At 37.6% G+C, this 56,144-nt stretch carries 68 protein-coding genes (1 of these 68 cut by a window edge); 58 read left to right on the top strand and 10 right to left on the bottom strand.

What is annotated here, in order from left to right; all coding sequences use genetic code 11:
* Positions 1–184 precede the first annotated feature (184 nt).
* From F993_RS12085 to F993_RS12115, 7 genes are all read left to right on the top strand, one after another.
* A complete protein-coding gene (locus tag F993_RS12085; protein WP_004653669.1) occupies positions 185–1,012 on the top strand; it encodes a DUF4238 domain-containing protein in 828 nt (275 codons plus the stop codon).
* A 101-nt stretch (positions 1,013–1,113) separates the two neighbouring features.
* Positions 1,114–1,758 (top strand): putative metallopeptidase, encoded by a 645-nt coding sequence (locus F993_RS12090; RefSeq protein ID WP_004653668.1) that lies wholly within the window; start codon positions 1,114–1,116, stop codon positions 1,756–1,758.
* 46 nt (positions 1,759–1,804) lie between these two features.
* Positions 1,805–2,356, top strand: a complete 552-nt coding sequence (locus F993_RS12095) for a DUF2280 domain-containing protein (protein WP_004653667.1) — start codon at positions 1,805–1,807, stop codon at positions 2,354–2,356.
* Positions 2,340–3,656 (top strand): phage terminase large subunit family protein, encoded by a 1,317-nt coding sequence (locus tag F993_RS12100; protein ID WP_004653666.1) that lies wholly within the window; start codon positions 2,340–2,342, stop codon positions 3,654–3,656. Before F993_RS12095 ends, F993_RS12100 begins: the two co-directional genes overlap by 17 nt.
* A gap of 39 nt (positions 3,657–3,695) precedes the next feature.
* A complete protein-coding gene (locus F993_RS12105; RefSeq protein ID WP_004653665.1) occupies positions 3,696–5,036 on the top strand; it encodes a DUF4055 domain-containing protein in 1,341 nt (446 codons plus the stop codon).
* A gap of 9 nt (positions 5,037–5,045) precedes the next feature.
* Positions 5,046–6,152, top strand: coding sequence for a minor capsid protein (locus F993_RS12110; RefSeq protein WP_004653664.1), 1,107 nt, complete (start codon positions 5,046–5,048; stop codon positions 6,150–6,152).
* A 20-nt stretch (positions 6,153–6,172) separates the two neighbouring features.
* The gene (locus F993_RS12115; protein WP_004653663.1) at positions 6,173–6,388 is read left to right on the top strand and encodes a hypothetical protein; all 216 of its coding nucleotides are present in this window, start codon (positions 6,173–6,175) and stop codon (positions 6,386–6,388) included.
* A gap of 144 nt (positions 6,389–6,532) precedes the next feature.
* On the opposite strand, the gene F993_RS12120 is transcribed toward F993_RS12115, so the two are convergent.
* The gene (locus F993_RS12120) at positions 6,533–6,880 is read right to left on the bottom strand and encodes a lysozyme inhibitor LprI family protein (protein ID WP_004653662.1); all 348 of its coding nucleotides are present in this window, start codon (positions 6,878–6,880) and stop codon (positions 6,533–6,535) included.
* A gap of 58 nt (positions 6,881–6,938) precedes the next feature.
* Here F993_RS12120 and F993_RS12125 point away from each other — a divergent pair, with 58 nt between their 5' ends.
* Both F993_RS12125 and F993_RS12130 read left to right on the top strand, forming a co-directional pair.
* Positions 6,939–7,250 (top strand): DUF4282 domain-containing protein, encoded by a 312-nt coding sequence (locus F993_RS12125; RefSeq protein ID WP_004653661.1) that lies wholly within the window; start codon positions 6,939–6,941, stop codon positions 7,248–7,250.
* Positions 7,251–7,382: 132 nt separating this feature from the next.
* Positions 7,383–8,615, top strand: a complete 1,233-nt coding sequence (locus tag F993_RS12130) for a hypothetical protein (RefSeq protein WP_004653660.1) — start codon at positions 7,383–7,385, stop codon at positions 8,613–8,615.
* Between the two features lie 26 nt (positions 8,616–8,641).
* Here F993_RS12130 and F993_RS12135 read toward each other — a convergent pair whose 3' ends face one another.
* Complete coding sequence (locus F993_RS12135; protein WP_004653659.1) at positions 8,642–8,968, bottom strand: Arc family DNA-binding protein; 327 nt, start codon at positions 8,966–8,968, stop codon at positions 8,642–8,644.
* Between the two features lie 113 nt (positions 8,969–9,081).
* Between F993_RS12135 and F993_RS20330 the strand changes: the two genes are divergently transcribed.
* From F993_RS20330 to F993_RS12220, 19 genes are all read left to right on the top strand, one after another.
* Entirely contained in the window at positions 9,082–9,240 is a 159-nt protein-coding gene (locus tag F993_RS20330) for a ribbon-helix-helix domain-containing protein (protein WP_004653658.1), read from the top strand.
* Positions 9,237–9,953, top strand: a complete 717-nt coding sequence (locus F993_RS12140; RefSeq protein WP_004653657.1) for a phage antirepressor KilAC domain-containing protein — start codon at positions 9,237–9,239, stop codon at positions 9,951–9,953. Before F993_RS20330 ends, F993_RS12140 begins: the two co-directional genes overlap by 4 nt.
* A 76-nt stretch (positions 9,954–10,029) precedes the next feature.
* Positions 10,030–10,326 carry a hypothetical protein gene (locus F993_RS0119645; RefSeq protein ID WP_032812694.1) on the top strand — a complete coding sequence of 99 codons (297 nt, stop codon included), beginning with the start codon at positions 10,030–10,032 and terminating at the stop codon, positions 10,324–10,326.
* A gap of 257 nt (positions 10,327–10,583) precedes the next feature.
* Entirely contained in the window at positions 10,584–11,375 is a 792-nt protein-coding gene (locus tag F993_RS12145) for a hypothetical protein (protein WP_004653653.1), read from the top strand.
* A gap of 12 nt (positions 11,376–11,387) precedes the next feature.
* The gene (locus tag F993_RS12150; RefSeq protein WP_004653652.1) at positions 11,388–12,338 is read left to right on the top strand and encodes a major capsid protein; all 951 of its coding nucleotides are present in this window, start codon (positions 11,388–11,390) and stop codon (positions 12,336–12,338) included.
* Positions 12,339–12,377: 39 nt separating this feature from the next.
* Positions 12,378–12,701 (top strand): hypothetical protein, encoded by a 324-nt coding sequence (locus tag F993_RS12155; protein ID WP_004653651.1) that lies wholly within the window; start codon positions 12,378–12,380, stop codon positions 12,699–12,701.
* Between the two features lie 3 nt (positions 12,702–12,704).
* A complete protein-coding gene (locus F993_RS12160; RefSeq protein ID WP_004653650.1) occupies positions 12,705–13,085 on the top strand; it encodes a hypothetical protein in 381 nt (126 codons plus the stop codon).
* Positions 13,085–13,453: a hypothetical protein gene (locus F993_RS12165; protein WP_004653649.1), complete on the top strand. Its 369-nt coding sequence runs from the start codon at positions 13,085–13,087 to the stop codon at positions 13,451–13,453. Before F993_RS12160 ends, F993_RS12165 begins: the two co-directional genes overlap by 1 nt.
* 37 nt (positions 13,454–13,490) lie before the next feature.
* Positions 13,491–14,186, top strand: coding sequence for a hypothetical protein (locus F993_RS20700; RefSeq protein ID WP_004653648.1), 696 nt, complete (start codon positions 13,491–13,493; stop codon positions 14,184–14,186).
* A gap of 61 nt (positions 14,187–14,247) precedes the next feature.
* Positions 14,248–14,616 carry a hypothetical protein gene (locus tag F993_RS12175; protein WP_004653647.1) on the top strand — a complete coding sequence of 123 codons (369 nt, stop codon included), beginning with the start codon at positions 14,248–14,250 and terminating at the stop codon, positions 14,614–14,616.
* The gene (locus F993_RS12180) at positions 14,573–15,016 is read left to right on the top strand and encodes a hypothetical protein (protein WP_171066039.1); all 444 of its coding nucleotides are present in this window, start codon (positions 14,573–14,575) and stop codon (positions 15,014–15,016) included. Before F993_RS12175 ends, F993_RS12180 begins: the two co-directional genes overlap by 44 nt.
* A gap of 394 nt (positions 15,017–15,410) precedes the next feature.
* Complete coding sequence (locus tag F993_RS12185) at positions 15,411–16,139, top strand: KilA-N domain-containing protein (RefSeq protein WP_004653645.1); 729 nt, start codon at positions 15,411–15,413, stop codon at positions 16,137–16,139.
* A 2-nt stretch (positions 16,140–16,141) separates the two neighbouring features.
* Positions 16,142–16,462 (top strand): hypothetical protein, encoded by a 321-nt coding sequence (locus F993_RS12190; protein WP_004653644.1) that lies wholly within the window; start codon positions 16,142–16,144, stop codon positions 16,460–16,462.
* Positions 16,463–16,520: 58 nt separating this feature from the next.
* A complete protein-coding gene (locus tag F993_RS12195; protein WP_004653643.1) occupies positions 16,521–17,441 on the top strand; it encodes a phage tail tube protein in 921 nt (306 codons plus the stop codon).
* Positions 17,442–17,482: 41 nt separating this feature from the next.
* A complete protein-coding gene (locus F993_RS12200; RefSeq protein ID WP_004653641.1) occupies positions 17,483–18,001 on the top strand; it encodes a hypothetical protein in 519 nt (172 codons plus the stop codon).
* 343 nt (positions 18,002–18,344) lie between these two features.
* On the top strand, positions 18,345–19,490 hold the full coding sequence (locus tag F993_RS12205) for a hypothetical protein (RefSeq protein ID WP_004653640.1): 1,146 nt from the start codon (positions 18,345–18,347) through the stop codon (positions 19,488–19,490).
* On the top strand, positions 19,490–20,017 hold the full coding sequence (locus F993_RS12210; protein ID WP_004653639.1) for a hypothetical protein: 528 nt from the start codon (positions 19,490–19,492) through the stop codon (positions 20,015–20,017). The genes F993_RS12205 and F993_RS12210 overlap by 1 nt, the downstream gene beginning before the upstream one ends.
* Positions 20,018–20,114: 97 nt before the next feature.
* Positions 20,115–20,351: a hypothetical protein gene (locus F993_RS12215; protein WP_004653638.1), complete on the top strand. Its 237-nt coding sequence runs from the start codon at positions 20,115–20,117 to the stop codon at positions 20,349–20,351.
* Between the two features lie 210 nt (positions 20,352–20,561).
* Complete coding sequence (locus tag F993_RS12220) at positions 20,562–21,065, top strand: hypothetical protein (RefSeq protein WP_004653636.1); 504 nt, start codon at positions 20,562–20,564, stop codon at positions 21,063–21,065.
* A gap of 25 nt (positions 21,066–21,090) precedes the next feature.
* On the opposite strand, the gene F993_RS12225 is transcribed toward F993_RS12220, so the two are convergent.
* Positions 21,091–21,354 (bottom strand): Arc family DNA-binding protein, encoded by a 264-nt coding sequence (locus F993_RS12225; protein WP_004653635.1) that lies wholly within the window; start codon positions 21,352–21,354, stop codon positions 21,091–21,093.
* A gap of 333 nt (positions 21,355–21,687) precedes the next feature.
* Here F993_RS12225 and F993_RS12230 point away from each other — a divergent pair, with 333 nt between their 5' ends.
* The 20 genes from F993_RS12230 to F993_RS20390 all read left to right on the top strand — a co-directional run bounded on the left by F993_RS12230 (position 21,688) and on the right by F993_RS20390 (position 43,083).
* Positions 21,688–22,203: a Rha family transcriptional regulator gene (locus tag F993_RS12230; protein ID WP_004653634.1), complete on the top strand. Its 516-nt coding sequence runs from the start codon at positions 21,688–21,690 to the stop codon at positions 22,201–22,203.
* Positions 22,204–22,278: 75 nt separating this feature from the next.
* Positions 22,279–22,575, top strand: a complete 297-nt coding sequence (locus F993_RS12235) for a hypothetical protein (protein WP_004653632.1) — start codon at positions 22,279–22,281, stop codon at positions 22,573–22,575.
* Positions 22,576–22,642: 67 nt separating this feature from the next.
* Positions 22,643–23,452, top strand: coding sequence for a DUF4882 family protein (locus F993_RS12240; RefSeq protein WP_004653631.1), 810 nt, complete (start codon positions 22,643–22,645; stop codon positions 23,450–23,452).
* 118 nt (positions 23,453–23,570) lie between these two features.
* Complete coding sequence (locus tag F993_RS12245; RefSeq protein WP_004653630.1) at positions 23,571–24,356, top strand: DUF4882 family protein; 786 nt, start codon at positions 23,571–23,573, stop codon at positions 24,354–24,356.
* Between the two features lie 105 nt (positions 24,357–24,461).
* Positions 24,462–25,466 (top strand): hypothetical protein, encoded by a 1,005-nt coding sequence (locus F993_RS20050; RefSeq protein WP_004653629.1) that lies wholly within the window; start codon positions 24,462–24,464, stop codon positions 25,464–25,466.
* Positions 25,467–25,490: 24 nt separating this feature from the next.
* Complete coding sequence (locus tag F993_RS12250) at positions 25,491–25,979, top strand: DUF6714 family protein (protein WP_004653628.1); 489 nt, start codon at positions 25,491–25,493, stop codon at positions 25,977–25,979.
* Positions 25,980–26,065: 86 nt separating this feature from the next.
* Positions 26,066–30,010 (top strand): tape measure protein, encoded by a 3,945-nt coding sequence (locus F993_RS12255; protein WP_004653627.1) that lies wholly within the window; start codon positions 26,066–26,068, stop codon positions 30,008–30,010.
* A gap of 52 nt (positions 30,011–30,062) precedes the next feature.
* Entirely contained in the window at positions 30,063–30,551 is a 489-nt protein-coding gene (locus tag F993_RS12260; protein ID WP_004653626.1) for a hypothetical protein, read from the top strand.
* On the top strand, positions 30,544–31,029 hold the full coding sequence (locus F993_RS12265) for a hypothetical protein (RefSeq protein WP_004653624.1): 486 nt from the start codon (positions 30,544–30,546) through the stop codon (positions 31,027–31,029). The genes F993_RS12260 and F993_RS12265 overlap by 8 nt, the downstream gene beginning before the upstream one ends.
* Positions 31,029–31,349: a hypothetical protein gene (locus F993_RS12270; RefSeq protein ID WP_004653623.1), complete on the top strand. Its 321-nt coding sequence runs from the start codon at positions 31,029–31,031 to the stop codon at positions 31,347–31,349. The genes F993_RS12265 and F993_RS12270 overlap by 1 nt, the downstream gene beginning before the upstream one ends.
* On the top strand, positions 31,346–34,138 hold the full coding sequence (locus tag F993_RS12275; protein ID WP_004653622.1) for a host specificity factor TipJ family phage tail protein: 2,793 nt from the start codon (positions 31,346–31,348) through the stop codon (positions 34,136–34,138). The genes F993_RS12270 and F993_RS12275 overlap by 4 nt, the downstream gene beginning before the upstream one ends.
* A 58-nt stretch (positions 34,139–34,196) precedes the next feature.
* Complete coding sequence (locus F993_RS12280; RefSeq protein WP_004653621.1) at positions 34,197–36,215, top strand: hypothetical protein; 2,019 nt, start codon at positions 34,197–34,199, stop codon at positions 36,213–36,215.
* A complete protein-coding gene (locus F993_RS12285; protein ID WP_004653620.1) occupies positions 36,163–36,951 on the top strand; it encodes a hypothetical protein in 789 nt (262 codons plus the stop codon). Before F993_RS12280 ends, F993_RS12285 begins: the two co-directional genes overlap by 53 nt.
* Positions 36,952–37,010: 59 nt before the next feature.
* Complete coding sequence (locus F993_RS12290) at positions 37,011–37,292, top strand: phage holin family protein (RefSeq protein ID WP_004653618.1); 282 nt, start codon at positions 37,011–37,013, stop codon at positions 37,290–37,292.
* Positions 37,282–37,494, top strand: coding sequence for a hypothetical protein (locus F993_RS12295; RefSeq protein WP_004653617.1), 213 nt, complete (start codon positions 37,282–37,284; stop codon positions 37,492–37,494). The genes F993_RS12290 and F993_RS12295 overlap by 11 nt, the downstream gene beginning before the upstream one ends.
* Before the next feature lie 222 nt (positions 37,495–37,716).
* On the top strand, positions 37,717–38,412 hold the full coding sequence (locus F993_RS12300) for a hypothetical protein (RefSeq protein ID WP_004653616.1): 696 nt from the start codon (positions 37,717–37,719) through the stop codon (positions 38,410–38,412).
* Positions 38,413–38,575: 163 nt separating this feature from the next.
* On the top strand, positions 38,576–39,385 hold the full coding sequence (locus tag F993_RS12305) for a DUF4882 family protein (RefSeq protein ID WP_004653615.1): 810 nt from the start codon (positions 38,576–38,578) through the stop codon (positions 39,383–39,385).
* Between the two features lie 90 nt (positions 39,386–39,475).
* On the top strand, positions 39,476–40,033 hold the full coding sequence (locus tag F993_RS12310) for a lysozyme (RefSeq protein ID WP_004653614.1): 558 nt from the start codon (positions 39,476–39,478) through the stop codon (positions 40,031–40,033).
* Between the two features lie 588 nt (positions 40,034–40,621).
* Entirely contained in the window at positions 40,622–42,430 is a 1,809-nt protein-coding gene (locus tag F993_RS12315) for a hypothetical protein (RefSeq protein WP_004653612.1), read from the top strand.
* 479 nt (positions 42,431–42,909) lie between these two features.
* Positions 42,910–43,083 (top strand): hypothetical protein, encoded by a 174-nt coding sequence (locus F993_RS20390; RefSeq protein WP_004653611.1) that lies wholly within the window; start codon positions 42,910–42,912, stop codon positions 43,081–43,083.
* Between the two features lie 126 nt (positions 43,084–43,209).
* Here the strand turns inward: F993_RS20390 and F993_RS19875 are convergent, their stop codons facing one another.
* The 3 genes from F993_RS19875 to F993_RS12325 all read right to left on the bottom strand — a co-directional run bounded on the left by F993_RS19875 (position 43,210) and on the right by F993_RS12325 (position 45,083).
* The gene (locus tag F993_RS19875) at positions 43,210–44,001 is read right to left on the bottom strand and encodes a hypothetical protein (protein WP_004653610.1); all 792 of its coding nucleotides are present in this window, start codon (positions 43,999–44,001) and stop codon (positions 43,210–43,212) included.
* Between the two features lie 160 nt (positions 44,002–44,161).
* Positions 44,162–44,410, bottom strand: a complete 249-nt coding sequence (locus F993_RS12320) for a CPCC family cysteine-rich protein (protein WP_004653608.1) — start codon at positions 44,408–44,410, stop codon at positions 44,162–44,164.
* Positions 44,411–44,429: 19 nt separating this feature from the next.
* A complete protein-coding gene (locus tag F993_RS12325; protein WP_004653607.1) occupies positions 44,430–45,083 on the bottom strand; it encodes a hypothetical protein in 654 nt (217 codons plus the stop codon).
* Positions 45,084–45,320: 237 nt separating this feature from the next.
* On the opposite strand from F993_RS12325, the gene F993_RS12330 reads away from it, so the two are divergent.
* Positions 45,321–46,553: a hypothetical protein gene (locus F993_RS12330; RefSeq protein ID WP_004653606.1), complete on the top strand. Its 1,233-nt coding sequence runs from the start codon at positions 45,321–45,323 to the stop codon at positions 46,551–46,553.
* A gap of 41 nt (positions 46,554–46,594) precedes the next feature.
* Here F993_RS12330 and F993_RS12335 read toward each other — a convergent pair whose 3' ends face one another.
* A complete protein-coding gene (locus tag F993_RS12335) occupies positions 46,595–47,023 on the bottom strand; it encodes a hypothetical protein (protein ID WP_004653605.1) in 429 nt (142 codons plus the stop codon).
* Positions 47,013–47,972, bottom strand: a complete 960-nt coding sequence (locus tag F993_RS12340; protein ID WP_004653604.1) for an endonuclease/exonuclease/phosphatase family protein — start codon at positions 47,970–47,972, stop codon at positions 47,013–47,015. The genes F993_RS12335 and F993_RS12340 overlap by 11 nt, the downstream gene beginning before the upstream one ends.
* Positions 47,973–48,128: 156 nt before the next feature.
* Here F993_RS12340 and F993_RS20615 point away from each other — a divergent pair, with 156 nt between their 5' ends.
* Positions 48,129–49,364 (top strand): hypothetical protein, encoded by a 1,236-nt coding sequence (locus F993_RS20615; RefSeq protein ID WP_004653603.1) that lies wholly within the window; start codon positions 48,129–48,131, stop codon positions 49,362–49,364.
* Positions 49,365–49,533: 169 nt separating this feature from the next.
* Here F993_RS20615 and F993_RS0119625 read toward each other — a convergent pair whose 3' ends face one another.
* Positions 49,534–49,821: an Arc family DNA-binding protein gene (locus tag F993_RS0119625; protein WP_004653602.1), complete on the bottom strand. Its 288-nt coding sequence runs from the start codon at positions 49,819–49,821 to the stop codon at positions 49,534–49,536.
* 114 nt (positions 49,822–49,935) lie between these two features.
* Here F993_RS0119625 and F993_RS20040 point away from each other — a divergent pair, with 114 nt between their 5' ends.
* From F993_RS20040 to F993_RS12360, 5 genes are all read left to right on the top strand, one after another.
* Complete coding sequence (locus F993_RS20040) at positions 49,936–50,094, top strand: toxin-antitoxin system HicB family antitoxin (protein ID WP_004653601.1); 159 nt, start codon at positions 49,936–49,938, stop codon at positions 50,092–50,094.
* Complete coding sequence (locus F993_RS20035) at positions 50,091–50,861, top strand: phage antirepressor KilAC domain-containing protein (protein WP_004653599.1); 771 nt, start codon at positions 50,091–50,093, stop codon at positions 50,859–50,861. The genes F993_RS20040 and F993_RS20035 overlap by 4 nt, the downstream gene beginning before the upstream one ends.
* Positions 50,862–50,944: 83 nt before the next feature.
* A complete protein-coding gene (locus tag F993_RS12350; RefSeq protein WP_004653597.1) occupies positions 50,945–51,244 on the top strand; it encodes a hypothetical protein in 300 nt (99 codons plus the stop codon).
* Positions 51,245–51,493: 249 nt separating this feature from the next.
* A complete protein-coding gene (locus F993_RS12355; protein WP_004653596.1) occupies positions 51,494–52,084 on the top strand; it encodes a uracil-DNA glycosylase family protein in 591 nt (196 codons plus the stop codon).
* 66 nt (positions 52,085–52,150) lie between these two features.
* Positions 52,151–52,597, top strand: a complete 447-nt coding sequence (locus F993_RS12360) for a DUF6334 family protein (protein ID WP_004653595.1) — start codon at positions 52,151–52,153, stop codon at positions 52,595–52,597.
* 1 nt (position 52,598) lies between these two features.
* Here the strand turns inward: F993_RS12360 and F993_RS12365 are convergent, their stop codons facing one another.
* Entirely contained in the window at positions 52,599–54,107 is a 1,509-nt protein-coding gene (locus tag F993_RS12365) for a phospholipase D family protein (RefSeq protein WP_004653594.1), read from the bottom strand.
* Positions 54,108–54,403: 296 nt separating this feature from the next.
* Here F993_RS12365 and F993_RS12370 point away from each other — a divergent pair, with 296 nt between their 5' ends.
* The 3 genes in view from F993_RS12370 to F993_RS12380 are tightly spaced (at most 58 nt apart) and all read left to right on the top strand, a layout consistent with a single transcriptional unit that may run on beyond the window.
* Positions 54,404–54,679: a metal/formaldehyde-sensitive transcriptional repressor gene (locus F993_RS12370; RefSeq protein WP_004653592.1), complete on the top strand. Its 276-nt coding sequence runs from the start codon at positions 54,404–54,406 to the stop codon at positions 54,677–54,679.
* A 20-nt stretch (positions 54,680–54,699) separates the two neighbouring features.
* The gene (locus F993_RS12375) at positions 54,700–55,809 is read left to right on the top strand and encodes an S-(hydroxymethyl)glutathione dehydrogenase/class III alcohol dehydrogenase (RefSeq protein ID WP_032812680.1); all 1,110 of its coding nucleotides are present in this window, start codon (positions 54,700–54,702) and stop codon (positions 55,807–55,809) included.
* Positions 55,810–55,867: 58 nt separating this feature from the next.
* On the top strand, positions 55,868–56,144 hold the 5' portion of the coding sequence (locus F993_RS12380) for a winged helix-turn-helix domain-containing protein (protein ID WP_004653590.1). 80 nt of this gene lie beyond the right edge of the window; 277 of the gene's 357 nt are visible here — the first part of the coding sequence; the start codon lies at positions 55,868–55,870; the stop codon falls past the right edge of the window.

Raw genomic sequence — 56,144 nt, 5'->3', positions numbered from 1 at the left:
AGGTTTTTAAAATGCTTAAGTGGAAGTAACTGATTTATATTGATGCTAACGACTGAAATCAGAATTGTTTATTCTAAATTTAAATACTCTTTAAGGTGTCTAAATTGTTTTATTGAATTTATGATTGATTTTAATATTTTTGTCCACTAGATTTAATTTGTCGCTTAATTAAAAAATAGTTGAAATGAACAATCCAATTAAACATCATTACGTGCATGAGTCTTATCAGCAACGTTTTTTCTCTAAAGAAAGCAAATTATATGTTATTTTAAAGGATAGTAATTATATTGTTAAGGAAACGACACCTGCTAGAATTTGTTATATACCTCATTTAAATACATTAGTATTTAAAGGCGAAGCTTATGCTGAGTTAGAGAGGTTCTATGGTGGTTTTGAGGGGAAAGTCTCTGAATTGCTAAAACATCTAGATTCGTTGGAACAGATTAATAAAGGGGATTTTCAAAAATTTATAGAAGAAGTTGAGGAAGTCCAATTTATTTTAAAATTGTTTATTTCAATAATGTTTTGGCGCAACCCTAAACAAAATTTGCTTGCTTTGAAACTTATAGATAATGTTTTAGATCTCTATGATAAATCACATGTTAAGTCTAAAGAACTTATTTCTTTTGATAAAAAGACTTTAAAATTTTTATATAAAAAGCGGTCTAACGAAAATACTAGAAAAATTCTACAATATTATTTTTTACCATTGTTTACATTTAGAATATTTGATGGAAATAAAGTTTCAGGTTATTTTTTTGATGATAAAGGCATAATCACTTGCGATAACCCTGTTTATCATGATGGTACTATTGATCAATTGTTTATGTTTGAGCGTTTTTTATTTCCACTGGACTCAGGTAGTTTTTTGTCATCTGAAGTACTTTCTCTAAACGAGATAACCATTAAGAATTTAAATGATAAAATGATATTAAATTCAAATAAATATATTATTGGGGGTGATCGTGAATGCTTGGAGGCCATAGCTAAAGAAATCAAACCAATTAAATAATTTGAACTTATATTAATTTTAATATATCTTTTAACTAATTGATATATTAGGAAATATATACCATGAGCTACTTAATGTAGCTTTTTTAATGGGTAAAATTTATGAACCAAGTCGGATTTGTAATTCAGCAACGTCCATACCCACCAGAATGGATCTTTGCCCAAGACACACCAAACTTTGCGCCGGCACCAGAATTATGGCGATGGATAAAGGCTATTTTCCTAAACCCTGAACATAAGCTTTTTAACCCTGATCATGCCCATTTAGGAGCGTTCTACTATCCTCAGATCGCCGTGATGTGGGCTAAAGGTGGATTTCAGAAACAAGGTCGTTTTGTGGTTGGCCAAGCTGAAAAGATTATGATTAATGCGAGTGGATGGAAGAAAGAACGGCAGGAAGAACAGCTTTATCAATGGTTCAATGATTTACCTGATTACTTAATCACAATTGATGCGACTTATGCCCAGTATGCAAATGATGTTGATTTCTGCGCTTTGATTGAACATGAGCTTTATCATATCGCCCATAAAAAAGATGAATGGGGAATTCCATCCTATAACCGCGAAACGGGTAAGCCTAAGTTAACGATACAAGGGCATGACGTAGAAGAATTCACGGGCGTAGTACGCCGTTATGGTGCTAATAAGGAAGTACAAGAAATGGTGAATGCTGCAAACCAACGGCCAACTGTGGCGAAGGCTGATATCTATCATGCCTGTGGGACTTGCTTTCTAAGAGTGGTTTAAATTTTTTTGCCATTCTTCTTGGATGTACTTGGATGGAATGGTTGAAATGGCACGTATTACCAAAAAGGTGAAACTGTTCATCGTTAGGATGCTTGCCGAGTTTGAAACTCCTACCCAAACATCCAAATCAGTTAAAGATATTTTCAATATTGAGGTTAGCCCTCAACAGTGTGAAGCATATGATCCCACCAAAAGAACAGGGCAAGACCTAAGCCAGGAATTACGAGATAAGTTTTTTGAATATCGCCGTTTGGCCAATGATGAACTTGAAGCAATCCCGATAGCTAATAAACGTTACCGTTTACAGCTATTACAACAGCTCGTAGAGAAATTCCCCGATAACCCGGTATTAACCCCTAAATGGGCGGAACAAGCAGCAAAAGAAATGGGTGGGTTGTTTACCAATCGTCAGGAATCACCAACTGCCAACAGCGTTGAAAAAGCTCAGACCAAAGCCGATGTAGAACTTGAGATAAAAAAGTTAGAACTTCAGAAGCTGCAGCGTGAAGTGAATCCACCAGAGCATCGTCCACCTGATGAAGACTACAAAATTGTTCTGAATCCTGATGAGGAGATACCAGATGAGCCAATTCTTTAATCCTCCTGAAGGTTCAGTTCAGTTAACGCCTAAGCAAGCCAATATCTATTTATGGGGCTGGCAAAAAGAAGCGCGGTTTCGTGATGCGGTCTGTGGCCGCCGTTTTGGTAAAACATTCTTGGCCAAAGCAGAGATGCGCAGGGCAGCAAGACTGGCAGCACAATGGAAAGTATCAGTTGAAGATGAGATCTGGTATGCAGCACCTACATTCAAGCAAGCCAAGCGGGTTTTCTGGAAACGATTAAAACAGGCGGTTCCTGCATCATGGCGTGCAGGCAAGCCCAATGAAACCGAATGTTCAATTACTTTAAGAAGTGGGCATGTTATCCGTGTGGTTGGTCTGGACAACTATGATGATCTACGTGGTTCTGGCTTATTCTTCTTAATTATTGATGAATGGGCTGACTGTAAGTGGGCGGCATGGGAAGAAGTACTTCGCCTGATGCTTTCAACCTGTAAATATATGATCAACGGCGAACAACGTGTCGGAGGACATGTATTAAGGATCGGGACGCCGAAAGGCTTTAATCATTGCTATGACACATTCATGGATGGCCAGCCTGGACATGAGCCTGATTGTAGAAGCTTTTCATATACCTCACTTCAAGGTGGGAATATCCCTGAATCCGAGATCATTGTTGCTAAACGCAAAATGGATCCTAAGACATTCAGTCAGGAATACGAGGCAAGCTTTGAAAGTTATCAGGGCGTTATCTTCTATTGCTTTAATCGAACGCTAAGCGCATCGAGTGAGACGGTTAAGCCGAATGAAGTACTGCACATCGGGATGGACTTTAACGTCACTAAGATGGCAGCTGTGGTCTATGTGCGCCGTGGTGAGCAGATGCATGCGGTTGATGAGTTTGTAAATCTGTTTGATACCCCAGCAATGATTGAGGCAATACAGGAACGCTATCCTGATCATGAGGTGGGTGTTTATCCGGATGCCTCAGGTGAGAATCGTAAGTCGAGCAATGCCAGTGAAACGGATCTGGCACTACTCAGAAAGGCTGGATTTAAGGTCCACGTCAACAGCAGAAACCCAGCTGTGAAGGATCGAATCAATTCAATGAATGGCATGCTTTGCAATACCTTGTCTGAGCGTCGATTATTCGTGAATGTTTCTAAGTGCCCGCACTTCGCTAAATGTCTGGAACGTCAGATCTATGATGATTATGGCCAGCCAGATAAGAAGTCGGGCTTTGACCACATGAATGATGCAGGAACCTATCCAATCGCTTATTTATTCCCAATTGACAAAAAATCTGTGGGAATGCGCAGGATCCGAGGAATGGCTTAACCAACACACCTTTAAAGGTGCTTTTTTTATGGTGTTTTTATGGCAGTGACTGATAAACATCCGCAGTATATTGCTGCACAAAAAAGCTGGCAGTTGATGCGCGATGCTGTTGCTGGTGAAGAAGAAATTAAGCAAGCTGCTGTTCGGTATTTGCCTAAATCAGCAGGAATGATTGAAGCTGAGAAGCAGGGAGATACTGCAGGTGAGATCTATAAAGCCTATGTGAATCGTGCCCAGTATCCGTTATGGATTCAGGATTCATTACATACCATGATTGGCTTGGTATCAAAGCTTGAGCCGGACATTGTGATAGAAAGTAATCTTCTCACTGGTTTGATTAATAACGCCACCAATGATGGATTTGGGCTTAAACAACTTTTTATTCGAATTTCCCTAGAACTGCTTGAATACGGGCGCTGTGGCTTATTGGTAGATGTAGATGCTGACGGTGTCCCATACTTTGCTTTGTACGATGCGCTGTCAATTATCAACTGGAAGGAGAACAGCATCGGCGGCCGTAAAGATCTAAAGCTTCTGGTGCTCGAGGAGCAGTTTGATAACAGCAACGATGAGTTTGGTCATGAAACTAAAACTGTGCACCGGGTCCTGTCCATGCAAGACGGCGCTTTAACTGTACGCTTATTTGATGGAGCAATACCAGAAGATAAGACGCCTGATCTAGGTGGTAACCGACTTTCTTTTACCCCGTTTGTCTTCTGCGGTACCACTGACAATTCACCTGATGTGGGTTCGGTACCATTACTGACAATGGCTAAAGCTGCACTGAAGTATTACCAGTTGAGTGCTGATTATTTCCAGTCTTTACACCATACAGCGCATCCCCAGCCATGGATTAGTGGTTTGGATGATGATTCGGATATCAGTGTGACTGGCGTAATGGCCGTATGGGATTTACCTAAGGATTCGACTTGTGGCTATCTTGAAATCTCTGGTGATGGGATTGATATGACCAAAAAGGAAATGGATGCCCAGAAAAACTCTGCATTGGAAGCAGGGGCTAAAGTCATTGATACCAATACTCAGGAATCTGGTGAAGCCCGCCGTGCACGTCAGGATGATCAGCATGCAAGCTTACACAGCATCGTAATGTGTGCAGCAGAGGCCATTGAGCAAGCCATTAAATATGCGGCTCAGTGGCTCAAGCTAGATCCATCTAAATATGCTTTTACGGTTGAACCAGACTTTATTGTCCAGCAATACGATATCAACTTGGCCAAGCAACTATATGAAGGTGCGCTTGCAGGCAAAAATTCATTTAAAACCTATTGGGAATATATCGCTACTGGCAAGCTTCCAACGCATGAATACGAAGAGGAACTTGACCGAGTTGAGGATGAGCGAAACAGTCTGCCGTTATAAGGGGGCTAAATGGCTTCAAACAATCAAAAAAAATTGATTGAGGTACTCACTCAGCACCAGGCATATTTATATCGAGTCTCATCTCAATCGGTGAATGAATTAACCAGGTTATTTAATTCAGAATCAGATGCGATGCTTTCAAAGCTTCGAGATCTGCTGGATGAATTAAATGATGCTGAGAAGGTGGCTTTAGCGGGTGGGCTATATACCACAACCAATCTTAAAGAGATTCGAGATCTTATTTCACAATGGTTTGCCAGTTTAAGTTCATCTTTACCAGAAGCATTTGCCGTTTCTGCTACAGCTTTGGCGGTTTATGAAGCGACTTACACTGCTAAGCTTTACGGCGGTAAGATCAAAAAGCCAAACGGGAATAAGCTTTATTCTTCAGCCAAGAAAACGCCGTTAATTGGTGGGGCTTTGGTAGATGATCTACTGTCTAAGATTGCTGAAAGTGTTCGGCAAAAGGTTGAATATGCAATTCGAGATGGCATCAGCAGTGGCAAGACCAATCAGGAAATCATTCAGCGCATCCGTGGTACCAAACGTCAGAATTATGAGGATGGGCTACTAAATACAAACAAATCTGATATCGATCGGACGGTGAGAACTGTACGCAGCCATGTAGCGAATCAAGCTTACCAAGATAGTTTTACTCAGCTCGGTTTTGAATATGTGAAACTGGTTGCTACCTTGGATGGGAGAACATCAAAACTTTGTGCGTCTCTAGATGGTACGGTATGGGCGATCAATGATCCTGCAAAGCGTGTACCGCCGTTGCATCCTAATTGTCGGAGTATTTTAGTACCCGTCGATAAAGATGGTCTGTTGGTTGGCCAACGTCCATTCGTGATGGATGAGCGTCGAGTAAAAGACATACCTAAAGATGAACGCGAGCAACTGATCGGCCAGATAGATGCAAACACAACTTTCAAAGCGTTTTTTAAGAAGACTGATGATTTCTTTCAGAAAGAGTGGTTAGGCCCGAAACGGTACAAGCTCTATAAAGAGGGTAAATTCGATTTTGACAAGTTCTTTGATCCTGATGGCCAGCTTTACACACTAGAACATCTTAGAAAGCTAGATGAGCTAAAATTTAAGGAGCTTGGAATTTAACAAACGTAGAGGTACTTACTATGTTAAAGGTATCAATAGCCGAATGTTGTTCGCGAAAGGAAGAGCTAGAAAAGGCTTTGACCAATCAGATTGCAGAGTTAGTCAATAAGTTTGAGATTGAAACAGGGGTAAATATTCGTGATATTTACCTGAACTTTACTGATGTGTCTGAGATCGATCGACCAGATAAGTATGTATTTACCAGTGTTACGATTAGAACGCTGGAATCTGATTAATATCTTAAATAGAAATGATGATTCTGGCGCATAGATTTGTCGGTCTATCTCGAATAATAAACACTAAGGCGTAACCATTGAAAAACAATCCCTAAGGGAATTTCAATGGCTTACACCTTTGATAATAGCTATAGTACGTGCTGTTTATTCTTGTAGAGATTTTAAATAGTCAATTCTTTGGCTAATTAAGTCTGTTTGGCAGGCTAATGAAATAGAATTCGATGCTGGACTATGATTAGAGTCAGCGTCAACAAAATCCGCACATTGTAAATCACGATAAGTTATCCATGCTTTTTGAGCGGCATCGAGTTGAGGTTTTGCTTCAGTTTGTGTGTAAACCTTGTTGTAAGTTTTATTTAACTTTGCTTTTAGTGATTTAACACTTTCAGCCATACATTGTTCTATTTCAAATGAATTACTTGTCTTGCTACAGTCCCCAGCCCAAGCGTTAGCCCCAATTAAATAAAAAGTGATTAGAAGTAGTTTTTTCATTTTAGATTCCATATAGTTGGATTGTTTTGCGATCATAATATTATTAATAGGGGTGGAAATGAAAAATATTTTTTTCTTAGATGCTGTTTTGTCTACAAAAATAATTACAGTTATGTACTGGCTAATGCTTTTGTCGGTTTGGATAGTAGGCTTGGCATTTATTCTTAATTCTGGATCAGGGACAAATATAGCTTCACATGAGGTAGCAGGCGGCCAAAGTATATTTATTGGTATTCTTATTCTGGTTTTTGGTTCAATCCTTGTCCGCGTTATGTCGGAATTTTGGGTCGTAATTTTTAAAATTCAACAGAACACTAGACGGACATCGGAACTTCTTGATGAAGTAGCTAATAATAGGAATACTTTTTAAAAGGCTACATCAATTGTTATATAAGACCACTTGAAAGAGTGTTTTATAAAGTTTTCAACAGCAAAATCACCTTGATAACTATTATTGAAATATGCAATATTTATCTATAGTTACAAATTTTTGGATTAATAAATGGACTTATCTGAAGAACATAAAAATTTTTTAATAGATATGGGGATTAAATCAGAGCGATTCGAAAAACTAGAAAGAGATGCTGAGATTCTTATTCAAATAGCTCAAGACTATGAAAATCATAAAAATGATCTATTAGATGAAGCTAGTTATATTGCGAATAAGTTACAACGCTGTAAGGGGGTCCATACAGTTCGTTCCCGTATTAAAGATACTAGTCATTTAGTTGAGAAAATTATTCGTAAGTGGGAAGCCACGACAGTATCTGAGAAATACAATTCAATATCAAAAGATAATTATAAAAGTATTATTTCAGACTTGGTTGGAGTAAGAGCGATTTACTTATTCAAGAATGACTGGGAAATTGTACATAACCATATCTTAGCTAAATGGGAACAACATGAAGATGTTGTTATTTTTTATCGTAATGGAGATGACTTAACAAAATATAAAGATTACACAGACTGTAAAACAGAGGAACATGATAAAGGTTACAGGTCAATTCATTATATTGTTCCAGCTACAAAAATAGATGGGCAACAGGTTTATTGTGAGATTCAAACGAGAACTATTTTTGAAGAAGGGTGGAGTGAGATAGATCATAAGGTACGCTATCCAAGCTTTTCAGATAATCCTTATTTGCAGGAATTTCTTAATATTTTTAACAGGATTGCAGGCAGTGCTGATGAAATGGGCAGTTTCGTCAATTCACTCCGCGAATTAATTAAAATAAACAATTTTTTGGAAAAAAACAGAAAGTTATCTGCTGAATTACATCAATTAAAAATCAATGAATTAGAGAAAGAAATAGATCAACTATTTAAAGATAAAGCTGAGCTCAAAGAAATCGAAGCTGCTTACAATTTACTTAAACAAGCACAAGAACAAAGAGATCAGGCAGAAAAAGAAGATCATTTTATTTCATTGGAAGATTATGAAATTGCTAGAGAAGCATTCCAAGATAAAATTGATTCAATAAAGCTATCATCTCACTTACAAGACCATATAAAGTCATTGTTACCGTTGCAGGAACTCATGAAGTCATCGATACCATTGCAAGAAATCATGAAGTCATTGACACCATTACAGGACATGATTACTGCTACACTACCGACACAAGAGTTAATGAAATTATCTTCGTCAGATTTTTATAAAGTAAATCATTCTCTACAAATCTCATCAATAAAAAAGAAAAAAAATGATGATGATAAAGGCGAACCTGAACCAGCATAAACTTTTATATAAATTTTTTGAGCACCTTATGGTGTTTTTTTCTTGAGTAACTCAACAGCTTGAGTTGTTGAGCTTTGTAAGTCATCTAACATTGATTTTAGAATTAATATCGTTTCACTTTGGGCTTTAATAGTTTGATCTTGAGCTTCCATAATTCCAATAACTGTATCAAGTCTTTCAAGCATTTTTTTAGGATCTTCTTTAGCTAATGGGTTGCTAAATGATTTTTCAAGTCGGTCAACCATTTCAGCACTTTGTGAACGATTATTTTCTTCAGCAGATTTTTCAATTTTTTCTTTTAAATCAGGCGGAACACGTAATCGAACGATGGTGTGATCAGCTTGGTTACTCATGAATGACCTCGAAAGCCACAAAATGTGGCAAATATTTTAGTTAACTTATTTACATTACCACAAAGTGTGGCTATATTAATTAAATGCCACAAAATGTGGCATATGGAGCAAAAATGAAATCTAGAGAATTTGTATATATCAAAGGTCGGCTTGATGCTGACTTACATAGGAAGCTGAAAGAAAAATCTCAGCAAGAAGAACGCTCAATGAATTATCTAATCAATAAGGCCGTTGAGTTAATGGTTAATCCAGCGAAAGAGACCAAAGTATGAATGCTATCTTACCAATACAAACGCAATCCATGACTCACATTGATATTGCGGAGCTTGTTAATAAAAGAGCTGACAATGTAAAACGAACAATAGAATCCCTTGTTAATACACGGGTTATTTCCCAACCTCAAATTGAGGATGGGCTTAAATCTGCAAATGGAGTGATCCCTAAAATCTATATTTTCGCGGGTGAACAAGGTAAACGAGACAGCATCATTGTCGTTGCTCAACTTTGCCCAGAGTTTACAGCTCGCTTAGTAGACCGTTGGCAAGAGCTAGAGGCTCAAGTTGCTAAACCAATTGATCCAATGAAACTACTGGCAGACCCACATGCTTTACGAAATGCCTTACTGACATATTCAGAAAAAGTCATTGAGCTTGAACAGCAGGTAGAGGTTATGCAGCCAACAGTTGAAGCTTTCGATCGTATTGCGACAGCGGATGGAAGCTTATGCCTAACAGATACAGCGAAAGCATTACAAATGCGACCAAAAGATCTGATCTTATGGCTGAATCAAAAACAGTGGATTTATAAACGCACAGGCTCAGCACATTACTTGGGCTACCAAGAAAAAGTACAGTCAGGTTACTTAGAACACAAGGTAACTGAAATCACTCGTGGAGATGGCTCAAATAAAATCACAGAGCAGGTGAGAGTAACACCAAAGGGACTGACCAAGCTTTCAAAGCTATTAGGAAATCACAATGCATAATTCAGGCAATAAAAAAGCCCTCACGAAACTTGGCGGAATCAAAGGGCTTTTGGTTTGCTACATAAGGAATGTAACTATGAACAGTATGATACAGATAGGAATTAAAAATCAAGCCTATGATGCAAGCGATGTTGCGGATGGTTATGCACTGGCTTATGAACAGATTTCAGATGTAGCTGCGATGCTTGGGGCAATTCAGTGTAAGCAAGAGAGAGTTATTGAATATGTGGGTAAGGTGTATAACGTACCTGAATCCGTATTTAAAGAACTGACTAGGCTTTTTCAGATCACTGAGGGCATGATTCAGGATTCATTAGAGTTTAGTAAAAAGCAGGAAGATCATTACCAAGCGGAAGTGGATAGTGGTTCATAAATCATACTTAATCTAATCAAAGCCACCTTTCGGGGTGGTTTTTTATATCCACATTAAAGGTAGATGGAAAAATGAGTGAGAAAGGTGCCGATCGAGCAGGACTAATGCAAGCGATTACCAATTTTGGATTAGTCATAGGACTCATAATTATCGCGATTATTTTAGCGCTGAAATAATCGCATTTACTTACACACCGCCTTCGGGCGGTTTTTTATTGCCTTAAGAAAAGGCCAACAAATCAAACGAGAGGTTTGAACATGTCATTACCATTTATTGTGGATTCAATGGACCAAATCAAAGAGGAACATCGTGGCTTATATGTCGAGGAAGACGGGAAGTTTCGCCTTGATCTGGATGGTTACGAAGATCCGAAAGGTCTGAAGACTGCATTACAAAGCGAGCGTGATGCCGCCAAGAATGCGAAGCAAGAACTCCAGAAGCTACAAAAACAGTTTGAAGGGATTGATCCTGAAATTGTCAAAAAGCTGTTTGCCCAATTGGAGCTCGATGAAGATGCGAAATTAATTGCTGAAGGCAAAGTCGGTGAAGTCATTCAAAAGCGTACTGAGAAGATGCGTGAACAACATGACAAGTTACTGAATGCTGAAAAAGAACGTGCGGATAAGGCCGAAGCCTATGCCAATAAGTTCAAGCAATCTGTCGTTCAAGGTCAAATTGTACAAGCTGCTGTCGAGCTTGAAGCCTTACCCGAAGCAACCGCAGATATCGCATTCCTAGCTCAATCCCAATTTGTACTCGATGAAGACGGAAAGGCTGTCGCAGTTGATACAAACGGCGACGTTGTTATTGGGAAAGATGGTAAGACGCCATTGTCACCTAAGGAATGGGTTGAAACCTTACGCGAGAAAAAACCTTATTTCTGGCCAAAAGCAAATGGTTCAGGTTCACCAGGTAGCACCAATACAAAAGCTCAGATCGACATCACTAAAGCTGATGGCTCGGTGAACTTAACCAAACTCGCGCAATTACGAAATGAAAACCCGCAGTTAGCCAAAGAGCTTGCTGCAAAACATGGTATTAAACTTTAAGGAGAAGGCCACATGGCTGAAACAAAAATTGCTGATGTAATCGTACCTGAGCTATTCACTCAGTACGTTTTAAATAAAACCACCAAGAAATCTGCTTTATGGCAGTCCGGTATTGTTGGTGAACTGGATGTAGAGGTGGCATTCGGTACCCAAGGCGGCTCTACAGTGAATATTCCATTCTGGAACGACTTGGACGGTGAATCTGAAGTCCTTTCAGATAATCAGGCCTTAACTGTGAATAACATTGCAGCGGGACAGGATATTGCGATTTTACATGCTCGTGGTAAAGCTTGGGGTGCCAATGACCTTGCCAAGGCTTTGTCTGGTGATGATCCATTGGGTGCCGTTGGTGATCTGGTTGCAGATTACTGGGCACGAGAGTTCCAAGGTTTCACAGTGAATACGCTTAAAGGTGTGTTCAGTTCTGCCAGTATGACCAGTAATACTCACGATATTTCAGCTGGTGCCGGTGCTGCTGCAGTGATTGATGGTGTTTCTTTTATCGATGCTTCATATAAGTTGGGTGATGCGGTTGATAAATTGACTGCAATTGCTATGCATTCGGCAACGATGGCTGCATTGGCGAAACAAGGTCTGATCGAAACCGTTCGTGATGCAGATGGTGTGGTGCTTTATAAAACCTTTATGGATCGCCGTGTCATTGTCGATGATGGTATGCCTGTCGATGGTGATGTATTTACCTCGTTCTTGTTTGGTCAAGGTGCAATTGGTTTTCAGGATATTGGAGCGCCAGTAGGCGTGGAAACAGATCGTGACAGCTTAGCTGGCTCAGACATTCTGATTAACCGCCGTCATTTTGTTCTGCATCCTCGTGGGATTAAATGGTCGGGAGCAATGGGCATTGCACCTAACAATAGCGGCCTTTCAACGGCAAGTAACTGGGAGCGCGTATACGATCCAAAGCAGATTCGTATTGTGGCGTTTAAACATAAGGTCAAATAAAGGCGGTATTAACCGCCTTTTCTTTTTGGAGATCCTTTCATGGGACTTTCATCATTTAACCGAGCACGGGAACGACAAATGACACAACAAAAAGTGAATGAGCTTGAAGAGCAACTGGCAGGCGTAAAAGGTGAGTTTATTGCATTCATGAATGATCCTGAAGCAATGACAGCACGTATAGCAGAACTCAATGAAGGTCTGGGAACACCTGATCCTTTAGATGGTCCACCAGCAGGTGATTATGAAAACTGGAAGGTGGAACAAATCAAGGCTCACTTAACTGATCTTAATATTGAGTTTAAGAACTCAGCTTCTAAGCCTGAATTGATTGCCCTTATTCCTCAGCCGAAGCAAGGGGAATAAGCAATGAGCTTTATCACTGAACAGGAAGCGATTGATCATGTACAAGGCTTTGATGCCTTATCTGCCAGTGATAAGGCTGATTATCTTCAAAAAGCAGAGACCTATCTGATCGCCCGTAATGTGAAACCTTATGATGATCTGGCTCAAGTGCCCAAGGCATTAAAAACAGCTTCATATGAGATCATTAAGGGCATTATGAAAGGCGAGCTCTACCAAGGTCAGGAACAGGCCTTAAAACGTAAAAAGGTTAAGGCCGATACGGTGGAATCAGAAAAGGAATATCAGGAAGGATTCGTAGAGCTGAATGCAACTGAGCAATACATTCTGGATCTGATTAAGCCATTCACTAAACGTTCTTCAGTGTTCTTTATAAGGAAGATCTAATGGGTTTACGTGATGAACTACAGGCAGACATTGCCGAGGCATTTGATGAGGATCTAGCAGATGCTGTGCATTCATTTTCCTGTGAGCGGATTATCAAAACTGATTGGGATCCTCTGACTGAAACCCATAGAGAGATCAAACAGACTTATACAGGCCGTGGTGTGCTGTTTGGTTCATACAATCAATACGAGATTCAGGCGCTGGGAGTCTTGGCCACAGATAAAAAGGCGGTTGTTCTGCAGAATGAAGTAACCATGATACCGAAAATTGATGATGTGTGGTTTACACCCCTTGGTAAGTTTCGAGTCATGCATATTCAGCAGGATCCAGCAGAAGCAATCTGGAAATGCCAGTTGAGAAAGGTTTAAATACTTGGTCTAATATCCTTCTAAATTAGGGGGATATATGGCAAAGAAAACGCTTAACAAGAAAATTAAAACTATTAGTTTTTGGACATTTGGGAGTATGTTTTGGTATTTAGTTATTGCTTTTTTCTTAAAAAGTGAATATCCAATTTTTAATTATAGGTTTAATCCTTCAATGGCATATGATGTTATTAAAGATGCTTTAACTCTTGCGGCTGCATTTTTGGCACCTGTAGCTGCATTTGTTTTGTTTAGTGATTGGAGAGATCAACACTATCAATCTAAAATTGAAAATGATGCGCAACAGATATATGAGAGCATTGTGGGATATTTAACAATTTTATTAAGGTTAGAAAGGATAGTTCAGAAAAATCAAATTGACGAGAAAGAGCATATGGTAATGATGGAAAATAGAGATCAATTAAAAATCTATGAGGAAGAGGTTAAAAGAAAAATTATAAGCTTTCGTGCACAGCATGAATTTCAAAGTAAAACTGGTGAAGACTTAAACCTAGAAGTAAGAAGTGCTTTTATTGATCTAAAAAATGCTGCCGATGGTATTCGAGACTTAATCATTCATTTTAAATATAATCAGAGCATTAATAGGTATGAGCAAAGTAAACCATATTTTTCAGAACATTTATTTTCTGAAGTTTACGATAACCTAGACGATTCTTATAAGAAAATAGCTACATTAACAACCTTAAAAAGTAAAGTTAAAGCTATAAATTTTTAATCCCAACGAACCCACTTTAGTGGGTTTTTTATAATCTGGAATTTATATAGCGAGGTGAAGGATGGCATGGAAGGGCAAAAAGCCAACTGAGTTCGCCGTACAGATTGTTAGCGACTCAGAAGCGCATGTCAAAAATATTGTGATGTATACGATTCAATCTTTAGTGGTATCCAGTCCAGTAGACACGGGTGCATATCGTGCATCTCACATTGTTTCTATTGGATCTGGTGATTTTGGTAAACGTGGTCCTGAAACAAACGCCGTGCAGGATGCTGCAGTTCAGGCGGTACGGATTAAGCTGGGCAATCTAGTCTACATACAGAATAATCAGCCTTATGCTGAGCGTTTGGAAAATGGCTGGTCAGATCAGGCACCACATGGCATATATAGCACGACATTTAACTTTATTTCCCAAAAGTACGGTGGCTAAAATGGCAATGACACTTGAACAGGCAAGACAAGCCATCGTCGGACGGATGCAGTTATTTACAGGCCTTACTCAAGATAGAATCCAGTATCCCAATGCACCAAATTTTAATGTTCCTGTGGATGGCGTTTGGTGTCGGCTGAATATTCTTGGTGGTCCAAGCATCATCTCAGGCTTAACTGATACGCCATGCATACGTAGAACAGGGATTATCAATATCCAGTGTTTTGCTCGACCACATACAGGAGAGAAAGATTTAACTGTTTTAAGTGATGCTTTGCTTGGTCATTTTGAATATTTTACCTCTAGTCATCTTGAGTGCTTGCAGGGGCAGGTAAATCGTGTGGGTACTGATAAGGATTTTGTGCAGTACAATATTATTTTAAATTATAGAGTTAATTGACTTATTCTCCATTTGTACTGTATTTTGTCTAAAGTGGTGTTGACTATGCTTAACAGAAAACCACTTTAAATTTGACCTCGCGATATGCGGGGTTTTTGCATTTTTAATGCTATTGAAAAGAGGTTTTAGCATCTAAAACACCCAATAAAGTAGATTTACTTTTAAACGAACCTGTCCATAGCGGCAGGTTTTCTTTTTTTCAAAACAGGAAAAATGGAGAAAAACCCATTTTTTCAACTGAAAGAATAAGCCTTGCAGCAATGCAGGGCTTTTTTATTGCCTGATCTCAGGCAACCACTGGCTAGGGCGACGGTTCGAAAGGAAGATGGTCATTCGACTACTCATTGCATCTTCTTGCCAGTGACTTTTATTTATGGGTAGTCGGAGCATACCAATGAATGCAATTGTAAGAATTAAGTATGAAGATGAGGATCAAGCTTTTGATAATCAAGGTTGGTTTAATGCAACACAAGCTGCTAGTAAATTTAATAAACGGGTCCATGATTGGGTGCGTTTACCAGAAACAAATAAGTATTTAGAAGCACTTGAACGCAAATACGGGGAAATCCCTTATTTGAAGACTAAGCGCGGAAATAATGGCGGAACTTGGCTGCATCCAAAACTAGCAGTTCGTTTTGCTCAATGGTTAGATATTGATTTTGCAATTTGGTGTGATGAGCAAATTGATAACCTTATTCGAACTAGTCAGGCTCCACCTTCAGTTCAAGATATGATGCGTTTGATGCTCTTGCCAGAAGCGTCCACTTGGGAGAAACGTTTCCCAGATTCTTTCTATAAAGCTTTAGCAAAAGTTACAGGCACAAAGTTTAATAATCATATTGGTGGATCACCTGCAATTTTTGGCGACTTAACAAATAAGTGGGTTTATCGAATCATTATGCCAAAAGAGGTTCTTGCTGAGATCAGAGCAAGTAAACGTGATGGTGAAAAAATGCATCAATGGCTCACAAGTGGTGGAGAGAAATTGCTTTCAGAGCAAATAACTAAAGTTGAAGCAATTGCTAATTCATCCAATGACTATCAAGACTTTGTAAGCCGTTGCTTTCAAGCATTTAACTCTGTGAGGGGGCAATTGCGTTTAGTAATGCCGCAAGGTGAATAATTATGGATGGGCGGGAAGTTGATGACTTTTTAGAAGTCCGCGAGGAATTGCAATCTATGACCCATAGTGGGTTAGTTGATGAAGTAATTATCCGCATGCAATCACAACAAAGAATGCTTATTGAGAATTGGCATAGTACTAAGGATTTAAGAAAACAAAACTCCGACTATAGAAAGATGGTGTTTGATTGCGGAGAAGCTTTGGATAAAAGTTCAGATGTAATTGATGTGATGGCCAAGAAGATTAAATACTGGAAGAATTCATTCTGGTTCTTAGCATTTCTAGTCATGCTTACTTTACTAGCCACATTTATTTTTAAATAACACATCCAACGCCCTCAATTCGAGGGCTTTTTTATGCCCGAAAATTAAGGAGAACATTATGAGTTCAGGCAGTCGTATTAGATTATTTTATGCCGAGGAGCAAACCCCAGAAGTCTTACCAACTACACCAGTATGGAAGACTATACGACGAATTACAGACGGTTTAACAGAAAACGTCACAACTGAAGCTTCTAACAGCATTGTAGACACCCGTTTCCGTCAGGGAGGTATGGCTACTGAAGCAGAAATTACAGGTTCACTTGAAGTTGAATTATCAGTTGGTTTGTTTGATGACTTCTGGTCAGCTGTTGCTATGAATAACTGGGCCAGTGATGTTCTTAACTTTGGTGGTGATGTTCGTAAAACATTTACATTCGTCAAAGTCTACTCAGATATTAACCAAGTCTTTATCTACCGTGGTGTTCGAGTTAATGATGCATCATTATCTCTTGCCACAACAGGAAAGATTACTGCCACATTTGGCCTAATGGGAACCGTGTTTGAGCGAACTACAACAAGTCCTGTTACTTCGCCGTTACCAGTTCCAGAAGCTGTGCTTGTTTCCGCTTTGAATGTTGGTGATTTAAAAGTTAATGGTGAAACCGTGGTCGGCAGCGCTTGTATGCAGACACTTGAGCTATCCATCAACAACAATATGGAAGCGATTCGTTGTATTGGTTCTCAGAAGCTCACAGCAACAACTTACTTAGAAAAGATTGTAGACATCACCGTTAACACTCAATACATGTTCTCGGCACAATCAGCAGGTTATATCGACTTTATTAAGACACGTGACACGATGCCTTTAGAGTTCTCAATTGAAGACAGTGCAGGCAATGGTTATGCCTTCCAGTTCCCACAATTAGAAGTTGCTGAGGCGCCTCATCCAGATGGTGGTGGCGATGACACCATCACAATGGACATTAACTACAACCATGTTCGTGTATCACCCGTGATTACACGTGTTATTGCGCCTTAAGCAAAATGGTAGCATAAGGCTGCCTTTATCCGGAGAAGATCATGGCTTTAGAAGTCAATATTCAAATCAATAAAGACGTTAGTTTGTGGCGCGAATATAAAGATACAAAAGGGAATGTTCTTGCAGAATTTAAGGTGCGTGGAATTGGCTATAAGCCTTATCAGGTAGCTTTAGAGCGAGCCAATCATCAAATAACATCTAAAGGATTTGATGTTAGAAGTGTTGCTCAAGGAGATAAGCTTTATCATGAGCTAGTTCTTGAGGCAGCAGCTTGTCATTTAATTGAAGACTGGAAAGGTGTGGTTTTCCTTGAAACTAATACTGAAGGAGAATCTATCCGAAGCGAGCCTAGTTATGATCCAGATAATGCTTTAAAGCTCTTAGGGATGGGTGATGTTGGGCTATCAATTTGGCTGTTCGTTAAAAGTGAAGCCGAACAGATTCAAACTGAAGCTGATGCCTATAAGGTTGAAATTGTGGGAAAGTCACAACCCTCTACAAGTTCTCCAGCCGATATGCTGGGCTCTCGGACCATGAAAAAGCGCAAAGGAAAGCCTTAGGCCTTCCTGAAATAGAACCACCTGAATATTCATTCACAGCAAATACTATTCTATCAGCCTATAACACCATTGCTCGGTCGAGACGATACGAGCAATGTGTCCCTCTGGCCTTAGATATAGCCGCTATCAATTCATATGTTGAGCAGTATGATTTGCCAGTAGAAAGATGCATCTTTAATGAATGCATTTTCACACTGGATAACCTTTTTCTTGATGAAGCGCATAAGAAAGCAAAGGCGGAAGCTGATAAGGGAATGAAGTGATGAGTTAAATTAATTTTATCCTCCTTTATGGTTTTTAACTGAAAAGTAAAATAAACTATTTGAAAAATAAGGAGGAATAAGTGAAAAAACTACTTTTATTAGCAATGTTGCTGGGTTTGACGGGGTGTGGTGATAATAACCAAAGCGATACCACTCAAACTAATACACAGGCAAATACATTACAGAAAGCCGAAGCAGCTCCAGTAGTAGCAAATTACAGTTTGGTAGCTTCACCGCGGGCGATGAGTGCTCTAGCACCTTTACAGGGTTGGGATGTTACTAAATCAACTGTAATGGGGGCTTCAACATTAATTGATGCGATTAAGGACACTAAAGTATCGGCGGCTTTGGTTACACCAAACGCCAAACAAGTTGCCGAGGTGTTAAGAGGTGGTGCAGCTGGAGTTGCTTTAAATATTGCTGTAGAGCAATTATTGGGTGCAGTTGATTGGGTGATGGATCCTGAAAATAGCCAGATTAAATATACAATCCCTTCCAATGATTCGAATGACCCAACTGTACAGACTATTTATACAGTTGATGTGGCAAGAAAAAATTTATATGCAGTAATAATGGACCAAGCTTGCTCGAAAGCAGTCGGTGTATATTTTAATAGTACTATTACATCTGCTTACTATAATCAAAGTACTAAAACTTGTTGGGTTCGCGGTTTATATTCTGGTAAAGAGTATGTTGAAGATTCTGGTAGGTTTCTTTACACACTTAAAAACCCACTTTACGATCCGAATGCTCAAAAAGATGCAAACACTCTCCCACTTGAAACCGTAGCTGAACAAGTCATTTCTAACGCAGATGCTGGCAGTTTAGATGCTCAGGTAGCAACTAACCTTGCAGCTCAGAACATTCTTAATGATGAAGAGTTGGCTAAGCCAGTTGTTCAGGAGTTGGAGTATAACTCTAGAGATAAGTGTTACATTTATTACACTAGGATGGATGACAAAGCTGGAGAGCTTGAAAGACGATATCGACAAATGTATGAGGATGAGTATGACATGTATAATAAATATTATCCTGAAACTAAGCCATTCATAAAAAATGGTATAAATTATGGATCTTGGATGGGGCATGTTAGAAAATATAGGAGTTCCCAATTCAATTTAAACTGGACAATTGAAGAGGCGAGAAATAAGGGTTGTAATGAGACTCGTAAAGCTACTGAGTGGAAATCTAAAGCTCCACCACCTCAACCAGGTATGCACTCTTAATGATTAAACTTAATGTAATTGAGCCATCTTTTGGTCAGCCCATTAAAACAATTTACTTCATCGATGAGCAAGATTATTGTTTTCGAGTAGGGTATTTACTTGACGATGAATTAGTTTTAGACGAAGTGCAAGAGTTTAATAAGTCAAAGCAAAAAATTAATGAGACATTATTTGATGGTTCATATAACGTTCTTGCTTATATAAATTATCTCAGAGATTCAGCGGATACTTATATTGGAAAAGATGAATACCAAGTGATAGGTGGTCATCATGTTAAAATTTGCTCAATGCGATTTTCAGAAAACTTAAGTGGATCAGAAGGGCTTCGTCAAAATTGGTTTAATGCTAGTGGTGAATTGGTTTATTACTCAGAACCAGATATAGATGGATTGAAAATTTATAAGTCAAACGGAGAGGAGTACAAGTATGAAGAACAACTTCACATATTTTTCTCAGAAGTTAAACTTAAGGGCTATAGTGATGTTCTAAATGAACATTTAAAAAGAATTATTAAAGAAAACACTTAATTTAATAAAAGCCCTTCGGGGCTTTTTGCTACCTAATCGGGCGCCAAAAAGCTGGCTTAGAAAAAATTGAACCACTTATATAGAGAGCTACTTAGCTATGAATTACCAAACTGGGGAAATGATCGAACTTTGTGATTATGTTGAACTAAGTGGAGATATGACAGGAGTAGTTGTAGTAATTGTTGAAGAGTCTCAATACTCAAAATCATATCCAAAAGAAGAATGGAATTATTTAAAGAGTGGGTTGTTGATCTTAGCCGATCAAGCTGGATTAGTTCATGTTCCTCATCTGTCCGAGGATATAAAATTGATAAGCAAAACGACCTATTATTAGACCGGCATGACTTATATAGAAGTACTAAGAATGCCCATTGGAGTTATTGCTCATGGGATGGTCATATTAAGCAATATAATAATATAGTTCAGGGCAAGCTTAAAGCTTTGGTAACTAAAGCCGTTATTGAACGGTGCACTGTATCAACCTATGTTAGGAAATGGTCTGAGGAGAAACCTCCAATACAACCACTTCCAAAAGGATAAGGAAATGATTGAAGTAACGATTAACGAAGCAACAGAATATGACCCCATAAAAAGGGTGTATTTCTCAGATTCGACAGGTAACTGCTTTAGGACATCTTTTTTTAACAAAGATGGTAAGTTCTTATTTGAAAGAAATGAAGAAATACAACTTTCAAAAGAAGGTGTTCAAAGTACTTGTTTATTTGTTGGGGAAAATTATGAACTTGTTGCATATCGTGAATATTTTCGATCTGAAACCCGTAAAGGTACTCAAGATTTTCACCGCCTAGAAGGTGGTGAATTTAAGCAGATTAATTCTTCAAATTATGAAACTTCGGATGATCCTTATTACTCAAAAATGTCATGGTTTGATGTTCATGGTGAGCTTTGTTATTACAATGAGTCAAACAGAAGTGGAACAGATTTCTTTGATCCTTTAGGGAATTCAATAGAGAATCTGGACGAATACTTGTTGTCTAAAAGTTTTGAGTCACTGGATAGCATTACAGATAAATTACTAAACACTTAGTTTAGAAATCAAATAAAAAAGCACCTCATGGTGCTTTTTTTATGTCTTGGTTATCTATAACAACAACAGAGTGCCCTTTAAAGCGGCTAGTTAACTCCATCATCAAATTTTCTGTTGGAATCTGGGTTATATCGCTACTAGACGATTCAAAACTTTTCTCCAAACGAGCAACAACTTCTTGGTTCATTGATCTAGTATTTTCTTTAGCTACTTCAGCAACTTTATCTCTTAATTCTTCAGACCATCGAAGATTGTATTGGACAGTTAAATGTCCACCATTTTTACTCATATTCAAATCACTCAATTATGCAAAATCAGGAGCATAAGCCTGTGTTGGTCGATGCCAATTAAGTGTGATAGTAAATCTATTATTCGGGTATTGACAATACTACCCGATCAATACTATTATTTTCATACCCGATTAATAGGGGTCAAATGTGGAGCTTCCAACTAAGTCTAGACAAATTAAAAGCAACCATACAAAAGTTCAGTACAACCTTCGAATTGAACCAGAAATGTTGGAATGGTTAAAAGCCATAGGAAAGGAATATGAAAGACCAGTGAATTATTTGATTAATCATGCAGTTAAGCAAATGCGATTTGAAATTGAGAAGGTAAGGGTATGAAAATTGATTTTAATGCACTAGTGATGCTCGATCATGGAGTACCAGTTACAACTAGTTTTCGAGTAGCTGAAATTTTTAAGAAACAGCATAAGCATGTTTTAAGAGCTATTCAAAATCTTGAATGTTCTAAAGAGTTTACAGAGCGCAATTTTGGGCTTTGCTATAAAATCAATGAGTTACAAAATGGTAAAGCACAACCATACTATGAAATGACTAAAGATGGTTTCGTATTCTTGGCAATGGGCTTCACAGGTAAGGAGGCTGCCCAATTTAAAGAAGCGTATATCAATGCCTTTAACTGGATTCAAGATGAACTAATGAAACGAGGAATGTCTCTAATGCAGCGATACAACTTTGTTTCTTTAAAGTTTAATACACGAAAGGATGAAGTTAGCAATTCAGCAAGAAGCATGCGCTTTTGGCAGGATGAAAAGCCAGAGTTCTTAGGTGAGTTGGAAATACTCGAGAAAGAGTTACAACCACATTTAACAGGTTTGGAACTAAAACAATGAAAATTTCAGGCATTAAAAAAGCCCCTTACTTTCGACGGAGAGAGGCTTTTAGTTTGCTACATAAGGAATGTAACTATGAACAGTATGGTACAGATAGGAAGTAAAAATCAAGCCTATGACGCAAGTGATGTTGCCGATGGTTATGCACTGGCATATGAACAGGTAGCGGATGTCGCTGCAATGCTTGGCGCAATTCACAATAAGCAGGAGAGAATCATTGAACATGTGGGTAAGGTGTATAACGTTCCTGAATCCGTATTCAAAGAACTTATTAGGCTTTTCCATATCACTGAGAGCATGATTCAAGACTCGCTGGAGTTTAGTAAAAAGCAGGAAGACCATTACCAAGCTGAAGTGGATAGCGGTTCATAATTTATATTCAATTAAATGAAAGCCACCCTTTGGGGTGGTTTTCATCTGATTTCACACAATTTTATAAATGATTATTTATACTGAACGTTCAATTATAAAAAAGGTGAAAGATGTGAAAAAGATAATATTAGGAACTTTAATCAGTGCCGTTTCTATTTCAAGTACATTTGCTGCTTGCACTTATAACTTTGATGCGACACAAGCTCAAATAACAACAGCTTTCGCAGGGTTTCAGAAATTCCCCGCTATCTCAGGACAAAAGACATCTTTCACAGTAGCAGCAACTGCGGAAAACTCCCAACAGATGTTTATTGCAGCCAATGGAAATGCAATTTCTGGGCAAAACAATGGCAGTAACGTGCCGCAAAGTGGAATTTTTGCATACGAATATAAGGTTAAAGTTCCTACAATTTTACTGATCAACAATGAACAGATATTTATGTATCCAAACTATGCTGACGCTTATTACAGTAATGGTAAAGGTCAGATAGTAGCTTTGTATGCAAATCATTTACAAGGCAGCACTACCCCTAATAAAGTTATGTTTGCAGTTGGTAGTACTGTTGACGGGGCAACTGGTATGATTGAATTACCTGTAACAAGCACTAGTGATGGTTATCAAAATATTGGAATATATGTAAATCAGGATACTAAGCAAGTTGGTGTGATTTTTAATGGTGTCAATAAAGGATATGTTTCTACTAATCCAAGTAAAATTACAAGCTTAGCTTTTACTAATGGAATGGCTTATTACGGTATAGATTCTACTTCTCCAAATATTGGCAATATGTATTCTATAGAACTTATTACTGACTCAACTAAACTGACTCAAACCTACCCGACAGGTACCAAAGACATCTGTGGTAATACTATTTAAAAGCTGAAATCCATTTAACCTCCTTTGGGAGGTTTTTTAATATCCATTCATCTGATTTCACAATGTTTTCTAGAGTTTTAATTATACTGAATGTTCTATTAGAAGAAGGACAATCACAGTGAAAAAGATATTTTTGGGAGCATTAATCGGTGTTGCTAGTATAGGGAGCACATTAGCAGCAGAATGCACATATAATTTTAATGCAAACCAAACACAGATTGATGCTGTTTCATCAGGAGCCGTCCAATTTCCAAACATTAATGGGCAAAAAGTTTCTTTGACTTTTCAGGCTTCCAATACTAATAAACTTTATGTTGCTGCCAGTAGTGCCTTTGGAAATAACAGAATAAGCCAATCGACCAAAAATGTTGGTGATATTGCTTTAAATCAAAGTAATCTGATTGCTTATGAGATGATTGTCAAAGCCCCAAATGTTGTTTTAAGCGGTAATAGTATTGTTACTTTATTTCCAGCCGCTTTTTTTGGAACAAAGAACGGTGAGCACGTATTAATAAATATGATTGCTAATTTAAATAATATTCCTGCTGCACCAGATCAAATAATTTCAGCTTGGCAGATTACGGATAGATCAAATAGCCAAACTTTGAATGAAGGTGCAATTAGTAATATTGATTTGAGCAATGGTGTTAGGATGGGTTTTTACATTAATCAGCAGACACAACAAGTTGGCGTAATATTAAATGGGAGCAACTTGGGCTATGTAGGTACATATTCTACAAAGCCAACGGAAGGGTACTTTGTTGCTAGCCTAGGGGTACAAAATATTCCATCTACTTCTAATATTGTAGGTAAAGAGTTTTCTATTGAGTTGATTACTGATCGTACTAAATTGCAGAATGTATATCCAACTGGTACAAAAGATATTTGTGGAAATACAATTTAATCGCGTTAAACCTCTCCATGGGAGGTTTTTTTATTCCTCTTAATTTCTAGTTTTTAACTGAAAAGTAAAATAAACTATTTGAAAATAAGGGGAATAGTCCAAGCCATGAATAAGAAAATTTATCAATTATTAGGGGAGTTACACGATGCTAGGTTGTATGGTTTCTTATTGGATGTAGATCCGAAGACATTCAGTTTGAATGTTCTCCTTTATGTTCATATTTTTTCAACTTTTGAAGATGAAAAGTATTCATTAGAGAAGGCATTAGTTATTTTTGAAAAGGCATCAATTCATAAATTTAGTATTACAAATGACCTGAGTAGTGGGCAGTTTTATATTGTTGATTGTATTGTAAAAGATTTTGGAAATGAAAAATTTAAGTTCATTTTCACTTTTAATGACCCTTCAATAGAACTGATTTTGATTGCTGAGAATATGAGGATTAAAAATTCAGGTGTAGTAGAAGAAAAAGATGAGCAGTTCTTACCTACGAATTGGCTTAAACTGTTAGAGCATATAAATGCAGAAACCTTATTAGAGCAGATAGAGGTAAAATTCAAAAATATCACTTTAGGTGATAATTATACGCTTGCCGAAGAAGACTATGCTGATACAAGTCATTGGTATTTTGATGAAAAAGGAATTGATCATAATTTAACTGATGAGGAGTGGAGAGATCAGGAAGTTCGCTTTTTTGAAACTTGTAGTTGGCTCTCAGCAGATCAGGAAGAGGCAATTCAAGCAATTAAAGAAAAAAGGAAGATGGCTAACAGATTTAGCAACCCTCTAGATATACCTGTTCTATACCTAAATTGTTACTCTACAGGTTATAGCTATTTAAAACCTCAGGCATATTTATTCTACACACCTGCTATTATGAAATACTTTTTAAGTGATACTGAGATACTTTATTCAAACAGCTTCACATCATGGCTCAGTCGTCTAATTGGGGCTGATACATATGAGGATGTTACAACGTTATTGCAATTTTTTAGTAAAGATCAAGTTTTAATACTAAAGGAATTTTTACTTTATGCTACAAAGTCTAATGTTGAAAATGAAAGATTAAATGAAGCCTTGGATAATGTTAAGTTAATTAGTGGTATCTGATTTAAATTTCTATGAGAGTTAATAATGAATGAAACCCTTGAAAAAATATTTCCTCTTTATGATCTGGGCGACTCTTACTCATTGTTAGAATGCGATTTTTATGATACACATTATCGATATTTTGAAGAAATAGATGATAACTATTTAACTGCGCTGAATATGTCTGCAAAAGATTTAATTCTAAAATATAACTTTCAATGGCCTGAGTTTTACACAAATGCAGCTTTAAAGGCCGTTTCAACACGCAGTAGATCGCAAGAAGGTATTAAAACATGGGAAGACGTCAGTTATGAATATCTATATTACTTTGGCGATTCATGTAATTTCTTAGATTCGAAAGGTTTTAAATTCTTTTTGCCTGCGGCTATTAATCATTTTCTAACAACAAATAAAAATAAAGCTTTTATGGATAGCTTTGTTTTTAGATTAGAAACACGATGGGACGAAGATAATCATGTTTTTAGTGATGATCAAAAACAGTTTATTAAAGAGTTTTTAAGAGAAAACACTTGACTCAATATAAAAGCCTTTAGGGGCTTTTTCACACCAAGAATTTACCGCGCCTTTAGGCGCTTTTTTATTGCCTAAAGGAACGTGATATGATCCAAGAATCCCGCTTAGTCATTGTGATTGACTCAAGAAATGCAGCAAGAAATGCCCGTAATTTAAGTGATGAACTAAATAGTATTGAACGAAATGGAGATTTTGCAACTCGTTCTACAGATAGACTTAGTGTCGCAACACGCCAGTTAGCAGGGTATATGGCAGGGCTTGTAACTATTGGGGCTGCTGTGTCAAAAATGGATACTTATACTGGGCTTCAGAATAGGTTAAAGCTCGTTACTAATTCACAAACTGAGCTAAATCAAGCAATGAAGGATACTTTTAGTATTGCTCAATCAACAGGGCAAGCTTGGGAAAGTACGGCTCAGGTTTACCAACGATTTGCAGACAACGCAAAGAGACTAGGTATTACCTTACAGCAGACAGCTTCATTAACTGATACGGTTGCAAAGGCGATTGCTATTTCAGGTGGAAGTGCAGCAAGTGCTGAAGCTGCTTTAGTTCAATTTGGCCAAGCATTAGCCTCTGGTGTTCTACGCGGAGAAGAATTTAACTCTATCTCTGAACAGGCACCGGGTTTGCTAAAAGCTATTGCAACTGGTTTGGATAGCAATATTGGTCAGTTAAGAAAAATGGCAGCAGAAGGCCAATTAACTGCAGATGTAGTAATTAAGTCTTTGGAGAAGGCGAAACTTTCTGTCGATGATCTATTTGGGAAGACTGATTTTACAATTGCTAATTCTTTTACGATGTTGAATAACGCCGTAATCCAATTTGTTGGTGAAGCAGGAAAAGGAAGTGGAGCAGCAAAACTACTATCGGGTTCTTTACAAAGCTTAGCCCAAAATATGGAACCAATTATAAATATCGCTGTTATTGGTGGGGTTGCATTACTAACCAAAATGATCCTGAGCCAAACTGTAGCTGTTAAAACAGCAATCGGGGCAAGTTTGTCCAGACGTGCTGCACAAGCTGCGGAAGCTGAAGGTGTTGTTAGACTAGCAGCATTAGAAGTTCAACGACTCCGACAGGTTACTGCACTTGCTGCCCAAGAAGTTTCCCTTGCCCGATTGGAATATAACAGTGCAACTACTCGTAATGTTCGTGCCGCAGCAACAATTCGGTTAACACAGGCAGAAATTGCTCACAGAATAGCGTTAAACCAAACAACCGCGGCAATTGCAGCAAACACGGCAGCACAAAATGCTCTAAATGCAAGTCGCGCTATTGGCTCTAGGTTGCTCGCATTGGTGGGTGGTCCAATTGGTGCCATTACTTTAGGTGTTACCGCATTAGCAGCAGGATATATGTATCTACAAGGTCGTACAGAAGCTGCAACTAAGAAACTACAGGAGCAAGGCAAAGTCGCTGATAAAACCCGTGAAGAACTTTTGAAATTACAGGGAGTGGATCGGAAATCGGCGACCATAGATCTAACTACAGCTTTTGATGCTCAAAATAAGGCATTAGAAAAATCCAGACTTGCTGTTGGCTCTGCATTAATCGACATTCAAAATTACGAAAAGGGCAACTGGAAAGTAATCGAGGTTATCAATCAAGCGAACAAAGGAACCATCAGCTACAGTGACGCTATCAAGCAACTGAATGACATGAAAGTATCACCAGAATTGTATAACGCTTTAAAGAAACAAGTTGAGCAATATGACGCAAACTATGAGAAAGCGAATAAGTCGGCGACTGCGTTAAAGATTTATGGAATTGAAGTCGAACTCACTGGTAGCAAGGCTCAAAATGCTGCATTAAAAGTAAAGGCGAATACTGATGAGCTAAATCTTAATTCAACGGCAGCTGAACGAGCAACGCTGGCTCAGAAGGGTTATTTTGATAGTCTTAGACAAGATGTGCTTTCAGCAAATGAAAGACTTGCATATATGAATTTGGGATTCGGTAAGGAGGTAATTGATCAAATCAATAAGCTGCAAGCTGAAAAGCAGAAAGCCTTAGGTGATGGAGTTACCGCAATTGTTACCGATGCTGAAATCAAAGAAATTAGTTTAGCTATAATTGCTTTAGATGCGGTTAAACAAAAAGAAAATGAAATTACTGAGTCTAAGCGGAATCAGACAAAGGAGCTTGAAAAACAAGCTAAGTTATCTCATCGTTTAATTGGTATTTCTGGTAATTCTGGAATAGGTACAGGCGCACATTTAGATGTGCGTTATGGTGGTTCACGAGATGGCCAAAAGGTTTCTAAGGAGCACTTAGCAAGATTACAAGCTGGAGGTAAAGCATTATCTTCCTACAGAGTCAGTTCTGATTATGGACAACGAAAAGCCCCTACAGCAGGGGCTTCTTCTTTTCATAAGGGGATTGATTTTGCAATGCCTGTGGGTACTCCAATCACGACTACAGTCGCAGTTAAGGATGTAAAAACTGCTTATGATGCTAAAGGTGGTGGTTACTATAGTACTGTGACTTTTGAAGATGGTGTCGTCTTGAAGTTACTTCACCAAGCACCATCGATGATGTCCAAAGTCAAAGGTGGCCCAAGTGATGGAACATATAAATCCAACTTGGATTTGGAGAAACAGGCTAATGAGGTTGCGAGAAATCAAATACAGTTGCAAATGGCTGTTGCAGATGAAATTACTCGTATTCGCCAAAACTTAGCTGACGATTTAAAAGAGATTGATAAAGCCGGATATAGCGATGATGAAGCGAGAAAGTTAAAGGCTCAGTACCAAGTACAAGCCAATAATGATATTGCCATTGCTCAGCAAGCTATACGAACCAGACTCGATGACTATAAGGCTTTCACAAAAACAGAAGAGCAACTGTTACGTGATAGCTTTGCGAGACGACAGTTTGAAGCTTTACATGATCTTGAATTGACGAAGAGCCAAAGACAGGAAGCTGTAAATCTTTTAAGTCAGCAGGAGCAACAAGAGCTTGCACTCATTAAGTTATCTCAAGAACAGCGCCTTTACCAATCAAAGCTTTTTCTTCTTTCTGAATCTGAAGCTATTCGGGAACGTTATAGACTTGAACGTAAGGAAATAGAAAAGACCACTAAAGATGAAGATGAACGTCGTAAACGTCTTGCTTTATCGAGAGAGCAAGAGCGGTTAGAGCAATTTAACAAGGCAGCTCAAGCAAGTAAAAATTGGGGCAGTACTTACACTGAGATGACTGGCAACAATCAGCTTTATCAGTTAGACCAGACTCGTCAAGATCGAACTAGTCAATCACTGGCAGTAGCAGATTCACAAAATGCTGATGTTATGACGAGAACTCTAGATCCTAATGCAGATATAGAGGCTTTGGCGGCTGAGCAAGAAGCAATCTGGCAAGCACATCGAGACAGAATGGCTTTGATCGATCAGGATTACTGGTCGAAGACATCTGGTTATCAGTTAGGTATGGCAAGTGATCTGTTTGGTTCGTTAACAGGATTGGCTGAAGGTTATGCTGGTAAGCAATCTGGCATCTATAGGGGAATGGCGGCAGCACAACACGCTTTCAGTCTTTTCTCGGTTGCAGCAAATAGTTTTACAGCAATTTCCTCTGCATGGGCTTCTGCTCCATTTCCTGCTAATTTGCCAGCAGTGGGTACCGCTACGCTTGAAACAGGCTTGCTTCAAGCTGCATTAAAAGCACTTAGCCCTCAGGGTTTCGCCACAGGGGGCTACACCGGTGATATGGGTCGTGGAGATATTGCTGGTGTTGTGCATGGTCAGGAATATGTATTAAACGCTGCTGCTACGAAACGAGTCGGTGTTGATACATTGAATGCTATTAACTCAGGTAGAAATGTTTCGGGTGCTTCTAATGTCATTCAACCTCAAGTTGTTATTAACAACAATGCTCCAACAAGGGTATCGACCCAAACTGGAGCGGATGGGAAGCTATATGTGACAGTTGATGAAGTAGAGCAGATTGTTGCTCAGTCAATAGCACGACCAAGTAGTCCAATATCAAAGTCGTTTAACCAAAACACTAATGCAGGGCGGAGACGCTAGGACTCATATAACTACCTTTAGAGGTGGTTTTTTTATTACCTAAGGAAAAGTTATGGCACTTAATCGAATGATGTACTGTTCAACACAGGAAGGATATTCAGCCAACATCGGTGATGGTGTTATGTCGCAAATCTTGGATGGTGGTGCAGATCGCTATCGAAAATCACTTAAAGGTGTGATGCATACGGTAAGTTCAAGATGGGTGGTACAGGAGTCAGGATATCAATACTTAATGGCCTTTTATCGAGTGTGGGCAAGGAATCCTAGCCAGCCATTTTTAGCAAAGATCTGTGTGGATAATGCACCTGTTGAAGATTATGAATGCTTCTTTAGTGGTGCGCCTTCACTTTCAAGTAAAGTGGCTGATGTTTATACAGTGACAGCAACTCTAAAGGTTAGGCCGTTGCCAATTAATGAAGCAATGGATGATTTAATTGTGGGTGTTGGCAATGAAGATTCGGACCTAGCACAAACACTTCCAAGCTTAGAAAAGCTAGTGAACAAAGACCTCCCGGATGCATTGGAGACGCACAATGGCTGATTACACCTCTTTTTATTTAAATGCTTCTAGCGGTGTTGTTCCTCTAGAATGTATTGAGATATCACACCCAAGTTTTTCAAAAGTATTCCGGTATGTGAAGAATGATTCAAATGGGATCGTCGCTGAAGGACAGAATTATGTTTATCAACCGATGTCGATTAAAAGAAATGACGTTTCAAACGACTTGGAGCAGAAACTTTCGCTAACCATTGCTGATATGGATGATGAATTGGCATTAGCAGTTTTAGCCATTCGTGAAAGCATATATTCAACGGTTAAACCTGAATGTAAGTTTAAATTATTCCGTGATGATGATCTGACGGCACCTATGACTCAGTTACAAACACTGGAAATACCTACAATCTCTAAAGATAGCAGTGGTTTGGTCACCTTCGATGCTCAAGCTCCACAACTAAACAGTGTTAAGACTGGTCAAACTTACTCTATTGAAGATTACCCTTTGCTGCGGAGAGCGTGATGAGCATAGATAACTTGCTAGATCGCATATGGTCTCAAAAATATACCTGTAATGAGTTTGCATGTGAGGCATGGCAGCAGATAACAGGTGAAGATCTTTCAAAAAGACTAAACGGATTTCTGAATGGAAGGGGTGGATTTGAATTAATTGAAGTACCCATATCGCCCTGTATTGTATTTTTCAAACACAACTTCCAGACCTCGACACATGTCGGGGTCTTTTTTAATAACAAGGTTTTGCACCTCACTGGTCGTGGTGTTCAGTACATGCCATTAGAAGTTGTAAAAATTGGATTTAAAGAGGTCAGTTATTACCAATGAAAAGAGTCATTATTTGTCCTGATCCATATAACCAAAGTACATGGTCGACTGCTGAAGTAGATGACGTGAGTGTATATCTAAAGCAGCAATTTACAGTGTTTCCTCAGAATACGAGGATTTATCACAATTGCGTAGCAGAAGAAAACGATATTACCCCCTCGAATGAGGAAGGCATTAAGCACTTGCAGTCTTTAGATGGCCTATTTTATGTAATTATTTATCCTTCATATGATCCTTTCACAATCGCATATATGGTTGTAGTGGCTATTGCTGCAATATTTAGTGTTTACACCATTCTCACGATGCCTAAACCAGATGGTGGACAACCCGGTTCTGCAAATAACGAATTAGCCAACCGCTCCAACCGAATGCGAGTAAAAGGACGTGTACCAGATATCTTTGGGAATATTCGTGCATATCCTGATTTGATTGCTGTTTTATATAACAGTTATGAAAATGACATTGAAGTTGAAGAAAGCTTGATGTGTATTGGACGCGGCTTCTATCAAATCCATGATTGCCGTGATGGTGACACAGATGTGAATGGTATAGATGGAGTCAGTGTTAGTATTTATGACCCTAATGTCAGTATCACAAGTGATAACACAATTTATAAAGTTGGCGATGACTTCACTGAGTTGCCTTTAGATGTCGCAAAGTCATCATCTATTAACGGACAGAGCCTTGTTTCACCTAATGACGTAGTGGTTTCAGGAACAAGCATTTACTTCACAACGGGCGGGGTAATTCGCAGTACTGATAGTTCAATAAACTTCCGTGATTTCTTTAGCGCTGGCGATAGAATAGCAATCTCAGGTGCTCAGTTCGGCGTTGATAATGCAGTGTTATCGGGACCATGTTCAGTAACTAGCGATTTTAAAGTCAGTATTGATACAGATATTGATGTGCCTGCTTATGCTGACTTTAAAGGCTTATTGTTGAATGGTGCAAATGTCGATACCTCTGGCAGTAATTACGATTTGTCTGGGCAATACATTGTGTCCTCAGTGACAAGAACATTGGTTGGATCAATCTATACTTACGTTGTGCAATTAGATTCACCAAAACAAGTCAATTACAACTGGAACTATGTAGATGCTGACTATGACCTAACAGCAGGTATTACACTGAATAACAACATTGGTAGTGCCGATTTAGATGATAACTATTCGATTAGTATTGTGACAGAAACGACTGTAACACTATCAAATGCATCTACTGTGAATTCTGATTGGGACAAGATTCCAACTTTGTTCGGTGGCACAACTCAAGGACTAAATGATGAAACCATTTATTTAGAATTGATTGCCAATAAATGGATAGGTTGGTTTGAGTTATATCATGACGCAGCCACCACATTGCAGATGAATGTATATTTCCCTCAAGGCTTATACAACGTCAACAAAGATGGTAAGACGACGTACAATGATGTAACGATCACTGTCCAGTATCAGTCAATTGATGATACTGGCAATCCTATTGGTACGATACAATCACAAGATTTTTTTGTTGAATCAAAATCTAAGAGTTCATTTGGACGTACCTTTAAAGTTGCATTAGGGTCTACAGGAAATCAGCGCTTCCGTTTAGCTAAAACAAAGGCAGGAACAGGCGCTAATCCTGTGACTGAGTGCAAGATTAAGGATGTTTACTTAACAAAGCCTTTTCCCAAGGATACCTATCCTGATGTAACAGTGATTCGATCTAGAACAGTGGCAACGGATGGTGCCTTATCTGTTAAAGAGCGTGTCCTAAATTGTCGAGTAACACGGAAATTAAAGGTTGATGGCACGGGTCCATTGGTTGCAACAAAAGATGCAGGGCAAGCCTTGATTAATATGGGGCTAGACCAATACATCGGACGACGCTCTGTAACTGAAATAGACATCGATCAAATCAAGTCAGAGATTCAAGCAGTAAGAGATTACTTTGGCTCTACTGTAGCGACTGAGTTCAGTTACACATTTGATGACGAAAACCTAAGCTTTGAGGAACAGGCGGGAATGATCGCAAGTGCCTGTTTCTGTGAAGCTATGCGCTTTGGTAATAAGCTGCGTTTAAAGTTTGAGAAGCCGCAAGATAACTCAGTTTTACTTTTTAACCATCGAAATAAACTTATGGGTTCAGAAACTCGCACCTTTAAGTTCGGTATTGATAAAGACTACGACGGAGTTGAGCTTGAGTACACATCTCCTCTCGATGACAAGCGAGTTACCTATTCAATCCCTAGTGGCAGCCCTTTAACCAATCCATTGAAGATTCAAAGCACAGGTATCAGAAATGAAGCAGTTGCGAAGACAAGGGCTTGGCGCGAGTGGAATAAACTGAAATTTCAGAATGTGAACTGTGAGTTTACTGCCTTGAATGAGTCAGACCTATTAATTCGTAATGACCGAATTCTTGTTGCTGATAACACCAGTTTAGAAACTCAAGATGGTGAAGTGGTTGCTATTGATGGATTGATCTTAACTTGTTCGCAAGATGTGGACTTTGTCTCTGCCGAAACCTATTACTGTCATCTTCAAATGCAGAATGCAACTGTAGACATTGTTGAATGCACAGCAGGTGAAATGACAAATCAAATCTTTTTAACTAGACCACCAATGCAGGCTCTTGTTGTTGATCCAGATCGTTATGTCAAAACACTCTACACAGTGATCAAAGGTGCTGATTCTAGCAAAAGCATATTCATGCTGACTGAGATGACACCCAATGATCAGATGACCAATAAGCTTACATGTATCAACTATGACGATCGTTACTATCAGAACGATCACGATTTCATTTAGACAAAATTAAACGGATAACCGCCTTAACAGGCGGTTTTTTTATGCCTGGAGAAAAGTTATGCCTATCGTAACAAGAGAAAAACTAGAGAATGCCGATATTGATTGTGACACTTGGGAAGCTGTCATGAGTGGTGACGAGCAATCTAATGTTACTTCTAGACTTGGACGTATTTACCCGACTATTGCAAAAGCACTTTATCAGGTAATTCAGGCGGGAGGATATGAGCCTTTCGATACTGAAGAACTTTTGATTGCTAGTATCCCAACAATCCCAAAGAAAGCGGCTGTGGCATTAGATACTTTTAATGTTTTCTTTTGGCAAAACAGTTCGTGGAAAAATAAAGGTAATATTTTAAATAAAGTCGATGGACTAACACTTAATAGACATAAGGCTTATCCACTTCGTTCAATTGCCCGTAATGGAACAACCAGTCCGGCAAATAATGTATTCAATGCGGTTATTCTGGATATCAAACTGATTGGAACGTTGCCTGATAAATACTACAAACTGTCTTATTTTAAGAATGGCAATACTTCAATTGTAGGTGCATTAGATGGTTGGGTGATTGAAGAGTTTGAGAAGGCGAATTATGAGACCGCAAATAATGCCTCTTTGCGTATAGTAGACTATACACATCCAGTTGCCGATGTGAACAAAAACGGGACGATTCAGACTGTAAAAGTTGTTTCTACAATTCGATCTGAATTTCAGGCGTTCATTACTTTAGATACAGCAAGCTTGCCGCCAGTTGGTACACCGATTACATCTTTGAATGCTGGTACAAGTGGGTGGTCCTGGATCATTGATCCATCTTGCTATGGAATTACAATCCCTTCAGCATTAGTTATCAATCAAGGTAAAGATTTTCCTAATCGTGCAATTCAGCGTAACAATGTCACGAGTCCGTTTAACTCATTCATACGTGATGCGATTTTAGATGTGCGGATCGCTGGAGCGCGTCAGGGCAACTATTACGGCATTCGATATTTTAAAAATGGTTCAACTGAAGCAAGTGGCGTGATGGATGGTTGGATTATCGAAGAGCAAGCAATTGCAAATTATGGGACTACAGAAACAGCACTCGCTGTTGTGCCTTTGGCAAATCCGTATACAGTGGCATTGGATCGGACAAAGGGCATTCAGACAATTGTTTTCGATAGTATTATCGTTCCGAGTCTTCGAGTTTATATAACTGTTGATCCTGCAAAATTTCCGTCATTTGGGGAATTTGTGCGAATGAATAGTGTTTCAAATGCTGGTTATTCTCATATTATTGATCCGTCAAAATATACATATCAGCAACCATTAATTGAAAATGCTTTGACAATCAATCAAGGCAAGAATTTCCCAAATAAGCGTATAGCACGTAACGCAGAAACTAGTAATCCGAACTCATTTTTACTTGATGTTTTGCTCGATGTAAAAGTAATTAATGCGCGACAAGGTTACTATTATGGCATTCGATATTTTAAGAATGGTACTACGTTGTTACCTGGTGCTGCAGATGGCTGGATTATCGAAGAACAGGTAGCGGCAGATTATGGTACTAATTCGGCAGCAACTCGGATTATTTCATATACCGATGCGGCGCCTGATATTACTCGGGGCGGTATTCAAACAATTCGCTTAACTTCACCGCGCAGTGATGTTGAATTATTGATTACGATGGATACTGATAAGTTGTTGCCGTACGGTCAATATATTTCAATGTTGAATAGTGGTAGTGCGGGATATTCATGGATTATTGATCCTTCTCGGTACGAGTACAGTAAGCCTATACCGTCAGGTGCGACATCTTTGACCGCGTTATCCTATACATGCACAGAGGCAGGCCGGTTGCGTTTAATTTGGCAGTCTGGAGAATATCTATATCGTTTAAGTTTTGGGCCGAATGGTTATAACAGTTTGCCAAATCTTATTAGCCTCGATCGTGCTCCATTTGGTGACCGCAATACAGCACAGTGGATTAACGTCAATTCAGCAAGTACAGATTGGTTGCCGCCTCTAGTCGTTGAGGCTGTCAATGATGGTGATGGGAAAAGTCAAATTTACACGGGCGGCAATCATGGAGCATGATGGTAGCGCGGGTGGTGGTAATACGGCCCGTAATATTCATTACCAAATTTTAGCTGACGGTCAACCGATGAAAATGGGTGAAGCCTTTGGTGGTAATGCAGAAAAGGTTTCAGTACAGATCGTAAATGAGCTTATGGCATTTAATACAACCGGCACAGTTGACCCCGAAAATTTCCCTTCGCGTTATGTATTGAGCCAGTCGTTTGCGGTTGATATTTACTGTGGATCTATGGAAATCAGTTCAGAGGTAAAAGCATATGAGCAGATCTCGGTTAGAACAGACAATGGTCCACAAACTGTATCGGTTGGCTATCAGGAAAGTATGCTGTATTTGGATGGCCAATTTGCGACACGTGTACCTTTTGATAATAGTACCAACAGCGGCATCAAAACGCAGTACCCAAAAGTATGGGCCTTGATTTTACAGCATTCAGTAAACGGTCAGTTTGTAGCTTGGATGGATCGTGAATATGAAGCTGGCGATGGCCGATATGTGAGTGGTAATGCACCATACATTCGGGGAGGGTTTACAACAAATACCAAGTTTTATCATGCTGCTGTTGCGGGTGGAATTAGAGCAGAATTACAAATGAGTGAAAAGTATAAATGGCGCGGCGGTTATGCTTGGCAAGCCCCAACACTACAAGGTACTTTTGATTCTACGATTGTGTTTCATAAAAATGGAAAAATGACTACAGCCATAGTCAAGACAGCTATCGATTATACAGTTGTTTAAAGTCCTAATTTATTTAAAAGCCCTGAAATATGGGCTTTTCTCATTTCTGGAGACAGGAAATGCAAGAGCAAGCAGCAAATGCGGTTGGAGCTGCTGCAAGTACAGCCGCAGCAACAGCGCCAAAAGTATCTTATATATCAGCGGGGGCATCAGTGGCAGCGTATGCAGCAAGTATTGATTGGGCAGTATGGTTTTCTGTCTTTGTTGGTGTGATCTCTTTTTTCACGACGTTGTACTTCAAACGCCGTGAAGATAAGCGGGCTCAAGAGATCCACGAATTACGTAAGAAGCAATATGAGCAAACGAGAGAACGGCTAAAAGGAGATTTTGATGACAAGTGAAAAGACTCGAGCATACTTGGCCTTTGCACTAGTTGGGCTGATGTTTGTCCTGGTAATTGCATTATTCTTTGTCGATATGCCACGAGAAAACAGCAACTTAATAAACACGGCTTTGGGTTTTATTGCAGGGGCAATGACTACTGCATGTGGTTTCTACTTTGGTAGTTCAGAGCAAGAAAAGAAAAAAGATAAAGAAAGTTAAATTCTGCAACCTATAAATAGCCGCTTTCGGGCGGTTTTGCTCTAATCAAGCTTCCTATCATATATAAACTAATTATTTGACTTCGATATTCTGTATTTCACAAAAATCTAGTGTTAAAAATAAAGTAGTTGTTCAAGTACTACAGAATAGCTCTTAAGGGCAATTATTTGAATAACCTAAACTTTTAAAGCAACTAAAACATAATTTTAAAGGAGTTTACTCATGGTAAACAACGCAGTAGAAATGCTATTTGATCAATTAACAGATACTAGTATTCCAGAAGGCCATGTCGCACTAGTACGTATTCAAAATGACGTATCTTATGATCAGGTTATGACTAATCTTGAACAGGTTGATGTGTTGCCTGGATTTAGTGTAATTGGGGTTACCAGTATTCCTAATCCTGATACATCAGATTGGGAACTGACCAACTGTACGTATGAGAATGGGGTATTGAGTTGGACAGAGGGGCAGCTTGATTTGGGAACCGAAAATTCCCCAGACGTAGTATATGGTTATCATGCTGGTATTCAGGCAAATATTGGTGACAAGCTTGAAATGATTGTTCCTAATGTGACAACTTTAGCTAGAGTATTGAGTGGTGCACGATTAGCAGATATCAATGGTGTCGCAGCAGGTCAATCCAATATTGGATTTAATTCAGGCAATTCGGAACAGGGATTAACTCTGGAAGGCAGTTCATATCAAACCACGGACTTGCCTGTAAAATACACAATGATTTATGTATCAGCAATTGCTGTAGAGCATGTTATAACTTCAACTGATGGAACGATTGAGCTGTTCCGTGAAACACAAAGTATCCCAGCATTTGTGGGAACCGCGTATTTTAACGTGATTGCTACTGTCACGGACGAAAACGCAATGTTTACCACAACTGTTTCGGTGAGCTCAAGCTGAATTACTACAAGAAATGACCTTAATTAAGGCCAATATGTAAACAAGGGTGAGTAGAAATTAAAGCACCTTAGGGTGCTTTTGTTTATTTCCACTCATCTGATTTAGCAATAATTTATAAATGTCTATTTATACTAAACGTTCAATTATAAAAAAGGTGAAATAAGTGAAAAAATTAATAATTGGTGCATTAATCAGTATGAGCACTATGGGAAGTGCTTTGGCCGCCTGTACTTATAATCTTGATGCTACTAACAGCCAAATTTCAAGTTTAGGGGGTATCCCTTTTATAGCTCAACAATCACAATCAGGCAGTTCGCCAATTACTCCATATAAATTAAAATTTATTGATAGTTCGCAGCAAATGGCAGCTAATTTTTTAAATGGATTGGTTGTAGGGGATAAATTAGTATCAAATAATGGCACAATTGCATTTGAATTTAAGATAAACAGTTTTGCATCAACAAAACCTTTAAATGATGGGGAACTGGATGCACAAATAGCTTTCTATGGTCAAGATACTACTAATAACAGTATGTTGTCAGGTATGTTGTGGCTGCATAGTGGTTACAATGGAGTCTCTTCATATCCCGAATCTGCAAGATTTAGTGGGATGTTAAGAGGCGGATCATATAATCTAGTGAATGGATTTCCACAACCTATCAATCCATTAGTAAGCTTAACTCCTTCCCCAGTTGTATTACCTGTAGGCAATAACTTCAGAGTCGGAGTCTATTTAAATCAAACAACCAAAGAGCTTGGTTTAATTGTTAATGGCGTAAATAAAGGAATAGTACTGAACTATGAAAAGACTTTAAAAAATATAGGTTTTTTTATTAGCTCTACTCAAAACCGAATTGATTCTAATGATTCAATTATCAATCAAAATGTAGGCGTTGAGTTGATTACTGATGCAGCAAGCATGACCTTAAGTTACCCATCTGGAACAACAGATATTTGTGGAACAACAATTTGACTTTAAAACCAGCCAAGTGCTGATATTTTTAATACCATAACTTTATATAGCGCCCATTGGGCGCTTTTTTATTGCCTAGAGGAAAGCAAAATGGACAGAAAACCTTTTTTTGATGCTGCACGTGTACTAGCGGGTGGTAAGCTTACACAGACCCAAGTTGATGATCTAAATAAAGTCATAGATAAATTATCACCTGCGCAAAACATGGCCATAAGTCAAGTCGGCATCAACTTAATCACCAGTTTTGAAGATCTGCGTTTAGCTGCCTATGACGATGGAGTGGGAGTCTGGACCATTGGCTACGGCACCACGGTTTATCCTAATGGAATAAGAGTGAAAAGAGGTGATACCTGTACCAAAGCGCAAGCAGTGTCCTTTTTTCAACATGATTTGAGGCGCTTCGAGGCTGCAGTAAATCAGGCCGTAAAAGTTGTGGTCAATCAAAATCAGTTTGATGCATTGGTTAGTCTAACTTACAACATTGGTGAGCAAGCATTTAAGGATTCAACCTTGTTGAAAAAATTGAATGCTAGTGATTTTATGAGTTCTCCTGATCAGTTCCCAAAATGGAACAGAGGTGGTGGGAAAGTAATGAAAGGTTTAGTTCGCCGCCGTGCTGCTGAGCGAGAGCTGTTTTTAAAAAAGTAAATTGTCACTGTAGGCGCTCAGTGATTTCATTATTCTTAAGCTCCTGCATCTTATGTTTTTTATCAGGCTGCACAGCTCACACAATCAATAACAATATATATGTAGGAATTTGCCTAAAAGCTATATAGAAACAAAGATTTTAAAGTTTTAACCAATAAAAACATTGGGTACAAAAGAGTGCTGTGAACAATACACTGATTACTGATAAAGAAGAACAAAATGAAATTGCTACATAAGTGTAGGAAGACTCAATTATGATTGAAGGTGAAAGTGAAGTCCTGCATGTAAATTGCAAAAGATCAACTCCAAACTTGATCTTAAGTGTTATTACTTTACATTTATTTGAGTAGAGAATAGCGGCAAGTTTTATATTTGCCGCTATTTTACTTTATAGTACTACCCACACGATCCATAACAATCTCATGTAGGATAAGTGTAGGAATCTTCTTAGAGATCTACATTATAAACTGGTTAATCTAGGTTGCTTTAATAAGCCAAAACTTCTATATAAGTAAGAAAGTTTAGTACATTTCACAGTTTTATTATTTTATATTTATTATTCATAATAACTTAAGAGTGAGTAATAAGATGGTTTCTGATACAGAAGTTACAACTTGGTCTGGTCGAACACAAGAAAGTAAAAATAAAGATGTGGTAAGCTTAAATGATTTCTCTCAATTTGATACATTAACAGAGAATTTACAAAGTGCTTTAAACTGGTGTGCGGAGAATAAGTCAATCTTATTATGTGATGGAACTAAGTTATCAGTAGCAGGTATTGTTATACCTGATGGTGTTGTTATTCGAGGGTGGTTATATATTGATTGGAATGGTCAAAACTTAGTGGGCGGTGAGTGGATTGCTACGCTAGGTAGTGCTAGCATTGATCGATTGACTATCTCTTCTTCAAGCGCGCTAATTAACTATAAATTTCTAAAAACAACAAATGATAATATAAAGATTGATAATTTGAATTTATCTCAAAGTGTGGAAACATTAAATGGTAATAATGCATTTTCTATTTACAATAATAATATATTTATTAAAAATTTTGAATCGGAAAATATTCAAAGACCTATAGTCGCTTATGGCGATGGTTTTTTTAAAAGTGGGTTGAAAATTGATAATATTAAAATTAAAAATTTTGTTAGGGGTGTCGGAATTAATTATTATGAAAACGTTAAAATTGGGTTCGCAAAAATTATTGGTAGGCATTCAAGTGCAAAAATTTACCCTGGTCACAATGGACTACTTCTCGAAAATGTTCAAAGTGCAGAAATTGATACTTTAATTATCGATGGAAGTGGGGAGCATGCAGTAAGGCTTTCGAACGGATCTACAGACAGCACCAAAAATATAACAATAAAATCAATCTATGCTTATAGAACAGGTGGTTGTGCTTTTAAAATAAATTCTTTAAAGGGCTACAATGTTAAGAATATTAGAGTTGACCATATTTATGGTGAAGATATAGGTGATATAAATGCTACATCGAATCAAGAGATAGTTAGGCTTTCACATGTGGAAAACATCTCAATAGGTGATATAGTTTCAAAAAAAATAGCGAACAATTCATCTGGATCACAGTCTTTATCTTTAAATGATGCAAAATTCGTTACCGTTAAAAATATATTTGCAGAAAAGAATTCAACTGTTCCTATTTTGTTTAATACATCTCAAGATGGTGAGGCTGGTGAAATTAAAAATATTTTTATTGATAATGTTGTTCATACAGAATCATGTGCAGCATTATTCAATGTCAGTTCTTCTAGTGTTGGAATAGGGAATATTTTTATTAATAATGCTATATTAGGAGCAACTACTACAGCTTCTATGTATTTTAATAGTCCAGATATTTTGATTACCGGGATGATTTCAATAGATAAACTAAAAATATTGAACAATAGTGTAACTGCAATAAAAAATCCACCTTCTAATAATTTTAAGTATAGTTTAGATACTGAAACTTTTGCTACTAAAAACTGTGTTGGAGGGAACGTAGGGTATACCAGCACCTATGGTTTTAAATTAGGAGTTTTTGATCCTGAAAAAAGTAATGGTGTATTACATATTTCAAATAATGTAATCGAATCAAAAAATGGTAATTATGGATCTGGTATTCAAATTGCACGGCCATCTTCAGAAAGGCGAGGAGCCGCGATAGTTGTAAAGCAGACTGGGGAAAAGGAAAATAATATAGGCTTAAGTTTTTTATCGGGTTCAACGGTAATAGCTTCAGATAAACTTCTAGAAAATATGTTGCTTAAACATAATGGTGTATTAAATCTGCCGCAGATAAAGTTTTTTGAAAGTAATGCAGCAGCAATAGCATCAGGACTATCTGAGGGTGATATTTACAGCAATATCGATGGAAAGTTACAGATAGTAATTTCATAGATTAAATTTTTAATATGTAGAAATCTTCTTAACTATTGCTTTAGAGCTAATTGAACAAGAAAGTTGCTACAGCGACAACCTAAAACTCATTTTTAGAGCCTCCTTCGGGAGGTTTTTACAAGCAAATATGCTGCCTAAACTAACTTTTATTCAATTTATCCCAATTCCTTCCCTCTAACCCTTCGGAATCTCCTCATCCCTCGGCTTTCTCACATTCTTAACAAATCGTTCCTCTATTGCCCTATCTTTTTAAAGTTTTTACAGGCTTGGTTTAATGATGGTACGTTAGTACCGCCGCTGTTTATGGTCTTTTGCTTGCCTACTACCATGCAGTAGAGGGTGAGTTTTTCTTAAAAAAGTGATATTAATAAACATGCAGATGCTAATAAATATTGTGAAAGAATAAGAACCAACTATCTAAATTCTTTTAATAGCATAATTTTTATAAATTTATTATTTAAAATATAATGGAGTTCAATATGACTAAGAACAATCAACAAGGTGATAAAGAAATAAAAGGGCGGGAAGCAAGTACTGAGGAAGCCGCTCAAAGTCCGGAACCGGGCGGTGCAAGTGGTCCAAAGGAAACACCGTCTAAACCATCTACTAATCCATCTGGTACAGCTGGTGGAACCACGACCACAAAACCTTAAACGTACTTATTCTGAAGCTATAGAACAGAACTAAACCTTTTTATAAAGTAATTCAAACTAATACTGCTCATTATCCAAAAGGATGATGAGCAGTATCGTTCAGAATATTTAAAGAAGTTTCAGTTTCTAAGAATTACTTTCAATATCATTTTTATCAATAACTGTTGTTGTGCCATCAGGGTAATTGATAATTATACCGCCTACGCCATCAGGTAGTGGCTTAGGGCAAGAATAATGTAAAGTGATTATGGTTTCACCAGAAGGCCGAGGAATGAATAAGTACTTTGGTACAACTGTTAGAACTAGATTTGGTGGTATTTTCTTTTCTAAATATGAAAACTCAAGCGTTGCATCATCCGACTCATTTCCTACGTCAACTTCGGCTTTGATGTGTAAGCTTGGTGAAAAATTAGGACCAGGTTGATTGTTATACCAAGCAGACCAATCAACATCTCCAGCAGTTAATTTTTTACCAATATTCTGATTTTCTTTCTGATACCAAGGGAGTGTATCTATTGGGCCGAATGTCTTGATACTCCATGGAAATGAATCTGCTCCACCAGTTAAAACCGATTTATTCTTATCAAACAGCTTAACTAGAGAATTGGTAGAGGCATGGATTCTCACCCCCTTGACCCAACTAGGAAGATCAATTACTAAGGGTGTAGAAAAAATATCTACTCCATCGTGATGTGCAAAGACCAAGGCATCCTTTGATGGTTCAGTAGCATAAAAATCTATATCAAGGATGCCGTCCTCAGGTTCTTTAATATAATACCAAGGGCCTAACTCAGCATTAGACCAACCACTAGATGGTACTTTACCCTTTGCACTAATTACGGCTGAAGGTGGTGTATCCCCACTGCTTTGCGTAAAATCTACATACACTTTATTTACAGATATAACTTTTCTAACCATTTTTATTACCTATTATTTTGTAATTATTAGAGAACTATATCTAGCATTATTGCATTACATAATCAATTGCATACGTCTTAATGCTGAGGCTATGAGTGAAGATAGCGATGGATGGTTGCTGTAGCATAAACTCACTATCTTAAAAACAATTTGAGACGCCTTAATTATTTGGAATTTCTTCATCCCTCGGCTTTCTCACATCCTTAACAAATCGTTCCTCCATTGCTCCATACTTTTTAAAGTTTTCACGAGCTTGGTTTAGCGAAGGTACGTTTGCACCGCCAGCGAAATCATGGTCTTCTGCTTGTACAGGATCATCCTCCCAGAAGCATACAGAGCAGATAACATAGTCGCCGTTAGATGGTTCGTCTCTGGTTAAGTAGCCACAGCATAAACACGGGTAGAGCATTCTATTTCTCCATTAATTCTTATGAGCTTTTTTTCTCAGGCTTTTCAGCATAATTAGAACTCAAATACACAACATTCTTCGGCTCTACCAAAGAGACATTTTTTTGTTCATCTATCACAGCACATAGAGTAGAACCACATAAAATACGATATTGTTTTAGGTCTGTATCTGCACCAGTTATTTTTACTAAGGGCTGTATTTTCATATCAGTAAGTATTGTTTGGCCAATTGCTTTGCCTTTTTGTTCAATATGGCTAAGAGAAAAAAGTGCCCCAACAAATAGTGTATAAATTATGAGTGTTGTCAAAGTAAAAACCGAGTAATTTCTATCTCTTTCATCAGTCAGACTTATGTTATGTGGTTTAACTTCATGTGGAAGTCTGAAATTAATTTTACTTCTCAAAAAGCTAACGATTTTTTGATCTAATTCTGCTGTAACAAAAACATATCTTGAGACATAGAAAAGGGTAGTGATTATAAAAAAGTATATTAAAGGTGCTTGTCCTTTTATGAACCCCCAATAAATTTTATCTTGGATACTAAAATTCAATACAACAGGATCGACATAAAAAGGCCGTAGTAACCCCCCTAAGTAAGCTTGACCCAAAGCAAATAAAAAAATTGCTGTTAAAGTAACAATGATTGCTGTATCCAATGAAAAATTAAACTTCATGTTCTTCCTTGTTATTTATTCTTTGGGAAATTTTTGGTATTACTACCTTAAGTATTCACAGGTTTTTTACATAACTTTGAAATGAAAGCTGCTCCATAAATATCGTATATATTAACAGTTTTAAACTTTTGATTTCAATTAATCTTACTTAAATTATTAGGTAGATTGATCTAGTTATAAAAGCTAAATTTAATTAATATAAGGAGGGTTGATGAAAAAATAAAGATTGAGTTTTATATGTCTAATTTAGTCCATTTTGAATATGCTCCACCTAAGTCTTGGGAACAGTTTGAGGAGTTGTGTGCAGATTTATTTATGGAAATCTGGAATGATCCTAATGCTGTACGTTATGGGCGTGGAGGACAGAAACAATATGGTGTTGATATTCTAATTAGTAATGGGAGTATAACTCCAATTGGTTTGCAGTGCAAAAAGAAATCAAGATGGCCAGTTAAAAAATTAACATTCCAAGAGGTGCTGGATGAAGTAGATAAAGCTGATAGATTTACACCAATATTGAAGGAATACTATATTTTAACGACTGCAGAATCTGATGCTGTTCTATTGGCAGAAGTTCTAAAGTTGAACGACGAACGTACAAAGAGTGGAAAGTTTAAGGTAACAGTTTTTTCATGGGCAGAAATAGTTTCTAGACTTTCGATATGCAATAAAACAATAAAAAAACATTACAATATTGGGAGTGATGAGAATTACTTTTCTCCTCTAATTTCTACTTGGTATATTAAAAATGACAAAATTGAACTTAATGGTGATAATTGGACGCAAGAAGTAAAAAAATGCTGTCTAGATTTTTATGACTATCCTAATGGTCATTTAGTTATTAGACAAAGAGAAACAGATGTTTTATTAAAAAAATTAAAGCTTAGTGTCAATCCTAAGAACTTAAAAGAAGCTAATGCGCTAATTTGTTTAAGGGAAAAAATTAAACGGAATACTTTGAAGGAGAAAGAGGCTAGTTTATGCGTTGAAAGAATAATTAAGAGTAAAACAATAATGAATTCTATAGTTAGTTCTTATAGTGATACACCAGATAATTACTATTTTGATAAAGTATTAACATCTGTTATTGAAAAATTTTTTTCAATAAATAATGAAAGCTATTTTCCAAAAATTTCACTAATTCCACCAGAAATAAATACGTGGGCAAATTCAGAAGATCAAGCTTTTAGGTCTTTGATCATGAAAAATAAATTTGATAAAAATACACTTACTTTACCTCCTAACCTTTTAGTTGAAATATTTAATACAGAAAGGGAATTTTCTCTTAAATATGCAGGTAATCAAATGGCTAAAGTTGTTGATGAACTACCAAGGGATCTAAAGGCTAAATACATAATTCCTAGAATACTATATATTATTTTTTCAATAATGGAACTTTCAGGAAAAGATATTAATGATTTAGAACGCATTGGTTTTTTGAATTTGAATTGCTGGAAATATGATTATTGATTTGTTACATAGAAGAAGGAAAATGCGTGAATATTTTCCTTCTACATAATTTTTTCTAACTCTTCTCCAAAAGCAGCACTACCCAATATGTCTGATAAGTCATTCACTAAGCTTTCTTTTGAATTTGATGTAAGGCTATTGTTTTTAAAAAATAATTGAATCGGGTATCCTTGGTCACCATATTTTATGTCAGCCATATTAAATGAGTCTCCAGTAACATTATTTTTGACTTCAAGAAAATATTCTTCTTTGAATTCGTTACCGGAAGATTTCGCTAAAGAACTTAAAAATATGCCCAAAGTTGGAATAATTGATTTTTTTAAATTAATTGAAAATTTACCAGAAGTACCTGTAGAAATTTCAGTATTTATCAAAGAAAAAATATTTTCTATCTCTTGGATATTCATTTTTTTTCTTTCAGCTACTGATATCGATTTGTTAAATGCGTTCAAAAATACCTTATCTGACATTTGAAATTATACTCCTAAGTTTTAAAGATACTGGAAGGTGATCAAAATTATTACTTTGCCAAACAGATAGGTTCTGTGAGACGCCTAATTTTATAACATTAAGACTATGGTCGATGTAGGACCAAGTGTTTTTCTGCCCCATCACGAAAGATGAAGGAAATAGGACTTGATCATACACATGCCATTCTTCTTTTAAATTTTGGGGGAAATAATGAGTTCCGGGTTCATTAGCTAAGAATTTGTCTAGGATTATACATCCTGAATGATAACTATGTACGTCATAAATTAATTTCCAACTAGGATTATAAAGTATATTAAAATCCGAATGTTTGATACAATGTTCTTTTGAGTAAGAACTCATTAATATTTCTTTTATTTCAATGCTATATGGAGTTGAATTATAGTCACCTAAAAAAATTAAATTCTCCAAAATATTACTATTTCTCGTATCGTCAATCCATTTGCGAACTGCTTTTGCAGCCCCTTCTCTTTGTAAAACCTGATTATTCAGTTGACTCGGCCAATGTGACACCAAAAAATTCAACTCTTTATCTGCAATTTGTAAAAAGAAAACCTGTCCAGCTTTAATAGTAGCACCAGGTATCTCATCTTTAATAACAGCTATATCTCTTGTTTTCGAAAAAACACTGCTTTTATATATAACACAACTGTCAAAACGTGTCCGAGAAATCTTTGTAGTACCATCAATCAATGAATATTGGAGTTTCATCAGATTGATGATCCACATAAGAAAATTGTTAAATTCCTTTGATACTTCAACTAAGCAAATTACATCAATATCACTAACCATCATATTATAAATTAATTGTGTTGCTAATTGATATTTTGAAGCATCTTTGGGAGCTCCTCTTGTAGGAGATACACCACAATTCCAAAAAATAATTGATAGTTCAAGCTTATTCATAGATGTTAAAGTTTTCCATTTCATTTATTAAGAAACATCATCCTTGCTTCTTTTTATTAATTAAAACTTCGAAAATAATACAACACCTTACACCAAAATTCTACCCCACAACACCCCCAAGTTGAGGTATATTTAACCTCAAAATTGATAACTTTTTTGAAGTGTTCTAGGGTGCGTTGTATGGGATTATTAGACGAAAAAGAAAAACTTATAAGGGATAACTATGTAGAAGTATGGAAGCTGATCGAGTTGCTTTCAAATACAGATAAATATAGCCATATTGGCGTATATTTAAGAAGCATAGAAGCTCATACAAGGAAATTACCTTTATATAGAGTAAATGAATTTTATCAGATTGGCCGTATAGCTCCTCCAAATAATATCTATTCAGATATTGAAGAGATCATAGACTGTCTTATTTGCGATACAAATGGAGTTGAAGAAGAAACTCAAGCTACTCTTGATAAAGTATGTCTAAAATCTGCTAACTACTATTGGAAAAATTCCGATCTATTAAAATTTAAAGAACTTAAAGATATACTTACACCGACTCAAATAGTAGAAGTATCAAGCGTAGAAGCACATGTATCTAGCACTAAGTCGAAAAATGAATTAAACAAAAATAACTTATATATCTCAGATATTCTAAATGAGAAAAAAGAAAAATATTCTTCATTTATCTATCTTATAGAGGATTTTTGTCATACTTTCGATATATTAATTTATGAATTATCTAGTTTTTTGCTTTTGAATGGTTTCGAAAGCCAAGCTCTTGTGTATGTTAATATTAGTAAAATAGATTGTATAGCTCTAGATGACTTGAGTTCAACAAAAGCCATACATCACATTTTAAATATTTTAAGCAATAAAAAGTTTAATAGTACAAGATTTGAAAATAGCTTTGATGATGAACTCATGTATGAGTTTGGTCATATTCAAATTGAAAGAAATAGTCTTTACAGCTTTAAACCATTAAATGATTTAACGGTTAATATTTGCTCTGGTCATGAGGTATTTGGTTCAGCAAAGTATGGTGATTTAAATATAAAAGAATTAAATGAGGATTTACGAAATTATCGCCAATCTCAACCTGAGATATTTAGTGATGAATGGTATGACATGTACCCTAAATTGAAAGAACTTAGAGATGTCACACCACAGGAAATGCCTGAGGCATTCCCCAATCTTTTAAGCCAGCATCCTGCTCTTGACGCCAATCACCCTAATCACGCACCAGAGTTGAAGCTCGCATTTGAGTTGTGGGAAGAAATTTATGTAAACGGGAGATATGTTGAATCACACAGTAAATCGGTCGAGCAGCTCTTATGTGAAAGGGGCCATCAAGCACGATCATCTAAAACCTTAGACTTAACTAATCTAGCTAAAAGAATCATTGCTATTACTAATAAAAAATAATCTAAATAAAACAAATAATTAGTTATATGGCACATGTATGTGTCACATAACCAAACAAATACGGTAGATCATGTGTCACAAATTAATTTACAAGTGACACTTGTATGTCACCTCATACTTTTTGTTTAACTAGCCTCATCGAAACAATAAGATGAGGCTTTCTTATGAATCAATCAGTTTCTGTCTTTAATGCTTTAAGAACAGCATCTTGTGGAATTCCACTTTGTATTAGTCGGTCTGTGATACGACTCAAAGATTGTTCAATCATCTCACCTACAGCATTCGAAAGCATTCTACTGCCTAAGGTAGCTTCACCTTCAGGTTGTTCAAATGACATCTGTAATCGAGCAACTATTTCTGCATTCATAGAACGATTATATAAACGTGCTGACTCGGTAATTTGATCTTTGAGTTCCTGAGGTAGGCGAACTTTCAATTGGGGATCTTCTCTGCTCATAAAGGTGAACCATAAAAAATTAACTCTATTCTATAGATCACGGTGGTGTTGACAATGGGACCACCGTGGTTTAAATTAGAAAAATGAACCACGGTGGTTTAAAAGGTGTTAAAAATGGATGAAATTAAAGTTATTGATGTAAAAGTTCGTCTCAAAGCTGAATTACATAAAGAGCTTAAAGCGAAAGCACAGCAAGAAGAACGCTCAATGAATTATCTAATCAATAAAGCAGTTGAGTTATTAGTAAACCAAACTAAAGAGACCAAAGTATGAATATGAAATTAAAACCTATCACAATAGCAGTTGATGGAGTCACAATCAGAATCGATGCACAAGGTCGTTTCTGTCTAAATGATTTACATCAAGCAAGTGGTGGATTAGAAAAAGACAAACCAAAATTCTTTCTTGAAAATAAACAAACCCAAGCACTCGTAAAGGAGTTAACCGAGGGAGGAATTCCTCCCTCGAAACAAAATCAACCGGTTAGCGTTACTCGTGGCGGATTAGAGCAGGGTACGTATGTAGTAAAAGAATTGGTTTACTCATATGCAATGTGGATTAGCGCTGCATTTAACTTAAAGGTTATTCGTACTTTCGATGCTGTAGCTACAGGGAAAATTCAACCGATAGACCCTGCAAAGCTTTTTGCTGATCCGCATGCTTTACGGAATGCCTTACTTACGTATTCTGAAAAAGTAATTGAGTTAGAGCAGCAAGTAGAAGTTATGCAGCCAACAGTTGAAGCTTTCGATCGTATTGCTAAGGCTGATGGGAGCTTTTGCCTACGTGATACAGCAAACAACCTACAAATGCGCCAAAGTGACCTAATCAAATGGCTCCAGTTAAATGGCTGGATTTACAAACGCTCTGGTAATGCCGCATGGCATGGTTATAGCGATAAGCTACAGGCAGGTTATCTGGAACATAAAACCGAAGTGATTACTCGTCCTGATGGCTCAGAAAAGATCACAGAACAGGTGAGAGTGACACCAAAGGGATTAACCAAGCTTTCAAAGCTATTAGGAAATCACAATGCATAATTCAGGCAATAAAAAAGCCCTTGTCGATTTCTTGGCGGAAAACAAAGGGCTTAGTATTGTCATCGCATGGAGCGATAAACTACATGAACAGTATGACCCAGTTAGTTGCTGAAAATCAAGTCTATGATGCAACTGACGTTGCTGAGGGCTTTGCACTGGCATATGAACAAGTTGCCGATATTGCTGCAATGTTGGATGCAATCCAGCACAAGCAAGAGAGAACTATTGAATATCTGGCCAAGGTCTATAACGTACCTGAGTCAGTATTCAAGGAACTCACACGGCTTTTTCAGATTACTGAGAGCATGATCCAAGATTCCATGACTTTCAGTAAAGAACAGGAAGACTCCTATAAAAGCTTAGATGAAGGGAAGGCTTCTTAATTTTTTGACCTCTACTGAAACCGCTTATTTAAGCGGTTTTTTTTATATTTTGTGAGCAGGTTTTCACTCAATCAACTTCTGTCAGATAGGCAAACTCAAAGCTAAATGAAAAAAATGATATTGCGAATATTTTGTGAAAATTTTGTGAAGGTGAAATTTTCACCAACAAAACACCCAAGCAAAAAACGGGAATATTCTATAAAATAAACGAAACTTTTCGCTCAATTTGAAATTTGGCTCTTTGTATAAATGACTGATATAGAAATAGAAACACATCCATTACAACCGTTTTTACCTGCGACTGCTAAGCTGCTGATGCTTGGCAGTTTTCCACCACCGCAAACTCGCTGGAAGATGGATTTTTACTATCCCAACTATCAAAATGATATGTGGCGTATCTTTGGTCTGATCTTTTTTAAAGATAAAGATCACTTTTTAGATTTACCCAATAAAAACTTTAAAGAACAACTGATCCGTGAGTTCTTAACCCAGATTGGCGTAGGAATCTTTGATACGGCTTATCAAGTGAAACGCTTGCAGGGTAATGCGTCTGATAAATTTTTAGAAATTGTTACACCCACAGATTTATCAAAGTTATTAGAACAGATTCCTCTGTGTCATACCATCATGACTACGGGAGATAAAGCAACAGATACGCTGATGCTACACTTTCCAGAGCAAGCAACTAAGCCTATGATTGGACAGTCGGTGCAGGTGAATTATGCTGATCGAGAGCTGAATTTATACCGATTACCATCATCATCAAGAGCCTATCCTTTAGCGTTGGAAAAGAAAGCAGAAGCCTATCAACAGTTCTTTAGACAAATTGGTTTGGTGTAGTTGGTTGTTATGAAAATGACCAGTCATGATTATAAGTTACTACTATAAAATAAAAGGAATATAAGTATGATTCATAGTAATGTTTTTGAGGCTATACAGAATGAAAGTGGCATCAGAAGGATCGATAATATTTATATAAATAGAGATGGAAATAGTGAAGATAACTCATTTTCTATAGAACAATTAATGATTGAAATTGATTTTAAGCTTTGGGTCTTTCAAGTAAATCGAGAATTTGATGAAATTGAATTAGTCCTTAAAAGTAAATTAGAGATCAATTTTGAAGAGTATAAAGAATTTAATAGCCTTTCTAATTTGAAAGGCTTAGAGATTGGATCATTGTTTGCAATTATTAATGAAAGAGGTTACACCGATGGAGTTAAATTGAAATTATTTAGTGGGATATTAACTAGTGGAACTCCTCCTTTTTGTGGAACACTCACATTGATTTCTTTAGCTTCAGGTCTACAATATGAGTTGAGTTCGGTAGGAATTGATACATATCTAATTTAATTTACATCATCCATTCAACGGGAAAATAAGACACAAAGTGCATGGTAAAACGCTGGAATCTTGTACTTTCAGGATCGTGATGATGTTCAACCACTTCGCCATTTTCTTTATGTTCATACCACACAATATTGCCGTTTTGATCTAATTTGAGCTGATAAGCCACTTGTAATAAATGCTGATCAAGCATGGCGGTGATCTGGTCTTGTAAATGATCTGATTCAACCACTAAACCAACTTCAGTGTTTAAATGGGCAGAGCGTGGGTCAAAATTAAATGAACCAATAAAAACCTTTCCATCGACATCAAAAAATTTGGCATGCAAACTTGAGCGATTTTTGCCTTTAACCGGGATCACACTACCTGTCGCGATTTCATACCAAGTCCGTTTTTTACGTTCGATATTCGGTTTAAACTCATACAGTTGCACACCACTTTGTAAAAGTGGTTTACGGTATTGACTATAAAATGAATGTACTACGGCGACATCATTGGCTACCAAACTATTGGTCAGAACACGCACTTGAATGCCGTCTTTAGACAACTGGTTGAGGTAGGCAGTTCCTTGTTTTGTAGGTACAAAATAAGCGGAGACCAACTCCATATGTTGTTCAGGTTTACCCATAATTTTCAGAACTTGAGCATATAAAAGTTCCTGATCTTTGGCTTGTCCTAAGGCTTTATTGGGATGATCAGCGACAAAATGTGCTTTTGCCCATTGGATTGGATAGTTTTGTAGACGTAATTTTAAATAATCTTGTGCAGCTTCGAGTTTATCTTCAGTGGGTGTATCCACTTGATCTAAGGCTTTATAACTATTTCTTAAACTTTCCAGTTGTTGAGGCATACCAGAACCCATTAATTGTTCTGTTGAATAACTGAGTTTATCTGACCAGAACTCATCGAAAACCTGCTCTGCTCGATCGACTGCTTTACCGTAGAACAAAATGTCCATGTCACTAAATTGAAACTGGTCACTGGCTTCGAAGTATTCACTGCTGATATTACGCCCACCTGTCACCGCAATCGAATGATCGGCAATGGTAAGCTTATTGTGCATACGGTGATTAATCTGTTTTAATCTAAATACATAATCAATAAAACGTAAATGCCTAAACTTATAAGGATTAAAAATACGGATTTCAAAGTTTGGATGCTGGGTGAGGGCTTTTAAGGTTTTATCCAGTTTTATGCCATTCTGATCATCAATTAATAAGCGGACTTTTACTCCGCGATCGGCCGCTTTGAGCAACTCGTGCAACATCATGTTACCAATAGCATCATCATTCCAAATATAATATTGTAAATCAAGTTGATGCTTGGCATTTCGAATTAAATGAATACGAGAAGCGATACTTAAAAAAGCATCATCCAAAGCTAAAAAAGCCGTTAAACCCTTTTCAATATTGAGATCGGCTTGTGGATCATTCATCCACTTTGTTTTCGTATGCAAGAAGTTACTCCGATCGTGGTTCTGATTGGGTGGTAAAGAACAACCACCAATTCCTAACATGATAACAAGTGTCGTTATCTTAAAATGGTATGAATTGTTTATGATTTTATTGATCAAGCGTGCGAGTCCAACAGTAATTTGTAGGTGGTTGATTTTCTTATATATCTAAATGCTATTTTGTTCCAAGGTTTAAATGTAATTGTAAATATAATCAACTACTTATTTTCTGATTTATCTTTCCTATTATGTAAATAGATATCAATAATCATAACACTATAGAATTTCAATCAGTAAGCATTGAGTTAAATTACTATACTGGTGTATAGTATATTTTTAGATTTAATGTGGTCGACATTATGCCTAAACAATTAGAGGATAAAAAAAAGATTCTCACACGTGTAAGACGAATCCAAGGTCAAGTTCAGAGTGTGGAACGGGCTTTGGAAAATGACACTGAATGTGCTGATATTTTGCAGCAAATCTGCGCAGTTCGTGGAGCATTAAACGGTTTGATGACGGAACTTCTCGAAATTCATCTTAAAGACACTTTAGTTGTCGGTGAGTCGTCTGAGTTGCAACGCAGTCAAGAGCTCATTCAAGTCAGTAAAATTCTTAAATCTTATTTAAAGTAAAATTCAGGAGTGTCATTGTGATTAAATCTCGTGCAGCCGTTGCTTTTGCCGCAGGCGAACCATTACAAATCGTAGAACTTGATGTTGAATCACCTAAAGCGGGTGAAGTCCTGATTAAAATTACCCATACAGGGGTGTGCCATACCGATGCCTTCACTTTATCGGGTGATGATCCTGAAGGTGTTTTCCCAGCAGTGTTGGGTCATGAAGGTGCAGGGGTTGTGGTGCAAGTCGGCGAGGGTGTGACCAGTGTTGCTGTTGGTGACCATGTTATTCCACTGTATACCGCTGAATGTAAGGAATGTTTATTCTGTAAATCAGGCAAAACCAATTTATGTGTGGCAGTTCGTGCCACTCAAGGCAAAGGCGTGATGCCAGATGGTACAACACGTTTCTCTTATAATGGTCAACCGATTTATCACTATATGGGTTGTTCAACTTTTAGTGAATATACTGTCGTTGCAGAAGTCTCTTTGGCGAAAATCAATCCTGAAGCCAATCATGAACAAGTTTGTTTATTGGGTTGTGGTGTGACCACCGGGATTGGTGCAGTACACAATACGGCGAAGGTGCAAGCAGGCGATAGTGTTGCAGTCTTTGGTCTTGGTGGTATTGGTCTAGCTGTGGTACAAGGTGCCCGCCAAGCCAAAGCAGGTCGTATTATTGTTGTCGATACCAATCCTGATAAATTTGAGTTGGCAAAACAGTTCGGTGCTACTGATTTCCTCAATCCAAAAGATTATGATCAACCGATTCAACAAGTGATTGTTGAAATGACCGGTTGGGGCGTTGATCATTCTTTTGAATGTATCGGCAATACCAATGTCATGCGTTCAGCACTCGAATGTGCACATCGCGGCTGGGGACAATCTGTGATTATTGGCGTTGCGGGTGCAGGTCAGGAAATCTCAACGCGTCCATTCCAGTTGGTGACAGGCCGCAAATGGATGGGAACTGCTTTTGGTGGGGTAAAAGGACGTACACAACTGCCTAAAATGGTAGAAGATGCCATGAAGGGTGAAATCCAACTTGAACCATTCGTAACACATACCATGCCATTGGACGATATTAATGAAGCCTTTGATTTGATGCATGAAGGTAAGTCAATTCGCACCGTGATTCATTTCTAATTTTAAATGATGGGATTTGATGATGTGAAAAGCATCATCAAATCTTAGGTGGAACTTGATGCCAAAACCACGTTTAAAACTGCATGTGCGAATCTTATCTGATGAGCAGATTGCTTTTGGTCCGGGTAAAGCGGAACTCTTAGATGCAATTCATCGTACAGGATCAATTTCTCAGGCAGCAAAGTCTATGGACATGAGCTATCGTCGCGCATGGCAGTTGGTCGATACCATGAATCAATGCTTTCATTCCAATCTAGTCGACACCCAAACAGGTGGAACGCATGGTGGTGGTGCAGTGGTAACTGAATTGGGGCAAATCGTGCTCAAGAAGTTCA

The organism is Acinetobacter proteolyticus, from assembly GCF_000367945.1.
Classification (GTDB): domain Bacteria; phylum Pseudomonadota; class Gammaproteobacteria; order Pseudomonadales; family Moraxellaceae; genus Acinetobacter; species Acinetobacter proteolyticus.
The sequence above is the reverse complement of the archived record's forward strand: the minus strand, read 5'-3'. Positions and strand labels throughout refer to the sequence as shown.

What these genes read in the sequence shown, in the direction of transcription:
- F993_RS12265 (WP_004653624.1), top strand. Translation starts at nt 30,544, where the DNA reads ATGGCTGATTACACCTCTTTTTATTTAAATGCTTCTAGCGGTGTTGTT.
- F993_RS12230 (WP_004653634.1), top strand. Translation starts at nt 21,688, where the DNA reads ATGAAAATTGATTTTAATGCACTAGTGATGCTCGATCATGGAGTACCA.
- F993_RS12320 (WP_004653608.1), bottom strand. Translation starts at nt 44,410, where the DNA reads ATGCTCTACCCGTGTTTATGCTGTGGCTACTTAACCAGAGACGAACCA.
- F993_RS12165 (WP_004653649.1), top strand. Translation starts at nt 13,085, where the DNA reads ATGGGTTTACGTGATGAACTACAGGCAGACATTGCCGAGGCATTTGAT.
- F993_RS12300 (WP_004653616.1), top strand. Translation starts at nt 37,717, where the DNA reads ATGGTAAACAACGCAGTAGAAATGCTATTTGATCAATTAACAGATACT.
- F993_RS12130 (WP_004653660.1), top strand. Translation starts at nt 7,383, where the DNA reads ATGGACTTATCTGAAGAACATAAAAATTTTTTAATAGATATGGGGATT.
- F993_RS12175 (WP_004653647.1), top strand. Translation starts at nt 14,248, where the DNA reads ATGGCATGGAAGGGCAAAAAGCCAACTGAGTTCGCCGTACAGATTGTT.
- F993_RS12350 (WP_004653597.1), top strand. Translation starts at nt 50,945, where the DNA reads ATGAACAGTATGACCCAGTTAGTTGCTGAAAATCAAGTCTATGATGCA.
- F993_RS20050 (WP_004653629.1), top strand. Translation starts at nt 24,462, where the DNA reads ATGAATAAGAAAATTTATCAATTATTAGGGGAGTTACACGATGCTAGG.
- F993_RS12195 (WP_004653643.1), top strand. Translation starts at nt 16,521, where the DNA reads ATGAGTTCAGGCAGTCGTATTAGATTATTTTATGCCGAGGAGCAAACC.
- F993_RS12140 (WP_004653657.1), top strand. Translation starts at nt 9,237, where the DNA reads ATGAATGCTATCTTACCAATACAAACGCAATCCATGACTCACATTGAT.
- F993_RS12270 (WP_004653623.1), top strand. Translation starts at nt 31,029, where the DNA reads ATGAGCATAGATAACTTGCTAGATCGCATATGGTCTCAAAAATATACC.
- F993_RS12235 (WP_004653632.1), top strand. Translation starts at nt 22,279, where the DNA reads ATGAACAGTATGGTACAGATAGGAAGTAAAAATCAAGCCTATGACGCA.
- F993_RS20615 (WP_004653603.1), top strand. Translation starts at nt 48,129, where the DNA reads ATGGGATTATTAGACGAAAAAGAAAAACTTATAAGGGATAACTATGTA.
- F993_RS12125 (WP_004653661.1), top strand. Translation starts at nt 6,939, where the DNA reads ATGAAAAATATTTTTTTCTTAGATGCTGTTTTGTCTACAAAAATAATT.
- F993_RS12160 (WP_004653650.1), top strand. Translation starts at nt 12,705, where the DNA reads ATGAGCTTTATCACTGAACAGGAAGCGATTGATCATGTACAAGGCTTT.
- F993_RS12240 (WP_004653631.1), top strand. Translation starts at nt 22,643, where the DNA reads ATGATTATTTATACTGAACGTTCAATTATAAAAAAGGTGAAAGATGTG.
- F993_RS12100 (WP_004653666.1), top strand. Translation starts at nt 2,340, where the DNA reads ATGAGCCAATTCTTTAATCCTCCTGAAGGTTCAGTTCAGTTAACGCCT.
- F993_RS20035 (WP_004653599.1), top strand. Translation starts at nt 50,091, where the DNA reads ATGAATATGAAATTAAAACCTATCACAATAGCAGTTGATGGAGTCACA.
- F993_RS12335 (WP_004653605.1), bottom strand. Translation starts at nt 47,023, where the DNA reads ATGTCAGATAAGGTATTTTTGAACGCATTTAACAAATCGATATCAGTA.
- F993_RS12370 (WP_004653592.1), top strand. Translation starts at nt 54,404, where the DNA reads ATGCCTAAACAATTAGAGGATAAAAAAAAGATTCTCACACGTGTAAGA.
- F993_RS20700 (WP_004653648.1), top strand. Translation starts at nt 13,491, where the DNA reads ATGGCAAAGAAAACGCTTAACAAGAAAATTAAAACTATTAGTTTTTGG.
- F993_RS12315 (WP_004653612.1), top strand. Translation starts at nt 40,622, where the DNA reads ATGGTTTCTGATACAGAAGTTACAACTTGGTCTGGTCGAACACAAGAA.
- F993_RS12095 (WP_004653667.1), top strand. Translation starts at nt 1,805, where the DNA reads ATGGCACGTATTACCAAAAAGGTGAAACTGTTCATCGTTAGGATGCTT.
- F993_RS12150 (WP_004653652.1), top strand. Translation starts at nt 11,388, where the DNA reads ATGGCTGAAACAAAAATTGCTGATGTAATCGTACCTGAGCTATTCACT.
- F993_RS12110 (WP_004653664.1), top strand. Translation starts at nt 5,046, where the DNA reads ATGGCTTCAAACAATCAAAAAAAATTGATTGAGGTACTCACTCAGCAC.
- F993_RS12085 (WP_004653669.1), top strand. Translation starts at nt 185, where the DNA reads ATGAACAATCCAATTAAACATCATTACGTGCATGAGTCTTATCAGCAA.
- F993_RS12330 (WP_004653606.1), top strand. Translation starts at nt 45,321, where the DNA reads ATGTCTAATTTAGTCCATTTTGAATATGCTCCACCTAAGTCTTGGGAA.
- F993_RS12220 (WP_004653636.1), top strand. Translation starts at nt 20,562, where the DNA reads ATGATTGAAGTAACGATTAACGAAGCAACAGAATATGACCCCATAAAA.
- F993_RS12210 (WP_004653639.1), top strand. Translation starts at nt 19,490, where the DNA reads ATGATTAAACTTAATGTAATTGAGCCATCTTTTGGTCAGCCCATTAAA.
- F993_RS0119625 (WP_004653602.1), bottom strand. Translation starts at nt 49,821, where the DNA reads ATGAGCAGAGAAGATCCCCAATTGAAAGTTCGCCTACCTCAGGAACTC.
- F993_RS20390 (WP_004653611.1), top strand. Translation starts at nt 42,910, where the DNA reads ATGACTAAGAACAATCAACAAGGTGATAAAGAAATAAAAGGGCGGGAA.
- F993_RS20040 (WP_004653601.1), top strand. Translation starts at nt 49,936, where the DNA reads ATGGATGAAATTAAAGTTATTGATGTAAAAGTTCGTCTCAAAGCTGAA.
- F993_RS12290 (WP_004653618.1), top strand. Translation starts at nt 37,011, where the DNA reads ATGCAAGAGCAAGCAGCAAATGCGGTTGGAGCTGCTGCAAGTACAGCC.
- F993_RS12225 (WP_004653635.1), bottom strand. Translation starts at nt 21,354, where the DNA reads ATGAGTAAAAATGGTGGACATTTAACTGTCCAATACAATCTTCGATGG.
- F993_RS12105 (WP_004653665.1), top strand. Translation starts at nt 3,696, where the DNA reads ATGGCAGTGACTGATAAACATCCGCAGTATATTGCTGCACAAAAAAGC.
- F993_RS12090 (WP_004653668.1), top strand. Translation starts at nt 1,114, where the DNA reads ATGAACCAAGTCGGATTTGTAATTCAGCAACGTCCATACCCACCAGAA.
- F993_RS12260 (WP_004653626.1), top strand. Translation starts at nt 30,063, where the DNA reads ATGGCACTTAATCGAATGATGTACTGTTCAACACAGGAAGGATATTCA.
- F993_RS12135 (WP_004653659.1), bottom strand. Translation starts at nt 8,968, where the DNA reads ATGAGTAACCAAGCTGATCACACCATCGTTCGATTACGTGTTCCGCCT.
- F993_RS12250 (WP_004653628.1), top strand. Translation starts at nt 25,491, where the DNA reads ATGAATGAAACCCTTGAAAAAATATTTCCTCTTTATGATCTGGGCGAC.
- F993_RS12120 (WP_004653662.1), bottom strand. Translation starts at nt 6,880, where the DNA reads ATGAAAAAACTACTTCTAATCACTTTTTATTTAATTGGGGCTAACGCT.
- F993_RS0119645 (WP_032812694.1), top strand. Translation starts at nt 10,030, where the DNA reads ATGAACAGTATGATACAGATAGGAATTAAAAATCAAGCCTATGATGCA.
- F993_RS19875 (WP_004653610.1), bottom strand. Translation starts at nt 44,001, where the DNA reads ATGGTTAGAAAAGTTATATCTGTAAATAAAGTGTATGTAGATTTTACG.
- F993_RS12355 (WP_004653596.1), top strand. Translation starts at nt 51,494, where the DNA reads ATGACTGATATAGAAATAGAAACACATCCATTACAACCGTTTTTACCT.
- F993_RS12275 (WP_004653622.1), top strand. Translation starts at nt 31,346, where the DNA reads ATGAAAAGAGTCATTATTTGTCCTGATCCATATAACCAAAGTACATGG.
- F993_RS12215 (WP_004653638.1), top strand. Translation starts at nt 20,115, where the DNA reads ATGAATTACCAAACTGGGGAAATGATCGAACTTTGTGATTATGTTGAA.
- F993_RS12340 (WP_004653604.1), bottom strand. Translation starts at nt 47,972, where the DNA reads ATGAAATGGAAAACTTTAACATCTATGAATAAGCTTGAACTATCAATT.
- F993_RS12295 (WP_004653617.1), top strand. Translation starts at nt 37,282, where the DNA reads ATGACAAGTGAAAAGACTCGAGCATACTTGGCCTTTGCACTAGTTGGG.
- F993_RS20330 (WP_004653658.1), top strand. Translation starts at nt 9,082, where the DNA reads ATGAAATCTAGAGAATTTGTATATATCAAAGGTCGGCTTGATGCTGAC.
- F993_RS12365 (WP_004653594.1), bottom strand. Translation starts at nt 54,107, where the DNA reads ATGTTAGGAATTGGTGGTTGTTCTTTACCACCCAATCAGAACCACGAT.
- F993_RS12280 (WP_004653621.1), top strand. Translation starts at nt 34,197, where the DNA reads ATGCCTATCGTAACAAGAGAAAAACTAGAGAATGCCGATATTGATTGT.
- F993_RS12200 (WP_004653641.1), top strand. Translation starts at nt 17,483, where the DNA reads ATGGCTTTAGAAGTCAATATTCAAATCAATAAAGACGTTAGTTTGTGG.
- F993_RS12285 (WP_004653620.1), top strand. Translation starts at nt 36,163, where the DNA reads ATGATGGTGATGGGAAAAGTCAAATTTACACGGGCGGCAATCATGGAG.
- F993_RS12255 (WP_004653627.1), top strand. Translation starts at nt 26,066, where the DNA reads ATGATCCAAGAATCCCGCTTAGTCATTGTGATTGACTCAAGAAATGCA.
- F993_RS12185 (WP_004653645.1), top strand. Translation starts at nt 15,411, where the DNA reads ATGAATGCAATTGTAAGAATTAAGTATGAAGATGAGGATCAAGCTTTT.
- F993_RS12310 (WP_004653614.1), top strand. Translation starts at nt 39,476, where the DNA reads ATGGACAGAAAACCTTTTTTTGATGCTGCACGTGTACTAGCGGGTGGT.
- F993_RS12325 (WP_004653607.1), bottom strand. Translation starts at nt 45,083, where the DNA reads ATGAAGTTTAATTTTTCATTGGATACAGCAATCATTGTTACTTTAACA.
- F993_RS12360 (WP_004653595.1), top strand. Translation starts at nt 52,151, where the DNA reads ATGATTCATAGTAATGTTTTTGAGGCTATACAGAATGAAAGTGGCATC.
- F993_RS12115 (WP_004653663.1), top strand. Translation starts at nt 6,173, where the DNA reads ATGTTAAAGGTATCAATAGCCGAATGTTGTTCGCGAAAGGAAGAGCTA.
- F993_RS12190 (WP_004653644.1), top strand. Translation starts at nt 16,142, where the DNA reads ATGGATGGGCGGGAAGTTGATGACTTTTTAGAAGTCCGCGAGGAATTG.
- F993_RS12145 (WP_004653653.1), top strand. Translation starts at nt 10,584, where the DNA reads ATGTCATTACCATTTATTGTGGATTCAATGGACCAAATCAAAGAGGAA.
- F993_RS12155 (WP_004653651.1), top strand. Translation starts at nt 12,378, where the DNA reads ATGGGACTTTCATCATTTAACCGAGCACGGGAACGACAAATGACACAA.